Genomic DNA, 56,135 nt, shown 5'->3' on the forward strand with positions numbered 1-56,135 from the left:
CCGCGGTACACCTCGTAGGTCTCGGCCCCGTCCAGAGCGTTCCACATCACGTGCACCGTCGTCGCGCTGCCCGGCGTGCCCATGGGCGTCACCGCCGAGGCGGGCAGCGCGACGACGGTGCACGTGATGTGGAACGCTCTGGACGGGGCCGAGACCTACGAGGTGTACCGCGGCGGCACGTTGGTCGAGGAGGTACCGGCGTCCGACCGCATGGTGGACGTCACCCGGCTGCGCCCCTCGACGGCGTACGCCTTCACCGTCCGGGCGCGCGATGCCGACGGGCGGCTCGGGCCGCGCAGCCGGGAGGTGCGGGCCACCACGCCGGCCGCCGTCACCGACGCCTCCGCCCCCACCCGCCCGGAGGGCGCCGAGGGCCGGGCGGCGGGCGGCCGGGCGGTGCAGCTCACCTGGTCGGCCGCGAAGGACGACCGCAAGGTGGTGTCGTACGACGTGTACCAGGGCGGCACGAAGGTGCACAGCGTCGGCGGCGCCCAGACGGCGGCCGTCGTCACGGGGCTGCGGCCGGGCACCCGTTACACCTTCACGGTGCGGGCGCGGGACGCCGCCGACAACCTCTCCCCCGCCAGCGCGGTCGTCCGGCTCTCCACCCCGGGGTCGGACGACGGCCGCACCTCCGCGCCCACCGGTCTGCGCGCGGCCTCCCACCTCGCCGACGGGGCGTACTACCTCGACCTGACCTGGGTCCCGCCGCGGACGGACGGCCCGGTCACCGAGTACCAGATCCACCTGGACGGCCGTCCGGCGACCTCGCTGGTCTACGGCGCCGAAGCACCGCGCGACCTGGCCGAGTACAGCTTCTACGCGGGACGGGAGGCCGGTGTCACGCACCGGGTGCGGGTCCGGGCCAGGCTGGCCGACGGCACCTGGGGCGGCTTCTCGGAGGAGCGGAAGGTGACGTTGGGCGCGGGCGGCTGACCTCGGTGCGGCTCGGGCCCGGCGACGCGTCACCTGGGCGGTCGCGCTCGGCATGCGGGCGCGGCCGCCGCACTGTTGGCTGCCACTGAGGGAGCACGGGCGTTCCCGACCCCGGCGACGCAAGGGATGTGCCGCCGACCGTGCCGCCGGAGGGCAGTCCACATGCGCATCTCTTCGCCGTTTCTCCGCTCCGGCCTGACCGCGGCGGCCGCCGCCGCGCTGCCCGTCGCCCTGGCCGCCGGGCCGGCTCTCGCGGGGCCGGGCATCTCGGTGAGCACCACCGGGACCACGGTGTCGGTCACCACCACGGCCTGCGCCCAGCTGAACGGCAGTTGGGGTACCGCCTCACTGCTGACCAGCAGCCAGCGCGACTTCGCGCAGGGGCGCCAGGTGGCTCTGTCCGGCACCAGCTCCGGGCAGTCGGCGGCCTGGTCGGGGATCTCGCCGGGCACCTACACGGTGATCGTCATGTGCTCGAACAACAGCACCGCGGGCACCCAGACGGTCATCGTCTCCAGGGCGCCCTCCCCGTCCCCGAGCCGCTCGGCCACTCCCTCGCCGTCCGCGTCGCCGCGCGGTGTCATGGGCGGCCTGGGCGGGGCGATCCAGGACTACGGCACCGCGACCCTGGTGGCGGGCGGCGCGCTGGTGGGGGCCGGTGTCATCGGCGCGGCCTGGTTCCTGCGCCGCCGCGCCAAGCCCTACCGGTTCTGAGTCCTACCGGTCCTGAGCCCCGGTCCCCTCGGGGGGCAGCTCGGCGAACTCCGCCAGCGCGTGCCTGAGCCATCCCGTCCAGAAGGTCTCCAGGTCGATGCCGGCCCGCAGCACCAGGTGCCGCAACCGGTCCTCGGCGCTGTCCCTTCCGGGCGGGAAGTCCCGCTCCTCGATCTCCTCGTACTCCGCCAACTGCCGCTCGTGCAGGTCCAGATGACGACGCAGGTCCTCCTCGACACCGGCGGTGCCGACCACCGCGGCGGCCCGCAGGCGCAGCAGCATCGTGTCCCGCAGGGGCTTGGGGTCCTGGGGTGCGGCGGTCCAGCGGGCCAGCTCCTCGCGGCCCGCGGGCAGCACCTCGTAGGACTTCTTCTGCCCGCGGGCCGGCTGCAGCCCGGGCAGCTCGCGGATCAGGCCCTCGCCCTCCAGCTTGCCCAGCTCGCGGTAGATCTGCTGGTGCGTCGCCGACCAGAAGTAGCCGATCGACCGGTCGAACCGGCGGGTCAGTTCCAGCCCGGACGACGGCTTTTCGACCAGGGCGGTGAGGATCGCGTGCGGGAGGGACATGCGCTCATCCTAGGGATGCCGCGGGCCGCCCGGGGCGGCCGCTACAGCGCCGCCGCCAGTTCGGTGCCCTGCTGGATGGCGCGCTTGGCGTCCAGTTCGGCGGCCACGTCGGCGCCGCCGATGAGGTGCGCGCTGCGGCCGGCGGCGATCAGGTCGTCGTACAGGCCGCGGCTGGGCTCCTGTCCGGTGCAGAGCACGACCGTGTCGACCTCCAGGACGGTGGACTCGTCGCCGATGGTGACGTGCAGTCCGGCGTCGTCGATCCGGTCGTAGCGCACGCCCGGGACCATGGTGACGCCGCGCTGCCTCAGCTCGGTGCGGTGGATCCAGCCGGTGGTCTTGCCGAGCCCGGCGCCGACCTTGGAGGTCTTGCGCTGGAGCAGGTGGACGGCGCGCGGCGGCACGGGGCGCTCGGGCGCGGCGAGGCCGCCGGGGGTGGCGTAGTCCATGTCGACTCCCCAGAGGCGGAAGTACGCCGACGGGTCCTCGTGCGCCTTGTCGCCGCCGTCGGTGAGGTATTCGGCGACGTCGAAGCCGATGCCGCCGGCGCCGAGGACGGCGACGCGGTCGCCGACGGGGGCGCCGTCGCGGAGCACGTCGAGGTAGCCGACGACGCTCGGGTGGTCGATGCCGGGGATGTCCGGGGTGCGGGGCGTGACGCCGGTGGCGACGACGACCTCGTCGTGGCCGGCGAGGTCGTCGGCCGCGACCCGCGTGTTGAGGCGTACGTCGACGCCGTGCGCGGCCAGCTGGGTGCGGAAGTAGCGCAGCGTCTCGTCGAACTCCTGCTTGCCGGGGACCTTGCGGGCCACGTTGAGCTGGCCGCCGATCTCGCCGGCGGCGTCGAAGAGGGTGACCTCGTGGCCGCGTTCGGCCGCGCTGACCGCGCAGGCGAGCCCGGCCGGTCCGGCGCCGACGACCGCGACGCGCTTGCGCCGCCGGGTCGGGGTGAGGACCAGCTCGGTCTCGTGGCAGGCGCGGGGGTTGACCAGGCAGGAGGTGATCCGGCCGCTGAAGGTGTGGTCGAGGCAGGCCTGGTTGCAGCCGATGCAGGTGTTGATGGCCTCGGGGCGGCCGGCGGCGGCCTTGGCGACGAAGTCGGGGTCGGCGAGCATCGGGCGGGCCATCGACACCATGTCGGCGGTGCCCTCGGCGAGCAGCCGCTCGGCGACTTCGGGGGTGTTGATGCGGTTGGTGGTGACGAGCGGCACCGTCACCTCGCCCATCAGGCGCCTGGTCACCCAGGTGTAGGCGCCGCGCGGCACGGAGGTGGCGATGGTGGGGATGCGGGCCTCGTGCCAGCCGATGCCGGTGTTGATGATGGTCGCTCCGGCGGCCTCGACGGCCTTGGCGAGTGTGACGACCTCGTCGAGGGTGGAGCCGCCGGGCACCAGGTCGAGCATGGACAGCCGGTAGACGACGATGAAGTCCTCGCCGACCGCCTCGCGCACCCGGCGGACGATCTCGACGGGGAAACGCGTCCGGTTCTCGTACGAGCCGCCCCAGCGGTCGGTGCGGTGGTTGGTCCGCGCGGCGATGAACTCGTTGATCAGGTAGCCCTCGGAGCCCATGATCTCGACGCCGTCGTACCCGGCCCCGCGCGCCAGCCGGGCGGTGCGGACGTAGTCGTCGATGGTGCGCTCGATCTCGGCGTCGGTCAGCTCGCGGGGCACGTGCGGGCTGATCGGGGCCTGGAGCGCGCTCGGGGCGACCAGGTCGGCGTGGTAGGCGTAGCGGCCGAAGTGCAGGATCTGCAGGGCGATCCGGCCGCCCTCGTGGTGCACGGCGTCGGTGACCACGCGGTGCTGCTCGGCCTCGTCCTCGGTGGTGAGCCTGGCACCGCCCGGGTAGGGGCGGCCCTCGTCGTTGGGGGCGATGCCGCCGGTGACGATCAGGCCCACTCCTCCGCGGGCCCGGGCCGCGTAGAAGGCGGCCATGCGCTCGAAGCCGTTCTCCGCCTCCTCCAGGCCGACGTGCATGGAGCCCATCAGGACCCGGTTGGGGAGCGTCGTGAAGCCCAGGTCGAGCGGGCTCAGCAGGTGGGGGTAGCGGCTCATCGGGGCGCCTCCGTGCGGGGTGTGGTGCCTCCGTTGTAGAGGACGGCCGCCTCTTTGTGCAACTAGTTGCACAAAGAGGCGGCGCACACCACACCGCCCTACCGGCGGCTCCCGGCCGGCTCAGCGGCTCTCGAGCCGTACGTGCAGCTCGCGCTCCTGGTCCCCGGAGGCCGTGCTCAGGTCACGCACGGTGAACAGGGAGTCCAGGGTGGTGCGGAACCTCTCGATCGCCCAGTAGCCGCCCTGCACGTCGGCCTCCACGGACTCCCGCAGCCGGGCGGGGTCGCACTCGCCCCGGTGCGCGTCGGCCACGTCGAAGGTGCCGAGCCACACGGTCGGGCGGACCTCGTGGTAGTCCCGGGTCACGTCGCCCGCGTGCCGGTCCGACCCGTAGCACGCGCACAGCGCGTCGAACACGGTCCGGGCGTCCTCCTTGCTGCACCCGCTCAGCTCCACGGAGACGGATTCCGGATGCAGTCGCTCAGCGTCCATCGTGATCGCTCCTCTCGCGGCCATACCACCAGAAAAGCACCACCTGGTGCCGGGCACTACCGGGTGAAGCGGTAGGTCTTGCTGTCGGTCAGCACGCAGAAGCCCGGCGAGACGACGATCACGCGCAGGGTGCCGGTGCGGCGGTCGTAGTCGATGCCCTCGGTCTCGAAGTCGCCGGAGCAGGCGCTGCGCAGGGGCAGCTGCCGCAGGGCGGTGACGTGGCCGGTGACGTCCGCGGTGCCGTTGGGCGCGGCGGACAGGTCGATCCGCAGCAGGGGTTTGGTGATGCCGAAGAGGGTGCCCGCCGGGTCGTCCGAGGAGCACAGCAGAGTGGTCGCGTCGAGGAAGTCGCAGCCCTGGACGTCGCGCACGGCGTGGTCCAGACGCACGGTGGCCGCCTGGGGGAGGTTCGCGGACGGCGAGGTGGCCGGGTTGACGCCGGGTGTCGGGAAGACCAGCAGCCGGTCCATGGTGCCCCACTCGCCGGAGAGCATCCACTGACCGTCCGGCGAGACGGCGGACCAGGAGTTGTTCCGCGCCTCACCGGGGCTCAGCGTGTGCACGTACTCCGCCCAGCTTCCGTCGGGCTCCTGCACGCGGAACATCTTGGTGCTGCCGTCGTCGCGCTGGTACGGCTCGATGTAGTGGCCGTCGTAGGAGGCGTCCGGGTCGCCGACGTGGTTCCAGCCCCGGGTGCTGAGGCTCAGCGGGATGGTGCCGATGCCGGTGTAGCGGTTGGGGCTGCCGGCCGGGACCTCGACCGAGGCCAGGCCCTGGCTCTCGGTGAGCGGGTCGGCGCGGTCGGAGCCGACCTCGGTCCAGGTGTCGGCAGCGGACGGCTCGGACCAGGCGCCGGCGGCGGCCGCAGGGCCCGCGAGGCCGGCGGAGAGGGTGAGGGCGGCGAGTCCGGTCAGGACGGCGTGACAACGTTGCCGGGCGCGCAGGGGCATGGAGGCTCCTCGGTGGGGGGCGGGCGGCAAGGACGGGGCGAGCGCGTTCGGCGCACAGTCTGGACCGCCCGTCACGGCATGTACAGACCAACTCCGGACGCGCTTCGTGCGGCGGTCACCGCCCGGCCGGGAGATGCTGGAAGGAGTCCGCGGAGCCGCTCGGAATCGGCCCTGTGCGCGGCGGAACGCGGTAGAACAAGGGAGTCGGCATCAGAAAGGCGTGCCGCGCGGAACGGTGAAGGCGGGGCGTGGGATGAGTACATCCGGGTCTGCCGGGTTCGAGGGCGACGCGTCGTCGCGCGGCCCCGTGCGGCCCGGCGGACTGCTCGACCTGCTGAGCGTGGCCTCGGTCGTGCTGGACGCCGAGGGCCGGATCGTGCTGTGGAGCCCGCAGGCGGAGGAGCTGTTCGGATACTCCGCACAGGAGGCGCTGGGACAGTACGCCGCCCGCATCATGGTCCACGAGCGCCACCTCGATCTGGTCGTCAAGCTGTTCTCCGACGTCATGCGGACCGGCCGCAGCTGGGCCGGGGCCTTCCCCATCCGGCACAAGGACGGCGGCACCCGACTGGTGGAGTTCCGCAACATGCGTCTGCTGGACGACCGCGGGGACGTCTACGCGCTGGGGCTCGCGGCCGACCAGTCGACGGTGCGGCGGCTGGAGCGCGACCTGGCGCTGTCCTCACGGGTGATCACACAGTCACCGGTCGGACTGGCGGTGCTGGACACCGACCTGCGGTACGTCTCGGTCAACCCGGCCCTGGAAAGGATCAACGGCATCCCGGCCGACGACCACATCGGCCACAGGACCCACGAGCTGCTGCCGCAGGTGGACGCGGCCCAGATGGAGGCCGCGGCGCGAGAGGTGCTGGAGACCGGGCAGCCGGTGATCGACAGGCCCACCACCGGACGGACGCCCGCCGACCCGGACGAGGACCACGCGTGGTCCGTCTCGCTGTACCGGCTGGACGACGCGCTCGGCACGGTCCTGGGCGTGGCCGTCTCGGTCGTGGACGTCACCGAGCAGTACCGGGTGAGCGCCGAGGCCGAGGCCGCGCGGCGCCGGCTGGCCTCGGTCGCGGACGCCTCCGCCCGGATCGGCACCACGCTGCAACTGGACCGCACCGCGCACGAGCTGGCCGACGTGGCCGTGCCCGGCCTCGCCGACGTCGCCGCCGTGGATCTCCTCCAGGCCGTGGTGGAGGGCCGGCGCAGCAACCTGGGCCCGGCCGAACCCGCCGTGATGAGGGCGCTGGCCGTGCACGCGGACGACGCCCCCGACGCGCTCACGGCGGCCGACCGGCCCGGCCAGGTGGCCCGGTACGGGCCGGACCGCCTGGTCACCGAGTGCGTGCGCAGCGGGCAGCCGGTGTGGGTGGCCCGGGTGACCGGAGCGGACCTGGAGCGCATCGCGCGTTCACCGGAGGCGGTGGAGCTGCTGCGCCGGGCGGGCGTGCACTCGTACCTGGCCGTCCCGCTGATCGCGCGGGGCGAGGTGCTCGGCGCCCTGGACCTGAAGCGGACCGCCAACCCGCTCCCGTTCGGCAAGGACGATCTGCTGCTGGCCAGGGAACTGGCCGCGCGGGCCGCGCTGCAGATCGACAACGCCCGCTGGTACCAGAACGCCCGTACCACCGCCCTGACCCTTCAGCGCAGCCTGCTGCCGAGCCATCCGCCGGTGACCGGCGGCCTGGAGGTCGCCTCGCGCTACCAGCCGGCCGGGGCCACCAGCGAGGTCGGCGGCGACTGGTTCGACGTGATCGAGCTGGAGGGGTGCAAGACCGCGCTCGTGGTGGGCGACGTGATGGGCAGCGGCATCGCGGCGGCGGCCTCGATGGGGCGGCTGCGGACCGCGACGAACACCCTGGCCGCCCTCGACCTGGATCCGGCGCTGCTCATGGAGCACCTGGACCGCACCACGGCGGGCCTGGACCAGGCCATCGCGACCTGCGTCTACGCCGTGCACGACCCGAACGAGAGGCGGTGCCTGATCGCCAACGCGGGGCACCTGCCGCCGGTGCGGCTGCGGGCCGGGCACCCGCCGGAGCTGCTGGACCTGCCCACCGGGGTGCCGCTCGGGGTGGGCGGCGTCCCGTTCTCCACGACCGCCGTCGCCCTGGAGCCGGGCGACCGGCTGGTGCTGTACACCGACGGCCTCGTCGAGACCCGCCGGCACCCCCTGGACGAGCGGCTGAACGCCCTCCTGGCCCTGCTGGACGGCCCGGACCGCCCGCTGGAGGAGGTCTGCGACCAGCTCCTGCGCACCCTGCACGAGCCGGAGAACTCCGACGACGTTGCCCTACTGATCGCTCGCGCCACGCCGCCCGCCTAGGCGTGCTGTCCCGCGCTAGTCGCGTACGCCCGTCACCACGTGGGCGTACAGCTCCTCCGAGACCGCGACGCGGGTCGTCATTCCGGCGCGGGTGAAGGCGGCGACCGCGGCGGGTGCCTGGGCCTCGCTCGTCTCGACCAGCAGGCAGCCACCGGGCGCCAGCCAGCGGGGCGCCTCGGCCGCGACGCGACGCAGCACGTCTAGTCCGTCGGCGCCCCCGTCGAGGGCGACCAGCGGTTCGTGGTCGCGGGCCTCGGCCGGCAGCAGGGCCACCTCGGCGGTGGGGACGTAGGGCACGTTGGCCGCGAGGATGTCGACGCGGCCGCGCAGGACCTCGGGCAGCGCGTCGAACAGGTCACCGACGTACACGCGGCCGCCCGCGTCGGCGAGGTTGCCGCGGGCGCAGCGCACGGCGGCGGGGTCGACGTCGGCGGCGTGCACCTCGGGCCGGTCCAGCGCGGCGGCCAGGGCCGCGCCGACGGCGCCGGAGCCGCAGCACAGGTCCACGACGACGGACGCGTGCGGCGCGTGGGCGAGGGCCTCGTCGACCAGGAACTCGGTGCGGCGGCGGGGGACGAAGACACCGGGGGCGACGGCGACCCGCAGGCCGCGGAACTCGGCCCAGCCGAGGACGAGTTCGAGGGGCAGCCCGGAGACCCGGCGGTCGATCAGGGCGGTGAGTTCACCGGCGTCGCGGGCGGCGGCCATCAGGAGCGCCGCCTCGTCCTCGGCGAAGACGCAGCCCGCGGTGCGGAGCGCGGCGACGACCCGGTCACGCGACGGGCAGGCCGCGGAGGGCAGGGGGGAACGAGAGGTAGCGGAGAGCGAGGGGCGTGCGGGAGACGAGGAGGCCATGGAAGCCGAGAGCCTTTCGGGAACCGAAGGGCGCTCTCGACGGTCAGCCGTTCGCGGTGACCGTGCTGCCGTGAGGTGAGAGCACCCGGGTCGACACAGCGGTAATGGGTCTCACCTCCCAGGCGTCCGGCGGCCGGGACGGTCCGCGGCCGCCGGTCACACTACCCCAAGTTGTACTCTGCAACCAGCGATGCGAGGGAGGAACAGTGACGGCTGCCGAGACGCCCGGTGCCGCGGCGGACGCGGCCGTGGAGACCGTCCAGCGCGAGATGACGGCCTTCGCCCGCCGCGCCCGCGCCTCGGCGGGGCGTATGCATCCGGAGCTGTCGCTGGTGTCGTACACGCTCCTCGGGCACCTGGAGGAGCGGGACGGCTGCCGGGCCACCGACCTGGCGGCCCACTACGCCCTCGACAAGTCCACGGTCAGCCGCCAGGTGTCCGCGCTGGAGCGGGCCGGGCTGATCGAGCGGCGGCCGGACCCCGAGGACCAGCGCGTGCAGGTGCTGCACCTGACGCGGGCCGGGCGGCGCATCCTGGCGCAGGTCACCGAGAGCCGCCGGGCCGCCTTCCGGGAGCGGCTCGCCGACTGGCCCGACGAGGACCTGATCCGCTTCGCCGCGTATCTGGAGCGGTACAACGCGTGGCGGGGCGGTCCGCGGGGCGAGGACCCGGACCGGGGAACGCCGGCGGGCACGTACCGTTGACGGCGTACGCACTGATCACGCAGGCCGCGAGCACCTGCCGCAGCGGCCCGAAAGGCCCCACCGCATGAACACCACCCGAGGCTTCGCCGGGCGCCCGCGCGTCGACCGGCCGGGGATGCCGCCCGGCCAGTACGACGCGGGCGACGACTGGCCCGTGCTGTCCGCCGAGGTCACGCCCGACCTCGCCCCCGCCGACTGGACCTTCCGGGTGGGCGGTCTCGTGGCCGAGGAGCGCACCTGGGACCTGGCCGGGGCGCGTCGGCTGCCCGCCTCGGCGTACGAGGGCGACATCCACTGCGTGACCGGCTGGTCGAAGTTCGGCGTGCGGTTCGGGGGCGTGTCCCTGGACACCTTCCTGGAGGCGGTCCGTCCGCTGCCGTCCGCCACGCACGCCGTGGCCTACGCGCACACCGGCTACACCGCGAACCTGCCGCTGGCGGACCTGACCGGCGGCCGGGCCTGGATCGCCTGGGAGTACGAGGGGCGCCCGCTCGCCCCCGAGCACGGCGGCCCGGCGCGGCTGGTGGTGCCGCACCTGTACTTCTGGAAGAGCGTGAAGTGGCTGGCGGGCCTGGAGCTGCTCGACCACGACCGGCCGGGCTTCTGGGAGCAGAACGGCTACCACGCGCGCGGCAACCCCTGGGAGGAGCAGCGGTACTCCGGTGACTGAGACGGCCACACACACGGCGGGGGCCCACACGCCCCCCACGCGGTTCGCCGTGCCCGGACGCATCGAGGTGAACGGCCTGGTGGCCGGGGTCTGGCAGCCGGCCACGCTCACGGAGATCCGCCGCGAGACGCCCCGCGCGTCCACCTTCCGGTTCGCCGTGCCCGGCTGGGCGGGCCATCTGCCGGGCCAGCACCTGATGGTCCGGCTCACCGCCGAGGACGGGTACGTGGCCCAGCGGCACTACTCGCTGGCGTCCGCGCCGGACGGCTCCGGGCACATCGAGCTGACCCTCGACCACGTGGCGGACGGGGAGGTGTCCGGCTGGTTCCACACGGTGGCGCGGCCCGGCGACCGGATCGAGGTGCGCGGCCCGCTGAGCGGCTTCTTCGCCTGGCCGGGCGACCGCCCCGCCCTGCTGCTGGGCGCGGGCTCCGGCGTCGTCCCGCTGATGTCCATGGTCCGGCACCACCGGGCGCGGGGGCTGACGGTGCCGCTGCGGATGCTGGTGTCCGCGCGCGGCCCCGAGGAGTTGATCTACGCGGACGAGTTCGGCCCGGAGACCACCCCCGTCTTCACCCGGAGCGCCCCGGCCGGGACGCCCGTGGGCCGGCTGACCGCCGCGCACCTGGACCCGCTGCTGTCCGAGCCGCCCGCCGGGGGCTGGGAGGCCTACGTGTGCGGGTCGAACTCGTTCGCCGAGCACGCGTCACGGCTGCTGGTGGCCGGCGGCCAGCCGGTGGAGCGCATCCGGATCGAGCGCTTCGGCTGACCCGCGGCGGAACTTCGCCGCGGGGGTGGGCGAGTCCCGCCGGACTGGGTACCAGTCCAGTACGGGCACTCGCACACTGGCGCGACCCGGAGGCGCGGGGGTTCCCCGCCCGTCATGGACGTCCGTCCGCCTCCCGGTCGCGGTGATCGCGGGGAGGTCGACATGCGAACCCGGGTGCGCGGCTGGCGCTGGCGGCACAATTCGCTGCGCCGCCGGTCGGACGTCGTCGAGTCGTGGACCCTGCTGGTCGTCGCCCTGCTGCTGTTCGCGGGTGCCCCCCTGCTGGGGGCCGCCACCGCCTGGTGGGGCTACGGCCAGGCGCAGGCGATCGTGGCGGAGCAGCGGGCGGACCGGCACCGGGTCAGCGCCGCGGTGGCCGACGACACCGGCGGCACCCTGCCTTCCGCCCAGCTCGACGGGCAGCACTCGTACCGCACGACCGTCCGCTGGAGCACGCCGGACGGCACGGAGCGGAGCACCACGGCGCGGGTCCCGGCCGACGCCCGGCGCGGTGACCGGGTCGACGTGTGGCTGGACTCGCGGGGGCGGAGCGTGCCGCCGCCGTCGGACGGCTCCCAGATCTGGCAGCACAGCGCCACGGTGGGCTCCTTCACCGCCATCGGCACCGGCCTCACGGTGCTGCTGCTGCACCGCGCGGTGCGCGGGGTGGCCCTCAGGCGCCGGATGAACGAGTGGGACCGCGACTGGGCCCGCACCGAACCCCAGTGGACGCACCGCGGGGCCTGACGGCCTCCCGCCCGCGCTCTGGTCCGCCTCCCGGCCCCTCACGTACGGTGTGATCATCCGTACGGTCCGGCACGTGCTCCCGCAAAGGCGGTTCCCCGATGGCCCTGTTCGATCTTCCGCTCGACGAACTGCGGGAGTACCGGAGCGCGTCGGGCGAGCCGGAGGACTTCGACGCGTTCTGGACCAAGACGCTCCGGGAGGCCCGCGAGCACGACGTGGACGCGCGCTTCGAACCGGTCGACACGGGTCTGTCCACGGTGCGGGTGTACGACGTGACGTTCGCCGGATTCGGCGGTCACCCGGTGAAGGGCTGGCTGACCCTGCCGGCCGCGGCGGAGGAACCGTTGCCGCTGGTCGTGGAGTTCGTCGGGTACGGCGGCGGGCGCGGGCTGCCGCACGAGCACCTGCTGTGGGCGTCCACGGGCCGGGCCCACTTCGTCATGGACACCCGGGGCCAGGGCAGCGGCTGGGGCGGCGGTGGCGGGACCGCGGACCCGGTGGGCGGCGCGCCCGCGTACCCGGGCTTCCTCACCCGCGGCCTGGACGCCCCCGAGAACTACTACTACCGCCGGGTCTTCACCGACGCCGTGCGCGCCGTCGAGGCGGCCCGCTCCCACCCGCTGACCGACCCGGCGCGCACGGTCGCGCTCGGCGGGAGCCAGGGCGGCGGGATATCGCTCGCGGTGGGCGGTCTGGTGCCGGACCTGGTGGCGGTCGCCCCGGACGTGCCGTTCCTGTGCGACTTCCCGCGCGCGACCACGATCACCGACCGGCATCCCTACCGCGAGGTCGGCCTGTACCTGAAGACGCACCGCGGCCGGACCGAGGACGCGCTGCGCACGCTGTCCTACTTCGACGGCGTGCACTTCGCGGCGCGGGGCCGGGCGCCGGCCCTGTTCTCGGCGGCGCTGGAGGACCAGACCTGCCCGCCGTCCACCGTCTTCGCGGCCTTCAACGCCTGGGCGCACGAGGACAAGGCGATCGAGGTGTACGACTTCAACGACCACGAGGGCGGCGGGCCGTTCCAGCAGGCCGCCAAGGTGCGCTGGCTGCGCTCGTACGCCTGAGGGTCCCGGGCGGAGACGGCGCGGTTTCGGACACGGCGGTCACGGCGGAGGCCGTACGCCGCCGGAGGCGCGGGTGCCGTTTCGGCCGAACCTCCGGACCGGCCTTCCCTGCTGGTTTAGACCAATGGTACTCCTGGTGGCGCACCGAGCCCGCACGGCTACCGTACGTAACCCCCAGGAGGCGCGGCATGGACCGCACCACCCCGCACGACGACCCTCTCGCCGACGACCGGCCGCTGTACTGGCGGGTGGCGGCACGACTGCTCGGCGAACTGCACGACGGCACCGTCCCGCCGGGCGAACGCCTGCCCGGCGAGCGCCGGCTGGCGGAACACTTCGGCGTGAGCCGGGAGACCGTCCGGCAGGCCCTGGACGTGCTGCGCCGGGACGGCCTGCTGGCCACCGACCGGCGGGGCAGTCACGCCGCCCTCCCCGGACCGCCGGCCGGGAGTCCGGCGCCGCTCGCGTTCCCGGTGGGCGCCCGTCCGGCCGAGCCCCGTACGGGCGACCGCGCCACCGTCGCCTGGGAGGCGCCGCCGCCCGAGCACGCGGCGGCGCTGGGGCTGGTACCGGGCCGTCCGACACTGGTGCACCGTTACGCGTCGGCGACCGCCGACGGAAGCGGGCGGCGGACGGCCGTGACCTCGTTCTCGGCCGTCGCGCTCGCCGAGGTGGAGGAGCTGGCCCGCTACCGCGACCGCGCCGACGGTGTCGCCTCGGCCCAGCTGCGGCGGGCCTACGACTGGATGCGCAGGGCGGGCCTGACGCTGCACCACCGGGACACCATCACGCCGCTCACGGACGCGGCCTCGGTCCGGGTGGTGCGCCGGGTGCACGACCAGCACGACCGGCCCCTGGAGATCACGGAGCTTCTGGTGGACGCCCGACAGGACGCCCTGGTCTACGAGTTCACGCTGCCGGCCGCGGGGTGAAACCCGCCCGCTACGCCGTACGCCGGGCCGTGACCAGCCGGACGCGCGGGCTGCCGTCGGGCCGGCGGCCGAACTCGGGCAGGGCGCGCAGTTCCGCCCGGAAACCCGCACGGGCGAGTTCCCGGCCGACGTCCCCGAGGCGGAACGTCCGGTAGTACATGACGAACGGCGGCCGCCACAGCGCGTTGCGCACCCGCATCGCGGCGTCGAAGCCGAGGAGCGTCCAGTACCCCGGGGAGCCGGGGCGGGGCGGCGCGACCACCGGGAAGGCGAAGCGGCCGCCCGGCCGGAGCACGGACCGCACCTGACCGAACAGGCCCGGCAGTTCCCGGGGCAGGAAGTGCCCGAACGCGCCGAAGCTCACCACGAGGTCGAACTCGGCGCCGAACGGCAGCGCACGGGCGTCCGCGCGCACCCAGGAGACCTCGGGGCCCAAAGGCGCGGGGCGCCGACGGGCGACGTCCAGCATGCCCGCGCTGAAGTCGACCCCGGTCACCCTGTCCCGGCACACCCGGGCCAGCACGTCCACGCCCGCGCCGGTGCCGCAGCACAGGTCGAGCCCGGCGCCGAACGGTCCCATCGGCGCCAGCGCCGAGGCCACGGCGTCGAGCACCCGGTCCGGCGTCCGGTAGGGGGTGTGGTCGAACTTCGGGGCGAGCAGGTCGTAGCCGCGCTCGACCGACGACAGTGCCTGGACGGCGAGTTCGCGCAGGGTGGGGCCTTCGGGACTGAACATCGGCTCAGCCTAGGTGCTGCCCGGCGGGCCCGGTCGGAGCACGCCGTTCGTCGAGCACGGCGAGGACGCGCTCGCACCAGCGGGCGTTGTCCCGTTCGAAGGTGATTCCGGCGAGCAGCGTGAGGTAGGGCCCGACGCGGTCGGCCTCGCGGAGGTGCCGCTCCTCCGTGCGCCCGTCCAGGAGGCGTTCGCGCACCCGCTCGTAGCGGGCGAGCTTGCCCAGGGCCCAGGCCCTGCGCTCCTCGACCAGCGCGCGGACGGCGTCGGGGTCGGCGCCGTCCATCGCCTGCATCTTGATCAGGAACTCGTCGCGGACCGCGGTGGGGCGCCGGGTCGGCTCGACGGCGAAGGCGCCCAGCCGCTCCCGCCCGGCCTCGGTGAGCGAGAACAGCCTTTTGGTGGGCCTGCGTTCCTGCTGCACCGTCCGTGCCTCGATCAGGCCGTCGCCCGCCAGGCGCTCCAGCTCCCGGTAGAGCTGCTGCGGCGTGGCGGGCCAGAAGTTGGCCAGCGACACGTCGAACACCTTGGACAGTTCGTAGCCCGAGGCCTCCCCCTCCAGGAGAGCGGCCAGGACGGCGTACTTGAGAGACATGTCGACACGCTAGCAAGCACGGACTAATCTACTCCGCACCTATTCAATTATTTTACTAGGAGGTGGCTGCGATGCAGGCATTCCGCGCGGCGGTCGAGGCGCACGACATCGACGCCGTCGAAGCACTGCTGGCCGAGGACGTGGTCTTCACCAGCCCCGTCGTGTTCAAGCCCTACCGGGGCAAGGCGATCACGGCGGCGATCCTGCGTGCGGTCGAGCGCGTCTTCGAGGACTTCCGCTACGAGCGCGTCATCGGCGAGGAGGGCGGCCGCGACCACGCGCTGGTCTTCTCGGCACGGGTGGGCGACCGGGAGATCGGCGGCTGCGACTTCCTGCACCTGGACGAGTCGGGCCGGATCGACGAGCTGACGGTGATGGTGCGTCCGCTGTCGGGCGCCCAGGCGCTCCAGGCGGCCATGGCCGCGCAGTTCGAGCGGATCGCGCAGGAGGCGCAGGAGGCGCAGGCGGGCACGGCCGGCTGACTCCGGCCCGGCACATGCGGAACACGGAATCGCGTAAGCCGGAACAGGGACCGCACCGGCGGCGTTGACGGGTGTGGGACGCTGATCCGTCCCATTCCCGTGCCCCTCCCACCACGTCCCGTGGTACGGTGCGGTCAGCACTTGTGTACGCCCCACTGGGGCGCCGGTGCCAGTTTCCTTCGGTTCGCCGACCCGCCCGTCGTGATGCGACCGGCGCGTCCGCTTCTCAGCACAACCTCGTGAGCAGGGCCTTCGCACCCGCGGTCACCGAGGTGCTGTTCCCGCCGTCCGGAGGCGTGTCGTCCGACCCCTCGCACGGTTTTCCCCTTCCTTCCGCATGTCCCATGCCCAGGTGTCCTCGAAAGGACCGACCACCATGACCACCACACTCGAACACCCTCCTGTACAGCAGCCCCCGGCCGAGACCGCGAGCGGCGTCCTCGACATCGAGACGGGCGGGAAGGGCCGCCTGCGGGGCGCGAGCCTCCAGCCCGGGCCGGACGACCTCGTCCTCTCCCCCGCCCTGATCCGCCGGCACGGCCTGCGCAAGGGCGACCTGGTCGAGGGCGTGCGCGGCGACCGGCGCACCCTGACCGACGTCGTCCGCGTCAACGGCCGTACGCCCGACGGCCGGGGCGGCCGCCGGCACTTCCACGACCTGACCCCGCTGCACCCGCACGAACGGCTGCGGCTCGAACACCCCGCGTCCGGTCTGACCGGGCGCGTCACCGATCTGCTCGCACCGGTAGGCAAGGGCCAGCGCGGCCTGATCGTGGCCCCGCCCAAGACCGGCAAGACCGTCCTGCTCCAGCAGCTCGCCGCCGCGGTGGCCGGCAACCACCCCGAGTCCCGGCTGATGGTGGTGCTGCTCGACGAACGGCCCGAGGAGGTCACCGACATGCGCCGGTCGGTGCGGGGCGAGGTGTACGCCTCGACCTTCGACCAGAGCGCCAAGCAGCACATCGCGCTGGCCGAACTGGTCGTCGAGCGCGCCAAGCGGCTCGTCGAGGCCGGTGAGGACGTCGTCATCCTGCTCGACTCCCTCACGCGGCTGTGCAGGGCGCACAACAACGCCTCCTCCTCGGGCGGCCGTACGCTCAGCGGCGGCGTCGACGCCGGGGCGCTCCTCGGCCCCAAGCGGTTCTTCGGCGCGGCCCGCAAGGCGGAGGAGGGCGGCTCCCTCACCATCCTCGCCACCGCCCTGGTGGAGACCGGTTCGCGCGCCGACGACTTCTACTTCGAGGAGCTGAAGAGCACCGGCAACATGGAGCTGCGGCTGAGCAGGGAACTCGCCGCCCGCCGGGTCTTCCCGGCCGTGGACATGGCCGGTTCGGGCACCCGGCGCGAGGAACTCCTGCTGTCCTCCCCCGAGGCCACCGCCGCGCGCGGACTGCGGCGGGCGCTGACGGCGCGGGACGGCCAGTCGGGCCTGGAGACGCTGCTGGAGCGGATGCGCCAGACCCCGGACAACGCCGCGTTCCTGCGGCAGGTCCAGCCCACCCTGCCGGCCGGCTGACCCCCCCCGGCCGCCGGGTCACCCTGCCCCGCCGAGACTCCCCGTCCTACGGCAAACGGGTGCATGCGCGCCCGACTCGCCCCGGGCAGCGCGGCGGTTCGGGCATCCGTTCCTACGTTTGCGGTATGACTATCGGATTCTCATCCCGGGCGGCTCGATCCACTTGCGTGCTCTGCGTGGCAGGCCTGCTGACGCTCATGCCCGCCGCCGCGGCCGCCCGTACGGGACAGCCGGACCCCGGGTCACCGGGCGCGCCCGGCCCGATGGCGGGGCCCGCGGCGCTGTACGGCTCCGGAACGCAGGTCCGGCCCGGCCCCGAGGCCCCGGATGTTCCCCATGTCTCCGCGCTGTCCTGGGTGGTCGCCGACGCCGAGAGCGGCGACGTGCTGGCCGCCCACGACGCGCACCGTCCGCTGCCTCCTGCCAGCACCCTCAAGACGCTGTTCGCCCTCACCGTGCTGCCGGTCCTGCCGGGCGGCGTCCGCCACGAGGTGAGCGCGGACGAGCTGTCCGGCATCGGTCCGGGCAGCAGCCTGGTGGGTGTCGCCGAGGGCCACACCTACCGCGTCTCCGACCTGTGGAACGGGGTCTTCCTCAACTCCGGCAACGACGCAGTGCACGTCCTCGCCTCGCTCACCGGCGGCTGGAGCGCCACGGCCGCCCGGATGCAGGCCGAGGCCCGGGCCCTCGGCGCCCTCGACACCCAGGTGCGCTCACCGGACGGCTACGACGCCCCGGGCCAGGTGTCGTCGGCGTACGACCTGGCCGTCTTCGGACGGGCGGGACTGCACAACCCGGACTTCGCACGGTACTGCGGCAAGGTCGACGCGCTCTTCCCCGGCCGGGACGGGGAGGCCTACGGAATCATGAACACCAACCGCCTGCTCACCGGGGCGGACGGCGTGGAGCCGTACCCGGGGCTCATCGGCGTCAAGAACGGCTACACCAGCAACGCCGGCAACACCCTGATCGGGGCGGCCCACCGCGACGGGCGCACCCTGGTGGTCACCGTGATGAACCCGCAGGAGGGCGGCGGCCACGCCGTGTACGAGGAGACCCGTTCGCTGCTCGACTGGGGCTTCGAGGCGTCCGGTCTGGTCGAGCCGGTGGGCTCGCTGACGCCCCCGGACGAACGGCCCCGGCCGGGCTCGGAGGTGGCGGAGCCCGTGGCGGTCGCGTCGACGCGGGCCGCCGAGCACGGGCCGGGCTGGCCGGAGACCGGCGCCATCCTCGGCGTCGCCGGGCTCGGCGCGGGCGCCATGGCGCTGGCGCTGCGGCTCAGGCTCGTGCGCGACGACGGGAGTTGACGAGAAGCGGGAGGAGGACCCCCGGGACGGGGGTGGTGCTGGCCACACCCCTGTTCCGGGGGCCGACGCCATTCTGCGGCCGGTAGCGCGTTCACATACTGAACCGCATGGCCAATCCAACGATGCTCATCGAGAACTCCCCCGCGCGCGGACGGGAACAGCGACGCGAGAAGGGCAGCGACTTCTCCGAACTCTCACGGCGCATGGCCGACGCGGATCTGCTCCGGCGCCGCCCGCTGTACTACACGGTGCGCTTCGGTGCCGTCGCCCTCGCGCTCGCGGGCGGTGTCACCGCCTTCGTCGCCCTGGGGGACAGTTGGAGCCAGCTGGTGGTCGCGGCGGCGCTGGCCGTCGTCTTCGGCCAGCTCGGGCTGGCCGCCCACGACCTCGCCCACCGGCAGGTCTTCACCCGCCGGCGCCCCAGCGAGGCCGGCGGGCTGCTGGTGGCCAACCTGCTGCTGGGCATGAGCTACGGCTGGTGGATGAACAAGCACACCCGCCACCACGCCAATCCCAACCACGAGGAGAAGGACCCGGACGTCTCCCCCGACATCCTCGTGTGGTCCCGGGGCCAGGCGAGCAGGGCGAAGGGGCTGCCGCGCTTCGTCGGGAGGCACCAGGCGGCCCTGTTCTTCCCGCTCTTGACGCTGGAAGGTCTCAACCTGAGCTTCAACAGCTTCAAGGCGCTGCGCAGCCCGTCCATGAAGCGGCCCTTGGTGGAGGGGTCGCTGCTCGTCGCGCACTTCGTCCTGTACTTCGGCGGACTGTTCACGCTGCTCTCCCCCGGCAAGGCGCTCGCCTTCATCGCCGTGCACCAGGGCCTGTTCGGGATCTACCTCGGCTCGGTCTTCGCACCCAACCACAAGGGCATGCCGATGATCGAGGAGGGCACGCGGCTGGACTTCCTGCGCCGCCAGGTCCTCACCTCCCGCAACGTACGCGGCGGTGTGTTCGTCGACGCCTTCATGGGCGGCCTCAACTACCAGATCGAGCACCACCTCTTCCCCAGCATGCCGACCCCCGCGCTGGCCAGGGCCCAGGTCATCACCGAGCGGTACTGCGCCGAGCTGGGCGTCCCGTACCACCAGACGGGGCTGCTCGCCTCGCACCGCGAAGCCCTGCGGCACATGCGGAGCGTCGGGGAACCGCTGCGCGCCGCCCGCTGAGCGCGGTGGCGGTCAGCTCTGCAGCACGCCCGCGCCGAGCAGCCCGAACAGCAGGACGCCGACCGCGATCCGGTAGACGACGAAGGCGTTGAAGGAGTGCTTGGCGACGAACTGCAGCAGCCAGGCGATCGAGGCGTAGGCCACCACGAAGGAGACGAGGGTGCCGACCACCAGGGGCGCGGCACCCGCTCCCGCGCCCAGGGCGTCCTTGAGTTCGTACAGACCGGCGCCGGTCAGGGCCGGGATGCCGAGGAAGAAGGAGAGCCGGGTGGCGGCGACCCGGTCGAGGTCGAGCATCAGGGCGGTCGACATGGTGGCGCCGGAGCGGGAGAAGCCGGGGAAGAGGAGCGCGAGGATCTGCGAGCCGCCGACCAGCATGGCGTCCTTGAACGAGGTGTCGTCCTCGCCCCGTTTGTGCCGGCCGGTGCGGTCCGCCACCCACATGACCCCGCTGCCGACGATCAGTGAGCCGGCCACCACCCACAGGGAGGCGAGCGGGCCCTTGATCAGCGGTTTGGCGGCCAGGCCCACCAGGACGATCGGGATCGTCGCGCAGATGACCCACCAGGCGAACCTGTAGTCGTGGTGGTACCGCTCCTCCCGGTCCCGCAGTCCGCGCACCCACGCGGAGAGGATCCGGGTGATGTCCTTGCGGAAGTAGACGAGCACGGCGGCGATCGCTCCGACCTGGATGACCGCCGAGAAGCCGATGACCGAGTGGTCGTCCACCGGGATGCCCATCAGCCCTTCGGCGATCTTGAGGTGGCCGGTGGAGGAGACGGGCAGGAACTCGGTCACCCCCTCGACGGCTCCGAGGACGATGGCCTGACCGATGCTGATGGCGCTCATGAGACCCACTTCCTACTACACGCGGGCGGGCACCCCCCGTCACGCTCGGAGCGCGTCGGCGAGTGTCACCCCCGCGAACACCGCCGCGAGGCCGGCCGCCACACTCGCCAGCACGTTCACCGCGGCCGCGAGGCGGGAGCCCGTCTCGGTGAGGCGGAGCGTCTCGTAGGAGAAGGTCGAGTACGTCGTGAGGGCGCCGCACAGCCCGGTCCCGAGCAGCAGACGCAGGTCGGATCCCACGGCTCCGGCCAGCGTGGCACCGGTGACGAGGCCCAGGGCCAGGGAGCCGGCGACGTTCACGGTGAAGGTGCCCCAGGGGAAGGCCGAGCCGTGCCGGGACTGGACCGCGCGGTCGGTGAGGTAGCGCAGGGGTGCTCCGGCCATGCCGCCCACGACGACCAGCAGCCAGTTCATCCGGGGCTCCGTCTCCGCCGCGGTGTCCGGCGGGCCGCCCAGGAGGCGAGCCACACCGCGGTGAGCGCCGCGAGCGGGGTGGCGGCGAGGTAGGCCAGGCCGGTGCCCGGGTGGCCGTCCGCGAACAGCCCGCGGATGTCCGCCGCGTAGGTGGAGAAGGTGGTGAAACCGCCGAGCACGCCGGTGCCGAGAAAGGGCCGGACCAGGCGGTGGACGTCCCACACCTCGGTCACGGCGACCATGAGCACGCCCATGGCGGCACAGCCGGCCACGTTGACCCAGAAGGTCGTCCAGGGGAAACCACCGCTCCGCGTCGGCCACCACAGGGCGGCGGCGTAGCGGGCGGCGGCGCCGGCACCACCGCCGAGGGCCACGACCGCGACGACGGGTGCCTGGACACGCCACCCCTGCGTCATGGTCGTACGCCTCCCGCTCGATCGACGGCGGGGCCAGGGTAGCCCGGCTACCAGCCCTTCTCGAACATCCGGGCCACCTCAGCGATGCGCACCTCGTCGCGCCGGTAGTACGTCCGCCCGCGGATCCTGCGGGTGCGCAGCAGGCCGAGGCGGGTGAGCAGGGTCAGGTGGGTCTCGGCCACCCGGCGGGGCACACCGAGCTTCGCGGCGACCGGGCCGGACGGGACGCCGTGCGCGGCAGCGTCCACACGGCGCTGCGGCGGGAAGTGCGCGACCGGATCCTTGAGCCATTCCAGGATGTCGAGACGTGTGCCGTGCACGGGGGTCCTCGGCATCCCGCCCTCCCTCCGTCGGGCCCGCCCGTCCCTGTCCGTCCACTGTCCCGCAGCCGGGGTCCCGCTGTCCGGGAGTCCCCCTCCTTGTCCGGTACCCGATCCGCCGGAGTCCGGATTGTTTCTTGCATGCGCACTAGTTGCACACTCAACGAATGGGCTTTCCGGTGCTACCGTGCAGGTATGGCAGTCAGGACGGCCGGTCTGCGGCTCGAGGAACGGTGGCGGGACATCCTCGCCGTGCACGCGCGCACCATGTGCGAGATCGACCGCGTGCTGCATCCGCACGGTCTGGGGGCGAGCGACTTCGAGGTGCTCGACCTCCTCGTGACGGAGGGGCCGGAGGAGGGCGCCCAGTGCCGGGTGCAGAACCTGGTCGGCCGGGTCCACCTGAGCCAGAGTGCGCTGTCCCGGCTCATCGCCCGGCTGGAGAAGGACAAACTGGTCGAACGCACGATGTGCGCGGAGGACCGGCGCGGTGTGTACGTCGCCCTGACCCGCCGGGGCCGCGCGCTGCACGGGGAAGTACTGCCGCTGCAGCGGGACGTACTCTCCCGCATGCTCGGCGACGAAGACGAACCCCGCCCCTGACTGCGGGCGGGTGAAACACCCGCGACGGGGCGGGGCGGCGACGACCCTCTTGCGGGTCGAGGCCGAGTCGGCTCAGGGGCGGGCCAGCAGGCTGCGTACACCGTCCGACGTCAGGGTGAGCCGGTGCTCCGAACCGGCGTCGATGGACAGCGACAGGTCGTCGGCGGGCCACTGCGCGGCGAGGGCACCCAGCGGCACCATCCGGTAGCGGGAGACGTACGGCAGCAGGTCGGCCATCTCCAGCTCCGAGGTGAACACGGGCACCACCTGACGGCCGCCCTGCTGTTCCAGCACCGGCAGCGCCAGCATGCCGGGGTCGGCGGCCTCCTGGTCGTTCGTGTCGTCGGGCACGGGGACGAGGACGTCGCTGCTCGCAAGCGTGTCGAGCGCCGCGGTGTCCTGCGGGTTCTCGGGGTTCTCGGCCAGCGCGTCCAGGGCACGCTGGGCGGGCGTCACGGGGTGGTCGTTCGCGGGTGTCTCCATGGCAGATTCCCTGATAGCGGCGGTCTACGGCCCGCGCGGACGAGGGGCACGGACGCGGTCCAGACTCGCGTACCCGATCATCCACGGCGCAATCATGTGCGGCGCGGGTGCCGGACTCAGCCCTTGCGGTCGGTCCCCTCCACCAGTGCGGCCAGCTTCGCCAGCGCCATCCGCGTGCCCGTCTCGTTGTCCTCGGCCGGCACCGCGTCGGGCAGACCGTCGTGGGCGACGGCCACCTCCGTGCCGCCGCCCGCGTCGGTGAGCGTCGTGGTCATGGTCATCCGGCCCTGGAACGCGGGGTCGGCGGACTCGAACTCCAGCACCTCCACGACCTGCTCGTCGGGCACGAGGCGGGCGAAGTGCCCGTGGTAGGTGTCGGTGTGCGCGGCCGACTTGCCCGTGCCCGTCGGCGCCTCGTAGCTGAGTGACACGCGGAAGGCGCCCCCCGCACGGGCGTCGAACGCGTGCACCCGGGCGGTCATGCCGTCCGGGACCCGCCAGGCGGCGACGGCCGCCGGGTCGAGGAGCGCGCGGTACACGGCGGAGCGCGGGGCGTTCACGTGACGGGAGACGCGGGTCGAGTGCATGGGCACCACCCTTCCCCCACCCGTCCCCCCGGGCAAGCGCCCCGGAAAGCGCACTCATCTGATCGCATGGGGGCCCACTTGATCGATCAACGGAGTGGTCGGGTTAGCATATGAGCGCCGCCTAGCTCGAAAGATAGAGACGTGACTGTCAACGACGACTCGTTCACCAACTGGAAGAACCGCGAAGAGATCGCGGAATCGATGATCCCGATGATCGGGAAGCTGCACCGGGAGCAGGACGTCACGATCCTGCTGCACAGCCGTTCCCTGGTGAACAAGTCGGTGGTCAGCATCCTCAAGACCCACCGCTTCGCCCGCCAGATCGCCGGCGCGGAACTGTCGGTCACCGAGACGATGCCGTTCCTCCGGGCACTCACCACGCTCGACCTCGGTCCCTCGCAGATCGACATCGGCATGCTCGCCGCCACCTACAAGGGCGACGACCGCGGACTCACCGTCGAGGAGTTCACCGCCGACGCCGTCGCCGGGGCCACCGGCGCCAACAAGATCGACCGCCGCGAGCCGCGCGACGTCGTCCTGTACGGCTTCGGCCGCATCGGCCGGCTCGTCGCCCGCCTGCTGATCGAGAAGGCCGGCTCGGGCAACGGACTGCGGCTGCGCGCCATCGTCGTCCGCGGGGGTGGCGATCAGGACCTCGTCAAGCGGGCCTCGCTGCTGCGCCGCGACTCCGTGCACGGGCAGTTCCAGGGCACCATCACCGTCGACGAGGAGAGCAGCACGATCCTCGCCAACGGCAACGCGATCAAGGTGATCCACGCCGACGACCCCTCGCAGGTCGACTACACGGCGTACGGCATCAAGAACGCCATCCTCATCGACAACACGGGCAAGTGGCGCGACCGCGAGGGCCTGTCGAAGCACCTGCGTCCCGGCATCGACAAGGTCGTCCTGACCGCCCCGGGCAAGGGCGACGTCCCCAACATCGTGCACGGCGTCAACCACGACACCATCAAGCCGGACGAGCGGATCCTGTCCTGCGCGTCCTGCACCACCAACGCGATCGTGCCGCCGCTGAAGGCGATGGCCGACGAGTACGGTGTGCAGCGCGGCCACGTGGAGACCGTCCACTCGTTCACCAACGACCAGAACCTGCTGGACAACTACCACAAGTCGGACCGCCGCGGCCGCAGCGCGCCGCTGAACATGGTCATCACGGAGACGGGTGCCGCCTCCGCCGTCGCCAAGGCCCTCCCGGACCTCAAGGCGCGGATCACCGGCAGCTCGGTCCGCGTGCCCGTGCCCGACGTGTCGATCGCGATCCTGAACCTCCAGCTCGCCCGCGAGACCACCCGCGAGGAGGTGCTCGACCACCTCCGCGAGGTGTCGCTGACCTCGCCGCTCAAGCGCCAGATCGACTTCATCAGCGCGCCCGACGCGGTCTCCAGCGACTTCATCGGCTCGCGCCACGCCTCGATCGTCGACGCCGGAGCGCTCAAGGTCGAGGGCGACAACGCGATCCTCTACCTCTGGTACGACAACGAGTTCGGCTACTCCTGCCAGGTCGTCCGCGTCGTGCAGCACGTCTCCGGCGTGGAGTACCCGACGTACCCGGCCCCGGCCGTCTGATCCGGAGTACGCGCGAGGGGGCGACGGGACACGGTTCCCGCCGCCCCCTCGGGTATCAGCCGGCCGCGGCCAGGGCATGCGTGTGATGGCGTTCCCGCCCGGACGCCCCGCGTGGCACGACGGCCGGCTGAAACGAGAATGGCTCCATGGACGCACTGGTTCGGCGCTCCCCCTGGGTCGGGGTGCTGACCTGGTGCGTGGCGGTGCTGAGCCTGACCGTCCTGGCCGCGGCCGCCGTCATCCGCAGCACGGTGCTCGACCCCGGGTTCTACGGGCAGGTGCTGGAGGACGAGCGCGCCTACCAGCGGTTCTACGACGAGGTACTGGTGGACCCGGGCAGTACGCCGTTCACCAGCGAGCTGCTGGACCGGCTGCCGGTGCCGCAGTCGACCGTCACCTCGAACCTCAAGGTCGTGATCCCGCCGGAGACCCTGCGGACCATGGGGGACCGTCAGATCGCCGAGGTGGTCCACTACCTGGAGGGCGACCGCGACCGGCTGCGGATCACGGTCGACCTGGAGCCCGTGGTCGCGAACGTCGAACGGCTCAGCCAGGCCTACTTCGGTGATGCCGTCGCCGCTCTCCAGGAGCGGTCGGAACCCGACTTCCAGGCCTTCGTGCAGCGCATGTCCGAACTGGCGGCGCGGGTGGTGGCCGGTGAGGCGCCGCTGGAGGGACTGCCGTCGCTGCCGCTCTCGCACAGCCAGGCGGTCGCGGCCACGGACGCGCTGATGCCCCTGCTGCCGAGCGCCGAGCGCGCGGGCCTGCGGCCGAGCGTGCAGACGGCCCTGGACCGCGGGGACCTCGCCTCGGCGCTGGCCGCGATCGCTCCGGTGGCCCTGACGGACCAGGTCCGGGACGCCGCCACCGAACTGCTGAGGGAGGCACGGCAGGGCACCTGGGTCGTCTCGGTCGACGTCGACCCCGCCGCCGAGGCGCTGGCTCCGGTGGACCGCGCCCGGTCGGTGACCCGGCTCTTCCAGGAGGTGGTGGAACCGGCGGCGGCCGTGCTCGGCGCCGCCGCGCTCACCCTGCTGTGGCTCTCCACGCCCGGGCCCGCAAGGCGCCGGCTGATGCCGCTGGGCTGGGCACCCGCGGCCGCCGCGGCGCTGCTGGCGCTGACGGTGCTGGGACTGCGGCTCACCCTGGGCGACGCGCTGTTCGGCCGGCCGCCCGCGTGGCCCCCGGCGGCCTCGGGTCTGCTCGCCGACGTCCAGGCCACCGCGCTCGACCGGCTCCTGACCACCGCCGTCGTCGTCGCCGTCATCCTGCTCGCCGCCGGCGCCCTGCTGGTCCTCGTGGGCTGGGTCTGGGAGACCCGGCCCAGCGTGCCGGTCCTCACCGATCCGCGGCACGGTCCGACGCTGACCTTCGCCGTGACCGCCTGCGCGCTCGTCGGGACGATGGTGGCGCCGGTGGCGATCACCGGCTCCTCGCCGCGCATCTGCCAGGGCAGCGCCGAGCTGTGCGACGCCCGCTACGACGAGATCGCCCAGCTCGCCTCGCACAACGCGATGGCCACGACCGCGGACCGGTTCATCGGCCCGCTGCAGGACCCGGACATCGTCGGCCAGCTGGGCGCCGGGGTGCGCGTCCTGCTGCTCGACACCCACGAGTGGGAACGGCCCGAGGAGGTCGCGGACCGGCTGAGCACCTCGGACTTCTCCCCCGACCTGCGCCGGCGGCTCACCGGGATCCTGGGGCGGGTGAACCCGCCGCACCCTGGTCTGTGGCTGTGCCACTCGGTGTGCGGCGCCGGAGCGTCGGAACTGGTGCCCACGCTGGGCCAGATCGGTGACTGGCTGCGGGACAACCCCACCGAGGTGGTCACCCTGATCCTCCAGGACGGCCTGGATCCGGTGACGACCCAGGACGCCCTGCTCCAGGCCGGGCTCGCCGATCTGCTGTACCGGCCGGACCCGGACCCGGACCGCCCGTGGCCGAAGCTCAAGGACATGATCGACAGCGGCAGGCGGCTGGTCGTGTTCGCGGAGCAGGCGGACGGCCCCGCGCCCTGGTACCGGAACCTCTACCGGTACGGCATGGAGACGCCCTTCGCCTTCCGCAGCCCGGACGAGATGTCCTGCGTGCCGAACCGGGGCGGCTCGGACAAGCGGCTCTTCCTGCTCAACCACTTCGTCACGGCCGGCGGCGGGCTGCGGCTGGACGCCGGGACCGTCAACTCCCGGGAGCGGGTGCTGGAGCGGGCGCACAACTGCGAGCGGCAGCGCGGCAGACCCGTCAACTTCATCGCCGTGGACTACGCGACGATCGGCGACGCGCTGGGCGCGGTCGAGGAGCTGAACGCCGAACGGCTGGAGGACGGCGCCCGCGACCCCGTCCGGTCGCCGGACCGGCTGCGCGACGCGCGGCACACGCCCGTGCGGGACGGATCGCCGGGGGCGTGAACGGCAGGGGCCCGGCGACGCGGTGGTACTCCGCGTCGCCGGGCCGGATGGTCCGTCAGGGCTACCTGTTGATCCTGAACTGGGAGCCCGGCTCGATGGTGACGTCCTCCTCCGCCGAGTTGGTGATCGTCACGTCGGTCAGCGTCGCGCTGCCGCGGGCGCCGCCCATCGCGAGGAGGCCGGAGCCGTTGTTGGACTTGTCGATGCGGACGTTGCCGATCTTCACGTCCGGCATCGCACCGCCGCCGGTCTTGAACTGGATGCCGTCGTAGGTCGAGTCGAGGATCTCGGTGTCCCGGATGGTCACGCCCGGGATGTCCTGGCCCTGCGCGAACAGGGTGATGGCGCCGAACTCCTGGTCCTCGTTCCAGAACGCGCCGCCCGTGCGGTGCAGGGCGTTGCCCGCGATGAGGGTCTGCCCGGAGAAGGGCAGCGGGTCGTGGTCGGTGGCGAGCATGATGCCGGGGTAGTTCATGGTGTCGGAGATGACGTTGTTCTCGATGGTGTTGCCGTAACCGCCGTACACCGCGATGCCGTTGGCCCGCCAGGGCAGCTGGATGGTGTTGTTGCGGAAGTGGTTGTCGTGGCCGACGTCCACGGAGGTGTCCTTCACGTACTTGCTGGCCCACACGGCGAGCGAGTCGTCGCCGGTGTTGCGGAAGGACGAGTTGTAGACGGTGGAGTTGCGGGTGCCGTTGGCGAAGTTGATGCCGTCGGCGTAGGTGTTGCGGATGCGTACGCCGGTGAACTCCAGGCCGTCGCCGGGGCCCCACAGCTCGGGGATGTTCGAGTAGTCGCGGCCGGCCCAGACGCCGACGTTGGCGTGCTCGATCCACACGTTGGTGATCTTGGTGTCCTTGCCGAAGCGGCCGTTGAGTCCGACGCCGCCCTCGTGGTTGCCGTCGCCGCCGCGGATGGTGCCCGAGCCGAAGATGGCGATGTCCGAGATCTTGGTGTTGTCGTCGATGTCGAAGCCGAAGTTGCCCTCGTGCGGGTGGTTGATGCCGCCGGCCTCGTGCGGCGGGGTCAGCGTGTAGAGCTGGGAGTGCCACATGCCGGCGCCGCGGATGGTGACGTCGCGGATGCCGACCTGGTTGAACTGGCCGCGGTTCTGCGGGTCGTCGGTGAGGATCTTCTGTTCCTGGCGCCACTGTCCGGCCGGGATCCAGACGCACTCGATCTGGCCGTTCTGGTCGGCGGTGACGGCGCGCTGGATGGCGTCGGTGTCGTCGAGCCCGTCGCCGGGGACGGCTCCGTACTGGGTGATGGGGGTGCAGTTCGCCGGCTTGGCCGCCGGGGGCGCGACCTGCTCCAGGTCGATCAGGTCGATGACGTAGAAGGCGGCCGTGTCGCCCGCGTCGCGCTGCAGGCGGAACTGGGTGCCCTGCGGGAAGGTCCTGTTCAGCAGGGCGTGGGACTCGTCGAACAGGCGCCGCGCGTCGCCGCCGGGCCGGTTGGTGAGGCCCTCGGGGTCGTCGGTGCTGCCGTAGAGCCAGCTGTGCTTGGACGAGAGGTTCAGCTTCTGCACGAACTGGCCGTCCGCGTAGAGGCTGATGGTGGCGTCCGCTCCCCCGCCGCCCGGGGCGTCGGGGATGGAGTTGCGCACCACGATGGAGTTGGTGGGCGTGGTGGAGGTGAACTCGACGTGGTCGCCGGTGGAGTCGAGCCGGACGGACTCGCGGCCCGAGGACTCGGTGCCGAAGTTGGTGTGTCCGAAGGTCCGCTTGGCGTCGGAGGTGAGGAGTGTGCCGTCGTACCGGCCGTCCTCCGCCTCGTACTCGGTGTACGGCACGGCGGCGCCCCGTCCGACGACGAGGGACTTGGCGAGCACGTTGTTGTTCTCGTTGGTCTCGTCGACGACACCGGTGGCGTCGGCGGAGGCGGTGAGCGTGACGCCGCCGCCGGTCGCCTTCCAGGTGCCGCTGACGGGCACGTTCACGGTGGCTCCGGCGGCCACCTGGCCGGTGGTGCCGTTCAGGGTGGTGGAGCCGGCCTGGATCCGGGTCACCGAACCGGCCGCGGCGGCGGTGGTGCCGCGGTTGTGCACGGCGACGGTGAAGGAGACGTCGGCGCCCACGGCCGGGTTGGCCGGGTTGGTGGTGATGGACCGCACCTCGAGGTCGGGGCCGGGCGCCCGGCCGACGACCAGCCGGTCGGCGGCGGTGCGGCTGTTGTTGGTGTCGTCGAGTTCGGCGACGGTGTCGCGGGGGTCGGCGACCGCGGCGACCGCGTAGCTGCCGGCCGCGTGGGTGCCGGTGGAGACGGCGACCTCGGCGGACTGGCCCGGGTCGAGCGCGGGGACGGAGGCGCTGCCGGCGGCCGTGCCCTCCACGGTGACCTCGGTGGTCGTCGCGGCCGAGCGCGCGGTGCCGGCGTTGCGGACCGTGGCGTTCACGGTGACCGCGTCGCGCTCGGAGGGCGTGGCGGGTGACCAGTCGAGGCCGGTGACCGTGAGGTCGGGCGCGGGCGCGGCGGTGCCGACGACCTGGAACTCGGCGACCTGTCCGCCGGGCGCCCCGGTGTTGGAGAAGAACCTGAGTCGCACGTCGGCCATCCGGCCGCTGACCGGGATGCTCACGGTGTTGGCCTGGCCGGGGCTGAAGGCGTAGTCGGCGCGGTCGCGCAGCGAGGTGAACCCGCTCGCGCCCTGGGCGCGGCCGAGGACCTGGATGCTCTGGGTCCGCGCGGCCCACACCGGGTCCGGGTTGAGCTTGACCACGACGCCGCTGACGTCCGCGTCGGCGCCCAGTTTGACGGTGAGGTCGGCCGGGTGTCCCGCGGCTTCCCAGTACGTCGAGGTGGAGTCGTCGGTGGCGTTGGCCGCGACGTAGGTCTGCGTCGACGAGGTGGCCTCGACCGGCTTGTTGCGGGCGAGGTTGGTGCCGGTGGGCGGCGGGCCCGGGTCGGTCTCGTCGCCGTAGACCTCCAGTTCGGACAGTTGCGCGGCGTTCCAGCCGGTGTTGCCGGTGATGTCGACGCGGACGTAGCGGGCGTCGGCGGAGGTGCCGAGGTCGACGGCGACGGTGTTGGCGCGTCCGGGGCTGAACGCCCGCGCCTCCGCGGCGGCGAGGGTGCGGAAGGTGGAGCCGTCGGTGCTGCCCCGCACGGAGAGGCTCTGGCTGCGGCTCTCCCAGCCGGCGGGCAGTTTGAGCACCACCCGGTCGACGTCGCGGGCGGTGCCGAGGTCGACCTGGAGCCACTGGGGGAAGGAACCGGCCGGGCCCTCCCAGTAGGTCGCCTGGGTGCCGTCGGTGGCGTTCCCCGCGGGGTAGGCGCCGTGCGAGCCGCCCGCCTTGGCCGGGCGGCCGAGGGCCAGGTTGACGTCGGCGGCGGCCTTCGCCGGGGCGGCCTGCGCGGTGGCGGCCAGGGGCAGCGGCAGCAGCCCGACCGTCATCAGCCCGGCTACGGCGGCGCCGGGCAGCGACCGTCGGCCGAGAGATCTCCATCTCATGGGGGTCCTCTGTTCCGTGGGGAGGCGGGGAGCGCGACAGTCCGGCAGGGAGGGAGAGCACCGATCCTGCGCGCCAATTGAGCAGGACAGTCGATTCTTTGCGGAAAGTGCGTCATCAGGTTTCTAGCGCGTCACCAGTTTGTCAACGGTCGTGTTCAAGGCGGGAGTTGGCACGCAATTGACTTGCGCAGCTTGCGTCTTGCTTGCGTACCGGTTGAGCTGCGCGGGGATGAAGCAGTGGGCATGGATGGGCGGTTCGAAGCTTGTCGGCCACGCAAGTCGCGCACGGAGGCGAGAAACAGAAGGGCCGGCCCGACGCCGTGAGGCGTCGAGCCGGCCCTTGCCGTTGCGGGGTCCCCGGAGGGGACGGATCAGTCCGTGCCGGACTCCATGGCGGCGCGGTCGAGCAGTTCGTCCTCGGCGGAGACCTGGCCGCGCGAGGCGATGGCCTCGGCACCGCCCTCGGGCATGGCGCCGATCAGCCCGGTCGCGGCGGCCTGGGCGGCGCCGATGGTCGGGGTGGCGGTACCGATCAGCCCGAGGCCGGCGTACTGCTCCAGCTTGGCGCGCGAGTCGGCGATGTCGAGGTTGCGCATGGTGAGCTGGCCGATCCGGTCGACCGGGCCGAACGCGGAGTCCTCGGTGCGCTCCATCGAGAGCTTGTCGGGGTGGTAGCTGAAGGCCGGGCCCGTGGTGTCGAGGATCGAGTAGTCCTCACCCCGGCGCAGCCGCAGCGTGACCTCGCCGGTGACCGCCGAGCCGACCCAGCGCTGCAGGGACTCCCGGATCATCAGCGACTGCGGGTCGAGCCAGCGGCCCTCGTACATCAGCCGGCCCAGGCGCCGCCCCTCGGCGTGGTACTGGGCGAGGGTGTCCTCGTTGTGGATGGCGTTGACCAGACGCTCGTACGCGGCGTGGAGCAGCGCCATGCCCGGGGCCTCGTAGATGCCCCGGCTCTTGGCCTCGATGATCCGGTTCTCGATCTGGTCGGACATGCCCATGCCGTGCCGGCCGCCGATGGCGTTGGCCTCCATCACCAGGTCGACCGGGGAGGCGAACTCCTTGCCGTTGACCGTGACCGGGCGGCCCTGGTCGAAGCCGATCGTCACGTCCTCGGCCGCGATCTCGACGGACGGGTCCCAGAACCGCACACCCATGATGGGCTCCACGGTCTCCACGCCGGTGTCGAGGTGCTCCAGCGTCTTGGCCTCGTGGGTGGCGCCCCAGATGTTGGCGTCGGTGGAGTACGCCTTCTCGGTGGAGTCCCGGTAGGGGAGGTCGTGGGCGACGAGCCACTCCGACATCTCCTTGCGGCCGCCCAGCTCGGTCACGAAGTCCGCGTCCAGCCACGGCTTGTAGATCCGAAGCTGCGGGTTGGCGAGCAGGCCGTACCGGTAGAACCGCTCGATGTCGTTGCCCTTGAACGTGGAGCCGTCGCCCCAGATCTGGACGTCGTCCTCGAGCATCGCCCGCACCAGGAGGGTGCCGGTGACGGCGCGGCCGAGCGGCGTGGTGTTGAAGTAGGCGCGCCCGCCGGAGCGGATGTGGAACGCCCCGCAGGTGAGCGCGGCCAGGCCCTCCTCCACCAGCGCCGCACGGCAGTCGACCAGGCGCGCGATCTCGGCGCCGTAGGTCTTCGCACGGTCGGGCACCGAGGCGATGTCGGGCTCGTCGTACTGGCCGATGTCGGCGGTGTACGTGCAGGGCACGGCGCCCTTGTCACGCATCCACGCGACCGCGACCGAGGTGTCGAGGCCGCCCGAGAAGGCGATACCGACGCGCTCGCCGGTGGGAAGGGAGGTGAGGACCTTGGACATAGGAAGAGTATGCATGATGACGCATGACCATGCAAAGCCTGTCGCTCGATCTCCTCCTCACCGGGTCGGCAGCGCCACGTACTGGTACTCCAGGAACTCGTCGATCCCGACCCTGCCGCCCTCCCGGCCGAGGCCCGACTGCTTGACGCCGCCGAAGGGGGCGGCCGGGTTGGAGACGAGGCCGGTGTTGAGGCCGACCATGCCGGTCTCCAGGCGTTCGCTGACCCGCAGGCCGCGGTCCAGGCCCTCGGTGTACAGGTAGCCGACGAGGCCCCAGGGGGTGTCGTTGGCGCGGCGTACCACCTCGTCCTCGTCGTCGAAGGTGAGGATCGCCGCGACGGGGCCGAAGATCTCCGTGTCCATGAGCGCGCTGTCCGGGGAGACGTCGGTGAGCACGGTGGGCGGGTAGAAGCAGCCGGGGCCCTCGGGTGTCCGGCCGCCGACCAGCACCCGGGCGCCGCGCTCCACCGCGTCGGCGACCAGCTCCTCGACCTTGGCACGTCCGGCGGCGTCGATGAGGGGGCCCACGTCGACGCCGTCCCGGGTGCCGGGGCCCACCACCAGCGCCTCCATCCGCCGGGCCAGCCGCCGCGAGAACTCCTCGGCCACCGGGCGGTGCACGAAGAAGCGGTTCGCGGCCGTGCACGCCTCGCCCATGTTGCGCATCTTGGCGATCATCGCGCCGTCCACGGCGGCGTCCAGGTCCGCGTCGTCGAAGACGATGAACGGCGCGTTGCCGCCCAGCTCCATCGAGGTCCTGACGACCGTGTCCGCGCACTGCGCGAGGAGCAGCCGCCCGACGGCGGTCGAGCCGGTGAAGGACAGCTTGCGGATCCGGCCGCCGCGCAGCAGCGGTTCGCAGACCTCTCCCGCCCTGGAGGTGGGGACGACGTTCAGCACGCCGTCCGGCAGTCCGGCCTCCTTGAGGACGGCGGCCAGGGCCAGACTGGAGAGCGGGGTCTGCGGGGCCGGCTTGTGCACCATCGTGCAGCCGGCCGCGATCGCCGGGGCGATCTTGCGGGCGCCCATGGCGAGCGGGAAGTTCCACGGGGTGATCAGCAGGCACGGCCCGACCGGGCGCCGGGAGAGCAGCATGCGGTTGCGCCCGTCGGGGAGGAGGCCGTGGCCGCCGTCGATCCGTACGGCCTCCTCGGAGAACCAGCGGAAGAACTCGGCGGCGTAGGCGACCTCGCCCCGGGCCTCGGCCAGCGGCTTGCCCATCTCGGAGGTCATCAGCCGGGCGAGTTCCTCCGTGCGCTCCAGGACGATCTCGTGGGCGCGGCGCAGGATCTCGCTGCGCGCCCGCGGCGCCGTGCGGGCCCACGCCTCCTGCGCCCGGACGGCGGCGTCCTCGGCGAGCCGGGCGTCCTTGGGTCCGGCGTCGGCGACGTGGCGGACGGTCTCGCCGGTCGCGGGGTCGTCCACCGGCAGGACGGCGCCGTCCGCCGCGTCCGTCCACGCGCCGCCGATGAACAACTGGGTCGGTGTGTCGGTCATGGGGTCCCTCCTGGTCGCCCGGCCCGGAGGCCGGGCTCGGTCTGCGTGTGCTCGGTCCGCCCGCCCTCCTCGCGAGGGCGGCCGCCGTCGGGTCACCGGTCGGCCGCTCCCGGTGCCCCGGCCTCGTCGGGCGGACCCGGTCCGCCGCGTCCGACGCGCCGGCCTCGGCGGCCGGACCCGGCCGGCGCGGGCTCCGGAGCGCCTGCCCGCCTCACGACGACGGCGGCCGTCGGCTCACCGGTCCGCCGGCCCCGACGTGCCGGCCTCGACGGCCGCGGACCAGGCCCGCAGGCCCTCGTCGACCGCCGTCTCGTCGATCACCAGCGCGGGGATCATCCGGACCACCTGGTTCCAGGCTCCGCAGAGCAGCAACAGCAGGCCCTCGTCGACCGCGGCCCGCTGGACCCGGGCGGCGGTCCCGGGGTCCGGGTCCCCGTTCGCGGTGACGAACTCGCTGGCCAGCATCAGCCCCATGCCCCGCACGTCCCCGACGGCGGGCGTCCGCGCGGCCACCTCCTCCAGTCCGCGGCGCAGGCGCGCGCCCATCGCCTCCGTGTTCTCCACCAGCTTCTCGTCGCGGACGACGTCGAGGGTGGCGCAGGCCGCCGCGCAGGCCACCGCGTTGGCGCCGTACGTGCCGCCCTGCGAGCCCGCCCAGGCCCTGGCCATCAGTTCCTCGGGGGCCGCGATCGCGGACAGGGGGAAGCCGCTGGCCAGGCCCTTGGCGGTGATCAGGATGTCGGGGGTGACGCCGAAGTGCTCGTGGCCCCAGAACCGGCCGGTGCGGCCCACGCCGGTCTGCACCTCGTCCAGGATCAGCAGGAAGCCGTGGCGGTCGGCGCGCTCGCGCAGACCCTCCATGAAGGCCCGGGTCGCGGGGACGTAGCCGCCCTCGCCCAGGACCGGCTCGACGATGACGGCGGCGGTGTCGGCGGGCGAGGTGATCGTCTGGAGGGTGTAGTCCAGCTCCTGGAGGGCGAAACGGGTGGCGGTCTCCTCGTCCCAGCCGTAGCGGAAGGCGGTCGGGAAGGGGGTGACGACCACGCCGCTCATCAGCGGCGAGAAGCCGGACCGGAAGCGGGTGCCCGAGGTGGTCATCGACGCGGCGGCGACGGTGCGGCCGTGGAAACCGCCGTGGCAGACCAGCACGTTGGGGCGGCCGGTGGCCTGGCGGGCCAGGCGCAGCGCCGCCTCCACCGCCTCGCTGCCGGAGTTGGTGAAGAACAGGCTGTCCAGACCGGTCGGCAGGACCTCGCCGAGCTTGTCGACGAGGCGCCGCAGCGGCTGGTGCATGACGGTCGTGTACTGGCCGTGGACGAGGGTGCCCACCTGCTCCTGGGCGGCGGCCACCACCCTGGGGTGGCAGTGACCGGTGCTGGTGACGCCGATGCCGGCGGTGAAGTCCAGATAGCGGCGGCCGTCCTCGCCATGGATGTGGACGCCCTCGCCCCGGACGGCCACCACGGGCGTGGCCTGGCGAAGGTGCGGCGACAGTGCGGTCATGCTCGTCTCCCGGCGTGATCGTCGGTCTCCTGCGGTGCCCCGAGCCTTCCCGCCGAGGCGGGCCCGCCAACGCGTGATCTGTCCGGCGCGGGCCCGGTATCCGGACGATGTGTCAACCGTCCGGCGCCGCGCGCGCCGCCGGACCGCGCCCGCGCGACCCTCGGAGCACCCTTGCGCAGGTCAAGGAGGCTTGTCAGAGTGACCAGGGGGCACAGGGAGGCACCGTGAGCGAGAACCGGCACCCGGGCCCGGAGGGCCGTCCGCCCACCGTGGCGGACGTGCTGGCCCTGCCGGTGCTGGCCGGGGGCGGGCCGCGGGTGGTCACCGGCGCCGACCGCGTGGACCGCCCGGTCCGGTGGGTCCACGTCACCGAGCTGACGGACCCGGCGTCGTTCCTCAAGGGCGGCGAACTGGTCCTCACCACGGGCATGCCCCTGCCCGAGGACCCGGCGGGGGTACGCCGCTACGTCGACGAACTCGCCGACGTCGGTGCCGCCGCCCTGGTCATCGAGCTGGTACGCCGCTACCACCGGCCGCCCGACGCCCTGGTCCAGGCCTGCCGGGCGCGCGGGCTGCCCCTCGTCACGCTCGCGCGGGACGTCAACTTCCTGGAGGTCACGCAGGTCGTCCACGCGCTGATCCTCGGCGGCCAGGCGGACGCGATGCGCAGGACGCAGCGGGTCCACGAGGCGTTCACCGCGCTCACCCTGCGCGGTGCCGGTCCGCAGGACGTGGTGCGTGCGGCGGCGGAGATGAGCGGACGCACGGTCGTGCTGGAGAACCTGGTCCACCGGGCCCTGGTCTGCGAGCCCTCGGGCAGTACGGCGCAGGCCGCGCTCACCGGATGGGAGCGGCGCTCGCGGACCACACCGGCGACCGACCGCACCGGCCTGGCCGGTCCCGAGGGATGGCTCGTGGCCCCGGTGGAGTACCGGGGCGAGGGCTGGGGGCGGGTCGTCATGCTGCCGGGCGGGGACCGGGCCTTCGGGCCCGAGGACGTCACCGTGCTGGAGCGGACCGCGATGGCCCTCACCATCGCCCGTCTCACCCACTCCACGCCCTGGGAGCGCACCGCCCACCGCACCGCCCTGCGGGACCTGGCCGAGCGGCGCCACCACTCCCCGGCGGACGCGCGCGCCCGGGTCGCGGCCCTCGGGCTGCCCGCGGCGGACGCCCGCTTCGTCGCCGTACTCGCGGACCTCCCGGGAGAGGCGGAGGCCACGACGGCCGAGTCCCGGCTGTCCGAGGAGCTGAGCACGTCGGGGTCGCGGGCGCTCGTCGGCCTGCTCTCCCCCACCCGCCTGGGCGTCATGCTGGCGCTGCGCCCGTCGCCGCCCTGGCGGGAGGCCGTGGAGCGGCTGAGCCGGGGCGTGCTGGACGCCGCGCCGGACGCGGTCGTGAGCGTCGGTTCCCCCGCCCCGGATCTCGACGGCGTCGCGCGTTCCTTCGGCGAGGCGGCCCGGGTGGCCGAGGCGACCGAGCCGGGCCGGCCGCCGCCGCCGGACCGCTCCTTCCACGAACGGGCGGACATCGGCCTGGGCCGGCTGCTGTTCGCGCTGCGCGACGACACCCGCGTCCAGGACTACGCGGAACGGCAGTTGGGCCGGCTGCTCGACCACGACGCCCGGCACGGCACCGACCTCGTCACGACCCTGCGCGGCTATCTGGACGCCGCGGGCAACAAGACCGTCGCCGCCCGGTCGGCCGGGCTGTCCCGGGAGACCGTCTACCAACGGCTGCGGACGATCGAGCGGTTGCTCGGGCGCGACCTGGAGTCCGGCGAGCAGCGCACCGAACTCCACGTCGCGCTCCAGGCGCTCGACGTGCTGCGGGACGGCTGACCCGGGCGCCTCAGCCGCCCGCCGACGGCTCCTGCCCGAAGACCGCGTGCAGCCGCCGTGTGTGGTCGACCCGCCGTGGCGGACCGGTGACGGTGACCGTCGCCGTCAGGGGCGGCGCGGTGCTGGACGCGGCGAACCGCAGCTCCAGCGCGCCGGGTTCGACGATCCGGTGGCCGTCGCGCCCCGTGAAGGAGGCGAGGTCGGCCGGGACGACGACGCGCACCCTTCGGGCCTCGCCGGGCGCCAGCGGCACCCGGGTGTAGCCGACGAGGCGCTGCACCGGCTGGACGACGGAGGCCACCGGGTCGTGCAGGTAGAGCTGGACGACCTCGGTGCCGTGCCGTCCACCGGTGTTGCGGACGGTCAGCGCCAGCGAGAACTCGCCGTCGGTGGGCGCCTGTTCCGCGTCCACCGCGAGGTCGCTCCAGGCGAACGTGGTGTACGTGAGGCCGTGCCCGAAGCCGAAGGCGGGCGTCGGGTCGATGCTGGACACCTCACTCGCGTGGGCGAGCCGCGCCCCCAGGTAGGTGGTCGGCTGCGCACCGGCTCCGCGGGGCACGCTGACCGGCAGCCGGCCGGAGGGACCGGTACGTCCGCTGAGCACGCCCGCCAGCGCGGCGGTCCCCTCCTCTCCGGGGAAGAAGGACTGCACGATCGCGGCGGCCTCCGTCACGGCCCGGCCCAGCGCGTAGGGCCGGCCGGCGAGCAACACCGTGACGACCGGCCTGCCGGTGTCCAGCAGGGCGTCGAGGAGCCGTTGCTGGGCGCCGGGCAGGGCGAGCGACTCGACGTCGCAGCCCTCACCGCTGGTGCCGCGCCCGAAGAGTCCGGCGCGGTCGCCCAGGACGGCGACGACGACGTCCGCGTCCCCGGCCGCGCGGACGGCCTCGGGGATGCCGGAGACGTCGCCGTCGTCGACGCCCGTGCCGTGGGCGAGCGTGAACTCGGTGTCGGGGAACTCCGCGGCCAGGGTGGCGCGCAGGGTGGGCAGGCCGATGCCGACCGGGGTGGCGGGGTGGTGGACGCCGATGTGCTGGGGGAAGGAGTAGCAGCCGAGTACGGCGGTGGGCTCGTCGGCGTTGGGTCCGACCAGGGCGATGCGGCGGGGCCGGTCGAGGGGCAGCGTGCCGTCGTTGCTCAGCAGCACGACCGCTTCCTCGGCGACGGTGCGGGCCAGTTCGCGATTGCGGGGCCCGTCCAGGTCGATCCGGCCGCGCAGGGCCTCCGGGTCGTCCAGGTCCGCGCCGACCAGGGCGGCGGGCACCGGGTTCCAGTCCGGGTCGAGGAGCCCGAGCAGCGCCTTCTGGGTGAGCACCCGGCGCAGGGCGCGGTCGATCACCGTCTCGGGGACCCGGCCGGCGGCGACCGCTTCCACCAGGGGCGCGCCGAACGTCTTGACGGTGGGCAGCTCGACGTCGACGCCCGCCCGCAGCGCGGCACCCGCGGCCTCCGCCCAGTCGGCGGCGATGCCGTGCAGGGTCTTGAGGAAGGCGATGCCGAAGTAGTCGGCGACGACGGTGCCGTCGAAGCCCCAGGTGTCGCGCAGCAGTCCGGTGAGCAGGTCCTCGTCGGCGGCCGCGGGGACGCCGTCGGTGTCGGTGTAGGCGTGCATCACCGACCGGGCGCCGCCCTCGCGCACCGCCATCTCGAAGGGCGGCAGCAGCACGTCGGCGCGCTCGCGCGGGCCCATCGGGGAGGGCGCGAGATTGCGTCCGGCGCGGGAGGCCGAGTAGCCGGCGAAGTGTTTGAGGGTGGCGACGACACCGGCGCCCTCCAGGCCGCGCACATAGGCCGAGCCGATGGTGCCGACGAGGTACGGGTCCTCGCCGATGGTCTCCTCGACCCGGCCCCAGCGGGCGTCGCGCACCACGTCCAGGACGGGTGCGAGGCCCTGGTGGATGCCGACGGACCGCATGTCGCGGCCGATGGCGGACGCCATGCGGTGCACCAGGTCCGGGTCGAAGGTGGCACCCCAGGACAGCGGGACGGGGTAGGCGGTCGCGCCCCAGGCGGCGAAGCCCGCCAGGCACTCCTCGTGCGCGACGGCGGGGATGCCGAAGCGGTTCGCCGAGGCGATGCGGGCCTGGGTGCGCAGCAGCGACAACGCGCCGAGCGCCGGGTCGACGGGGGCGGTGCCGAAGGGCCGGGTCAACTGGCCGAGGCCGGTGGGCAGGAGCGCGTCGAGGTCGACCGCCTCCTCCATGTCGTGCTGATGGGGGGCTACGTCTCCGCCCTCGTCGGACGCGCCGACCCAGACGCCGTACAGCTGGGCGATCTTCTCCTCGGGGGTCATCGCCTCGATGAGCGCGGACACCCTGGTGGTGACGGAGAGGGCGGGGTCGTTCCAGAGGGGGATTTCGGGGTGGGTCTCAACCGCCACGTTGTGGGTCACTTTCCTCCGACGCCCATCAGGCCCTGGACCAGGGCGCGACGGGCGAACAGGTAGACGAGCAGGACGGGCACCATGGACAGCACGACGGCTCCCAGCAGGCCGGGGATGTCGATGCCGTGTTCGGTCTGGAAGTTGTAGAGGCCCAGGGTGACGACCTTGGTGGCGTCGGACTGGGTCAGGACGAGCGGGAACAGGAAGCCGTTCCACGCCTGGAGGGCGGAGAACACGACGATCGTGGAGAGTCCGCCGCGGGACAGCGGCACCACGAGCTGGAAGAACATGCGCCGCGGAGTGGCGCCGTCCATCGTCATGGCCTCGAACAGCTCCGGGGAGATGTCCCGCATGGCGCCACTGAGGATCAGCGCCGACATCGGGAGGCAGAACGCGGTCGTGGGCAGGATGACGCCGAGCAGGTTGTCGTACAGCCCGGCCTCGCTGATCAGGTAGAACATCGGCACGATCACCGCCTGGGCGGGGATGGCGAGGCCGAGCAGGAAGAGCCGGAAGACCGCCGAGGTGGCCCGGCCGCGGCTGCGCACGATGGCGTAGGCCAGGGGCGGGACCAGCAGCAGGACGAGGCCGACCACGCAGGCCGTGACGACGAGGGTGTTGAGGAAGTACCGGCCGAAGCCGGAGTCGAAGGCGCCGGTGTAGTTGTCCAGGGTGAAGCTGTCCGGTATCGACACCGGGCCGTTGTCGGCGTAGTCCTGCCGGGTGCGCAGGGTCGCGGCGAGCAGCACGTACAGCGGCAGGCCGACCAGGAGAAGCCAGACGAACGAGCCGGCGCCGGCCAGGTAGTTCGGTCGGCGCCTCATGACACACCCTCCATGGAACTGCGCATCTTGTCGTAGCCGGAGACCCGGACGACGATCAGCGAGACGACCGTGGCCGCGACGACCAGGGCCAGGGCGATCGCGGAGCCGGTGCCGTAGTCGAAGCTCTTGAACGCCTTGTCGTACATGTAGTAGGCACTGATGGTGGTGTCGGTGCCGGGGCCGCCCTGGGTCAGGATGAGGACCGTCTCGAACGTGGTCAGGCCGCCGACGGTCATCAGGATCATCGAGGTGATCATGGCGGTGCGCAGCTGCGGCAGCGTGATGTGGAAGAACTGCCGGTAGCGGCCGGCCCCGTCGACCTCCGCCGCCTGGTACAGCACCTGCGGCACGGCGCGGGCGGCGCCCTGGTAGATCAGTGTGTGGAACGGGGTGAACTGCCATGTGCTGACGAACGCGAGGACCCCGATGGCGGTGGCCTGTTCACCGAACAGGTTGCCGTCGCCGAACAGCCAGGTGGCGTCGGCCGGGATGCCGAAGTTCGGGTCGAGCAGCGCCCGCCACAGCACGGACACGGCCGTGGCGGACAGCAGCAGCGGGATGAAGTAGATGACCGACAGGACGGCGCGGTTGCGCTGGTGCCCGGCGGCCCAGACGCCGAGCAGGATGCTCAGCGGGGTCTGGAGGGCCACGCCGAGCGCGGTCAGCAGCAGGGTCAGCCAGATGCTGTCGAGCATGACCGGGTCGTCGGCGAGGCGCGACCAGTTGTCCGTGCCGACGAACTCGGGCGGGCTGATGCCGTCCCAGCTCATGAAGGACAGCACCGCCACCATGATCAGCGGCACGATCGCGAAGAGGGCGAAGAACACTGCGGCGGGCAGCGCCCAGACGAAGCCGGGCCGGGCGCTCGTGGTCTGTGTGGTCATGGGCCGTTCGTCAGTCGGTCGGGAGGGCCTGCATGGCCTTGATGAAGCCGTCCGTGTCGAGCTGTCCGTTGAAGAACTGCTGGATGGCCTTGTGCATGTCGGAGCTCGCCTTCTGCGGGTACGCCTGGTCCCAGGACAGCTGGAACGACGGGGCGTCGGCGACGAGGTCGTACTGGAAGCGCGAGTACTCGGGGGTGCCCGAGCCGTCGATGAACTTGTCGGTGTTGGTCGTGGTCGGCAGGTTGCCGATGTCCAGCTGCGCCTTCACGAACTCGTCGGAGTACATGAGCTTCAGGAACTCGGCGACGGCCTCGGGGTGCTTGGTCTTCTTCATCACCGAGTAGTAGTTGTTGGTGTTGCCCGCGACCGCGGCCGGGTCGCCCTTGCCGCCCTCGACGGTCGGGAAGGCGCTGTACCCGAGGTCCTTCCGGGCGAACTCCTCGTGGTCCGTGAGCTGCTGGGAGTAGTACCAGGAACCCATCAGCTCGAAGCCGGCCTTGCCCGAGGCCACGAGCTGGACCGAGCCGCCGTTGGTGTACTTGACCGAGTCGTAGTTCTTGCCGAAGGCGCCGGTGTCGACCAGCTCCTTGATCATGCCCAGGGCCTTCCGGCTGTCCGCGCTCTCCCAGGCGCTCTTGTCGCCCCCGACGGCCTTCGCGAACAACTCCGGTCCGGCTGTGCGGTCGTAGAGGTACTGGAACCACATCTGGGTCGGCCAGACGTCGCCGCCGCCGAGCGCGATCGGCGTGACCCCCTCGTCCTTGAGCTTCTCGACCGCGTCGAGCAGCTCGTCCCAGGTCTTGGGCGGCGCGACGCCCGCGTCGTCGAGGACCTTCTTGTTGTGGAAGAGCAGGACCGGCTGGGTGCCGCGCATCGGGATGCCGTACGGCTTGCCGTCGACGACGGCGCTCTCGAAGACGGACGGCAGGAACTTCTTCTCGAGGTCCGGGTCCTTCTCGATGAGGCCGTCGAGCGGCAGCAGCAGGTCGGCCTCGACGAACGGCTTGATGCTGCCGCCGCCCCAGTTGAAGAACACGTCCGGGGCCTGCGGCGTGCTGATGATCGTCTGGAGCTTCTTCTGGTAGTCGGCACCGGGGATGGTGTCGAGGACCACCTTGACGTCGGACGTCTTGTTGAAGGTGTCGACGATCTGCTGCTCGACCTTGTTGCTCGCGTCCCCGTAGACCAGGACATGGATCTTGCCGTCGTCGGACGACGCCCCGCCGTTCCCGTTGCCGCAGGCCGAAAGGCTCAGCGCCAGGGCGAGCGTCGCGGCGGTGGCGACGAGTCCGGGCAAGCGCGCACGTTTCTTCATCGTCTGCCTTTCGAAAGTTTCGGTGCCGTCACCGAAAGCTCATGGTGTCGGACAGTAAAGTCAGACGGGAATCTTGGTCAATGGCCGTGCAGGCGCGGACTCAATTCGTTATCGATCGCTTCCGACAGTTTCGAAGGCCGTGGCCGGTGCCCGGGAGCTGACGGAGCACGGTGAGGGCGAGCACGGCATGTGCACCTGACACAGGGAGCGGGCGCGCCGTATGTGGCGCGCACCGGTCGTCGCGGCGGCAGCCCGGTCCTACTGTCCAGCCAGCAGTTGAGACCCACGTCACAGACCCCCACGTGCCGTAGGAGTGTTGCGATGCCCCACACCCATCCCCCAGCCAGGCCGGAGCGCGGCGGCGTCCGCGCCTGGGCGGCCCTGCTGACCGTGCTGATCGCCGCGGCGGCGTTCCTGTCCGTGCCCGCGGGAACCGCCCGCGCGGCCGGCCTCCAGGAGGTGACCGGGTTCGGTTCCAACCCCGGCAACCTGCAGATGTTCCGGTACGTCCCGGACGGCCTGCCGGCAGGCCGTCCACTCGTCGTCGCGATGCACGGATGCACGCAGAACGCGGCCGCCTACGACGACGAGACGGGCTGGACGGAGCTGGCCGACCGCCTGCGGTTCGCGCTGCTGCTCCCCCAGCAGCGCAGCTCGAACAACGCCAACTCGTGCTTCAACTGGTTCGAGAACGGCGACACGTCGCGCGGCTCCGGAGAGGCTCTCTCCATCGTCCAGATGATGGACCGGATGCGCGCCGACAACGCGGTGGCGGCGGACCGTTCGTTCGTCACCGGGCTGTCGGCCGGCGGGGCCATGACGTCCGCGATGATGGCCGCGTACCCCGACCGGTTCGACGGCGGCGCGGTCGTCGCCGGGATCCCGTCGCGGTGCGCCACGAGTCTGACCCAGGCCTTCGGCTGCATGAGCCCCGGCTCGGACCGGACGCCCGCGCAGTGGGGCGATCTGGTGCGCGGCGCCTCGTCCCACGGCGGCCCGTGGCCGACCCTGTCCGTCTGGCACGGCACCACCGACACCACGGTGGCGCCCGTGAACCGGCGCGAACTCGTCGAGCAGTGGACCGACGTCCACGGCACCGACACCACCCCGGAGACCTCGGACACCGTCGGCGGCTACCCGCACCTGGTCCACGAGGACGCCGCGGGCCGCCCGGTCGTCGAGTCGTTCGAGATCACCGGCATGGGCCACGGCCAGCCCGTCGACCCGGGCAGCGGAAGCGGCCAGTGCGGACGGGCCGCCGCCTACGTCCTCGACGTGAACATCTGCGCCGCGCACCACATCACGCGGTTCTGGGGTCTCGACGCGGGAACCGATCCCGGCCCGGACCCCGGTACGCGGACGGTGACCCTGGCGAACGACACCAGCCGCGACGGCTACGTCAAGGCGGGCGCGGACGGAGCCGGTCCGGCGGTCGGCACGCTGGAGTCCCTCTACGGGCTGGGCGTGGGCCGGGGCGCGGACGGCAAGCACAACCGGGCGGTGCTCTCCTTCGACACCTCCTCGCTCCCCGACGACGCGGTCGTCGACCGTGCCCGGCTGTCCGTCACGCACGCGAGCGGCAGCGGCGATCCGTGGGGCAACCCCGCCGCCAACTCCCTGGCGGTGGACGCGCAGACCGGCTGCCTCGGCGCGTGCGCGATCGAACCCGCGGACTGGTCCGCGTCCCCGACCGCGACCGGGGTCGCCACGGTCCCCCGGTTCACCTCGGGCACGGCGTCCTCCACGGAGTTCTCCGGCCCCGGACTGAGAGCCCTCGACCCGACCGGCACCACCCAGCTGAGGCTCGGGTTCACGCAGGCCCCCGGCTCCACCGGGTACGTCTTCGTCGCGCCCGGTTCCGCGGCGCAGCTCACCGTCACCTTCCACTGACTGACCCGTTAATCAGAACCTCAACCACCACGTCAGCAAGGCGCGATTCGGTTCCATTGTTGAGTTTTCCGCAACACGCCCCTAAGGTCGTGGCCCGTGGAAACCGACGACGTCACCGAAGGCGCGCCTGCCGCCGACACCTCCGCCCGCGTCCGCGAGGTCATCGCGGACGCGGGCGTCAGTCAGCGCGAGTTCGCGCGCCGTGTCGTCATGGATCCGTCCAAGCTCTCGCGTTCGCTGAACGGCACCCGCCGCTTCACGGCCGCGGAGCTGGCACGGATCGCCGACGAGGGCCGGGTCGACGCGGGCTGGCTGCTCGGCACCCGGCCCCTCCCGAAGGAGACCGCGCCGGTCGCCGACGTCCGGGGCGGCCGGCCGCTGCAGATCGTCCGCGAGACGGTCCGGCTGATCGCCGAGCACGGATTCCACGCGGTGCGGGTCGCGGACATCGCCCGCGCCTGCGCCACCAGCAGCGCCGCGATCCACTACCACTTCCCGGGCCGCGCCGAACTCCTCGAAGCGGCCGTGCGCTGGTGCATGGACGAGGACACCGCGCGCCGTGCCGCCCGTCTCGCCGAGGCGGACGACGCGGCGGCGGAGCTGCGCCAGCTCATCGCGCTGCAGACGCCGCGGACCGCGCAGCAGCGCCGCCAGTGGGCGGTCTGGCTCGACCTGTGGGCCGAGGCCGCGCGCTCCACGGGAGTGGGCCGACTGCACTCCGAGTACTACCGGCAGTGGCGGGAGACCGTCGCCGACGTCGTACGCCGAGGTGTCGGGCAGGGCGTGTTCCGCGCCGACGTCGATCCGCGGGCCGCGGCACTGACGCTGACCGCGCTGATCGACGGCCTGGCGACGCACGTCCTCTCGGTGAGCGGACCGTCGTCCGACAGCGCCGCGGACGCGATGCACGCGGCACTGACCACACACGTCACGCACACGATCCTGGCCGAGTAGCTCCAGCGGCCACGGACGCCAGTATTTCGGGAGGTTCCCGCATGCCCATGACCGAGAACGTCATCATCACCTGCGCGCTCACCGGCGCCGGCGACACCGTTCGCAAGAGCCCCCACGTCCCCGTCACCCCGGAGCAGATAGCCAGGAACGCCGTGGAGGCGGCCGCCGCCGGAGCGGCCGTCGTCCACATCCACGTACGCGACCCGGAGACCGGCGCTCCGTCCCGCGACCCGAAGCTGTACCGGGAGGTCGTCGAACGCGTCAAGGAGACCGGCACCGACGTCGTCATCAACCTCACCGCCGGCATGGGCGGCGACCTGGTCATCGACCCGGACGACCCGCTCACCCACCTCCCCGGCACCGACCTCGTCAGCGGTCTGGAGCGCCTCCCGCACGTCGAGGACCTGCTTCCCGACATCTGCACCCTGGACTGCGGCTCGCTCAACTTCGGCGACGGATCGAACCTCTACGTCTCGACGCCCGACATGCTGCGCGCGGGCGCGCGACGCATCCAGGAGCTGGGCGTGCGGCCCGAACTGGAGATCTTCGACACGGGTCAGCTCTGGTTCGCCAAGCAGTTGCTCGCGGAGGGGCTGCTCGACGACCCGACCGTGTTCCAGCTGTGCATGGGCATCCCGTGGGGCGCGCCCGCGGACCCCGGAGTGCTCCAGTCGATGGTCAACATGCTGCCGGACGGCGCGCGATGGGCGAGCTTCGCGCTCGGCCGGATGCAGATGCCGTGGGTCGCGCAGTCCATTCTGCTCGGCGGCCACGTCCGCGTGGGCCTGGAGGACAACCTCTACCTCGGCAAGGGCAACAAGGCGACCAACGCCCAGCTCGTCGAGCGTGCCGTGACCGTCACCGAGTCGATCGGCGCACGCGTCGCGACACCGGACGAGGCCCGCGCCACTCTCGGCCTCGAGCCGCGCAAGTAGCCCGCCGCCACGACGGAGGATCCCTCTCATGACCTCATCACCGCAGTTCACCTCGCCGGAGCACGTCCGCCGGGTCGCCTGCGTCGGCGCCGGAGTCATCGGCGGCGGCTGGGTCGCCCACTTCCTGGCCCGCGGCTACGACGTGACCGCCTGGGACCCGGCGCCCGACGCCGGTCGGAGGCTGCGCCGCCTGGTCGACGCGGCGTGGCCGACGCTCACCTCGCTCGGCCTCGCCGAGGGCGCGTCGACCGACCGCCTCACCGTGACCGACACCCTCGAACAGGCCGTGGCCGAGGCCGAGTTCGTCCAGGAGAGCGCGCCCGAGAAGCTCGACCTCAAGCGCGATCTGCTGGCCCGCCTGGACGCGGCGACACCGCCCGGCGTCGTCATCGCCTCCTCCACCTCCGGCTATCCGATGACCGACATGCAGACGACGGCCGCGGACCCGTCGCGGCTGGTCGTCGGGCACCCCTTCAACCCGCCCTATCTCATCCCGCTGGTCGAGGTCGTCGGCGGCGAGCACACCCACGCGACGGCCGTCGCCTGGGCCTCCCGCTTCTACGAGGTCGCGGGGAAGTCCGTCATCACGATGGACAACGAGATACCGGGCTTCATCGCGAACCGCCTCCAGGAGGCCCTGTGGCGCGAGGCGCTGCACATGGTCGCGAGCGGCGAGGCGACGGTCCGGGACATCGACCTGTCGATCACCGAGGGCCCCGGGCTGCGCTGGGCGGTGATGGGACCGATGCTGACGTTCGCGCTCGCGGGCGGCGAGGGCGGCATGGCGCACATGCTGGACCACTTCGGCCCGTCCCTGAAGTCGCCGTGGACGCGCCTCGAAGCGCCGGAGCTGGACAAGGAGTTGTACGACGCCGTGGTGGCGGGCTGCGACGAGGCGGCGGACGGCCGCTCCATCGCGGACCTGGTGGCCGAACGCGACCGGGGTGTGGTCGAAGTGCTGCGCGCCACCGGCCGCCTGGACCGCGAGGAGAACCCCCGGTGACGAAGCTCCCGTTGTTCCACAGCACGGTCCGCCCGGAGTGGGTCGACTACAACGGCCACATGAGCGAGGCGTTCTACGTCCTCGTCTTCGGGCACGCCACGGACGCGCTGATGATCGAGACGGGCCTGGGCTCCGGCTACCGCGAGTCCACGGGCTGTTCCCTCTACACGGTCGAGTCCCACGTCCGCTATCTCCGGGAGGTGCCCGAGGCCACCCACCTGGCCGTCCGCACCCGCGTGCTGGGAGCGGCGGAACGCAAGGCGCGCTTCGTGCACGAGATGTACGTGGTCTGCGAACCGGGATCGGAGCCGCTGCCCGACGCGGGCCCGGTGGCGACGACCGAACTGCTCGCCGTCCACGTCGACCAGCGGGCCGGCCGGGCCACCGAGTTCCCGGACACGGTCCGGCACCGCTTCTCGGAGCTGACCGAAGCGGCCCCGTCCTGGGCGGGCCGCTCGATCCGCGCCGTGACCTGACCGTGCGGCCCGGCCCGCGCCGGTGCGCGACGCCCGGTCAGCGCCTGCGGCCGGCGCGCAGTTCCAGGTGCTCGGCTTCGAAGCGCGCCCGGAAGCCGCGGTCGTGCGAGACCGCGACCACTCCCCCCGGGTACGCCGCGAGCGCCGCCTGCAGGTCCTCGGCCAGGTCGAGTGCGATGTGGTTGGTCGGCTCGTCGAGGACGAGAAGGTCCGCGGGCCGGGTCACCAGGGTCGCGATCTGCAGGCGCCGCTGCTGCCCCACCGACAGGGCGGCGACCGGCACGAGCAGGTCCTGTTCGCGGAACAGCCCCAGGGACAGGAGCTGTTCCGCGTACTCCTCCGGCGGCCCGGGCCGCCCGGCGGCGAACGCGGCGAGCAGCGGCAGCCGCGTGGCCCGCGCGGGCAGTTCCTGGGCGAGGTATCCGATGCGGACGGGCCGGCGCGCCGTACCCGCGTCCTGCCGCAGATCGCCCGCCAGGACGCGGAGCAGCGTCGTCTTGCCCGCGCCGTTCTCGCCCGTGACGAGGAGGCGTCCTCCGGGCTCGATCGTCAGGAGGCCGTCCAGGCGCAGCCGTTCCCCGACCCGTACGTTGTCGAGCTCGGCGAGGGCGCCCTGGACCGGGCCGCCGAGCGCCGACGGCAGCGCCGTCGTGAACCGGAGCGGTACGGGCGGCTTCGCCACCGGATTGCGCCGCAGCCGGTCCAGGCGCTCCCGCACCGAGCGCACCTGGCCGCCGAGTTTCGCCTCGCTGGAGCGGCGGTGCTTGCCGAAGCCCTGCTTCGGGTCGCGGCCGGTGATGGCCAGCCGTCTGCCCGCGGCCTCCAGCAACTCCTGTGCGTGGGCCACCTCCTCGACCCACTCCGCGTACCGCTGCTCCGCTCCGCGCCGGGCGGCGGCTTTCGCGGCGCGGTACCCGTCCCAGCCGTCACCGAACCGGCGCACGGTGCGCTCGTCCCGGTCGACCTCGAGGATCGTGGTGGCGATGCGCTCCAGGAAGCCGCGGTCGTGGGTGACCGCGACGACGGTGCCGCGGTGTGCGCGCAGGTGTTCCTCCAGCCAGCGCACGGCCGTCGCGTCGAGGTGGTTCGTCGGTTCGTCCAGGAGCAGCAGTTCGGGAGCGGCGGCCAGGACGCAGGCGAGGGCGAGGCGCGACTGCTCGCCGCCGGACAGTGATCCGAGCGGGCGCTCCCGGGTGAGCCCCGTCAGCCCGAGCCCGTGCAGGGCGACGTCCACGCGGGCGTCCGCCTCGTATCCGCCGCGTTCCTCGTAAGCGGTCAGCAGCTCGCCGTACGCGGCCAGCTGCTCGTCCGTCGCGTCGGCGAGGTGCTCCTCCGCGGTACCGAGCCTTCGCTCCATGTCGCGCAGTTCGGCCAGAGCGAGGTCGACGGCGTCCTGCACGGTGCGGTCGGCGTCGAGGTCGAGGGTCTGGGCGAGATGGCCCGTCCCGCCGGGGAAACGGACGGTGACCTCACCCGCGTCGGGCGTCTCGGCCGCGGCGAGCAGGCGGAGCAGGGTGGACTTGCCGGAGCCGTTCTCACCGACGACGGCGGCCTTCTCACCCGGCCGGACGGTGAAGGAGACCTGGTCGAGGACGGTCCGGGTGCCATAGGACTTGGTGACGGACTTGACGGACAGCTGCGCCACGGCGGGGACGGCGGTCGGCAGCACGGTACGGGCGCGGTCGCGCATGGATCTTTCCCTGGTGATTCGAGGGGGTCTACGGGCAGCAGAAACGGCGGCAGGGGCCGTGCCCGGACTCAGACGAAGAAGAGGAAAGCCATGCCCCCACTGTACGAGACGGAACGTCTCGCCGCAACACGTGGGTGCGCGTCGGAGGTGGCGTCGGTCAGTAGATGCTCAGCCCGTACACCGACAGCCACTCGACCACCGGCTGGTAGTAGGTGACGCCTCCAGAGCTGCAGTTGCCGCTGCTGCCGACGATGATGCCCAGCGCGGTGGTGCCGGAGAAGGCCGGGCCGCCCACGTCTCCGGGTTCGGAGCAGAGGTTGGACCGGAAGAGACCGCTCACGCTCCCTCCGCCGTGATTGACCGTGACGTTGACCGCCTGGACGATCCCGCAACGGTGTCCGGTAGTGCGTCCGACATGGCAGACCGACTGGCCGACGACGGGGTGGGCCGCGGCGGTGATGTCGCGGGTGCCCGCCCCGGCGCCCAGGGAGACCTCGCCCGGACGGGCGACCGTCGCGCCGGTGTACCGGACGGTCGCGTAGTCGTTGCCGGGGTAGCTGACCCCCGCGGTGACCCCGACCGGGACCGTGAGGGCGGCGTCGGCGTACCAGGAGGTGCCGGCCGTCTGGGCACACCGGCCCGACAACAGCGCGTACTCGGCGGATCCGGAACGGGCGTTGAACCCAACGGTGCAGCGGGCGCCCGCGCTGTAGAGGACGTCGCCGCCGCGCACCGCGAGGGCGGCCGGCCTCTCCCGCGACGCGGCGTCCGCCACCGGCCCGAGGACGGCGGTCCAACCGAGGAGCAGGGCCAGTAGAGCGGCGGCGGTAACGGCGACGTGCGAGGGGCGGTCGGAACGCGTGCGAGCCACAGCGGCCTCCAATGTCATGTACTGACCATTGTGGGGCTCGCGGAGCCGGGCGGTCAGACCCAAAGCCGCCAACCCGGGCGGGTGGATCCGCGCGGCCGGCGACCCGAGCGCCGACGGGTGGCGGGGCAGCGAGAACGAGCGGAAGCCCGCCACCCTTTCGGGGGTGGCGGGCTCCTTACCGGCTGAGACGGTCAGCGGTGGGTCCGGGCGTCAGCGGCGACCGCCGTGGCGGTGGTGACCCCAGGACTTGTCATCGATGAAGCGGCCGTGGTCGTTGCGGAGGGTCGCCGTGTCGGAGCGGTTGCCCCACACGTGGCGGTTGCGGTCCTGGAACACGTCGGTGCGGGTGTCGCGGCCCTCGCCGGTGTGGACGCGGACGGTGGCGCGGCCGTCGAGGCGGTAGTGGCGGAAGGTGTAGCGGTGGCCGTCCTCACCCCTGAGGGTCCAGCCGCTCAGGTTGACCGCGCGGCGGGTGTTGTTGGTGATCTCCACCCATTCCTTGTTCAGCGAACGGTTGGAGCGGTTGTCACGGCCCGGGGCGTCGTACTGGACGTCCGTGATCTCGATGCGGGGCCGCTGACGCTCGTGGTCGGCGGCTGTCGCCGGCACCACGAGTGCGGCGGTCAGGGCTCCGACGGCGAGGGCGCCGGCGGTCAGGCGGCGGGCGGTGATGGACTTCGACACAGGTTCCCCCTGCTTTGTGCGGGCACCGCCGGCCCCGGGATCCAGGTCCCGGGGTGGTGGTGCGTGGTGCGTTGCGCGGCCGGTCGGCCGTGCCCTCACAGATTGCGGGCCGGTCGACCGGTTCGTGGAGAAGACGTGAACGGTGTTACCAACCGCCGACATCCTGGTGACCCTCGGCTGTATTGAGCATTTATGTGCCGAATGCACTGTGTTGACGCCGCTGGAGCACGTGTCCCCTTGTGTCCGTTGGGCCGAGGGCCGCGACCGCCACGGCACGCCACCCCGACACCTCGAGAGCGTTCACCCGAAAGTGAGTAACAGCGCGGGCCGCTCTCCTGAGTCCGAGGTGTGAAGAAGCGGCACCGCGCCCAGGCGCACGCCCAGGAAGCCGTGCCGATGCCGTCGCCCGCAGCCGCTCCACCAGCCCCGGACAACCTCAAGCGACCAGGGCCAGGACCTGCGGTTCTGCCTTCACTCCACCGGATCACCGGCTACGACGCCGAGGGCGCCCACCACCACACCGCGCCCTTCGACGTTCGGTGCCGTCACCGAGCACCAGAGGCCTCGATCCATGTCGGCCGCCGCGGTCCCGCGCATGCTCGCTCTGTCGCGCGCGATGTGCGCCCCGGACTCGGGAGGGGACACGCTCACCGCAGTCCAGCAACGCCACCCGACCCCGCCCAGCGCAGGCGAACGACGCCTCAGCGCCCGGCCGCCCTGGGTCGTCCCCATGGCTGCGGACGCTGCTGGATCGGGGTGTGGGCGCCGGTCAGGGAGGCGCCGGTGCCGCCGCGGCGGGTGGCGACGATCTCTGCCGCGATGGACAGGGCCGTCTCCTCGGGGGTGCGGGCGCCGAGGTCGAGGCCGATGGGCGACCTGAGGCGGGCCAGCTCCAGGTCGCTCACGCCGACCTCGCGCAGGCGCGCGTTGCGGTCCAGGTGGGTACGGCGCGAGCCCATCGCGCCGATGTACGCCACCGGCAGCCGCAGCGCCAGCTTGATCAGCGGGATGTCGAACTTGGCGTCGTGGGTCAGCACGCACACGACCGTGCGCGCGTCGACCTCCGTGCGCCGCAGGTACTCATGGGGCCACTCGACGACGATCTCGTCGGCGTCCGGGAAGCGGAGCCGGGTCGCGAAGACGGGGCGGGCATCGCACACCGTCACGTGGTAGCCGAGGAACTTTCCGGCGCGGACCAGCGCGGAGGCGAAGTCGATCGCACCGAAGACGATCATGCGGGGGGCGGGCACCGAGGACTCGATCAGCAGCGTGAGCGGCGCCCCGCAGCGCGAGCCCTGCTCACCGATCTCCAGCTTGCCCGTGCGGCCGGCGTCCAGGAAGGCACCCGCCTCGGCCGCCACCGTCCGGTCCAGTTCGGGGTGGGCGCCGAAACCGCCGGCGCGGGAGCCGTCCGGGCGGACGAGGAGCGCGCGGCCCATCAGCTCCGCCGGGCCGCTCACCACCCGCGCCACCGCCGCCGCCTCCCCCCGTGCGGAGGCGGCGAGCGCGGCGGCCAGCACCGGCCGGGCGGGATCCGCCGCCCGTACCGCAGTCACGAGGATGTCGATGACCCCGCCGCAGGTCAGACCCACGGCGAAGGCGTCCTCGTCGCTGTAGCCGAAGCGCTCCAGGACGGTCTCGCCGTCCCCCAGCGACTGCCGGCACAGCTCGTACACGGCCCCTTCCACGCAGCCACCGGAGACCGAGCCGATCGCCGTGCCGTCGGCGTCCACCGCGAGGGCGGCGCCGGGCTGGCGGGGGGCGCTGCCGCCGACGGCCACCACGGTGGCCACCGCGAAGTCGCGTCCCTGCTCGACCCACCGGTTCAGCTCGTCGCCGATGTCCAGCATCTTCCCGGTCGCCTAGTCGGTTCGGGTCGATTGCGCGCAGCGAGTAGCGGCCAGCCGTCCGGAGATGAGCGCCTCGGCCTCCGCCACGATCCGCCGCACGACGTCCCGGACAGTCGGGATGTCGCCGATAAGGCCCTGGGCCATGCCGGCGCTCCAGATACCGGCATCCAGGTCCCCTTCCTCGAACACCTTGCGCCCCCTGGCCCCGGCAACCAACTCCCGTACGTCCGGGAACTGGCCCCCGTCACGGAGTATGTCGACGACCTTCCTGCTGACCGAATTGCTGGCCACCCGGGCGGTGTTGCGCAGGGGACGGAAGATCAGCTCGGTGTCGAGTTCGCTGTTGGCGACGATCTGTTCCTTGACACGCCGGTGTACGGGGGATTCCGCGGTGCACAGAAAGCGGGTGCCCATGTTGATGCCCTCGGCGCCCAGGGCGAGAGCGGCCACCAGACCGCGGCCGTCCGTGAATCCGCCGGAGGCTATCACCGGAATGGACACCCGTTGCGTGGTCGCGGGGATGAGGACGAGGCCCGGGACGTCGTCCTCCCCGGGGTGGCCGGCGCATTCGAAGCCGTCGATGCTCACGCCGTCGACGCCGATCTTCTCGGCCTTCACCGCGTGTCGGACGCTGGTGCACTTGTGCAGCACCTTGACACCGTGGGCGCGGAACTCCGGAAGATGCTCCGCGGGGTTGAAGCCGGCGGTTTCGACGACCTTCACGCCGGATTCGATGATCGCATGGCGGTATTCGTCGTAGGGGGGCGGGTTGATCGACGGCAGGATGGTCAAGTTGACGCCGAACGGCTTGTCGGTCATCTCCCGGCAGCGCGCGATCTCCTCGACGAGTGCCTCCGGTGTCGGTTGGGTCAGCGCCGTCAGGAAGCCGAGTGCTCCCGCCTCGGCGACCGCGGCGACGAGTGGGGCCCGGCCCACCCACTGCATGCCGCCTTGGACGATCGGGTGTTCCACGCCGAACGTCTCGCAGAAGCGCGTGGTCAGCATCGCGGCTCCTACAGTCCGTAGGTCTTGCCGATGATGTCCCGCTGGATCTCGCTCGTGCCGCCGTACACCGTGGACACGACGGTCGAACGGAGCAGGGCTTCCATGCCGTACTCCGTGGCGTATCCGTAGCCGCCCATCATCTGCATTCCTTCCAGGGTCACGTGTTTGGCGAGCTCGGTGCACTTGAGCTTCGCCATGGACGCTTCGCGCGCGAACACCCGGCCGGGTTCGGCGTCGATCGCGCGTGCGACGTCGTCGAGGAGCAACTGGGCGCATTCGAGTTCAGTGGCCATGTCGGCGATCCGGTGCTTGAGCGCTTGGAAGGAGCCAATGGGACGGCCGAATTGTTCGCGCTGGCGGACATAGGTGAGGGTGTCGTCGAAGGCCCGTCGTGCGACGCCCAGCATCAGGGCGGCGAGGATCATCCGTTCCAGGTTCAGCCCGGCCATGAGCTGCGTCCAGCCCTGTCCGGGCTCGCCGACCACCGCGGAGTCGGGCAGGAAGCAGTCGGTGAAGTAGAGGTCGTTGACGTCCTTGCCGCCCATGGTGTCGATGCCTCTGATCTGGAGGCCGTCGGCGTCGGTCGGCACCATGAACTGAGTGATTCCGTGGTGTTTCGACTCCCCTTGCCCCGTGCGGGCGATCAGCAGGATGTGGTCGGCGAAGTGAGCGTTGGAGCACCAGGTCTTCTGGCCGTTGACCAGGTACCCGCCGGTGGTGCGTTCCGCACGGCAGGTCAGGGCGCCCACGTCGGAGCCGGCACCGGGTTCCGACATCGAGATGGCCTCGACCCGGCCGGCGGCCACGCCTTCGAGTATGGTGCGCTTCTGCTCCTCGGTGCCGAACTTGTCGTAGGCGGAGGCGGCGATGACGGTGGTGCCGAAACCGCTGATGGGGGCCAGCCCGTACGAGGTCTCCTGAAGGAACAGGCAGAGATCGGTCATTCCCTGGCCCGCGCCTCCGTACTCCTCCGGGATCGCGATGCCGAGCCAGCCCAGGTGCGCCATCTTCTCGTACAGCTTCTGGTTGTGCTGCTCCTGACCGTTCGCGGTCAGCTTGTCGCGCTGTTCCTTTGTTCCGCACTCGCGGCGGCAGAAGTCGGCGATCGCCTTGACCAGGTCGCGGCGTTCATCTGACAGGACTCGGGGCATGGAGTCGTCTCCTTGGCACGCTGAAGGTGGAGTCACTTGTCGCGCAGGGCGGGGTAGACCGTGTCGACCAGGTGGAGAACGGTGCGTGTGAGCATCACGTGCAGGTCGCTGCGGCTGAGGGTGCCGCGCACCAGCCATTCGCGGGAGGCGGCTTTGAGCATGCTGCTGTGGGCGCGGATCATCGCCCGGAGCTTCTCCCGGCCCTCGGTCACGTCGGCCATCATGGCGGCCTCGAGGACACGGTCGGTCGCGATCTCGTCGGCTTCGAGCATGATCTGGTCGATCTCCGGGTCGTTGCCGAGCGCTTCCAGGCCGATCGCGGACAGCCACATCTCCCGGTTGCGTTCCACGACCTCGAGCCACCGGTCGACGCAGATCGAAACGCGCTCTTCCGCGGTGGTCGGCGGCAGCCGCTGCGAGACGGACGCCGGCACGACCATCATCTGCCGGACCACCTCCAGATACAGCTGGCGCTTCCCGCCGAAGTAGTGGCTGACCAGGGCACGGGCCACTCCTGCCTCGGAGGCGATGTCCGCGACGGACACCGTGCTGTAGCTCTTGGCCCCGAACAGCCTGCGGGCGACGCCGAGGATCTCGGCTCGCCGGGCGTCCGGCTCCATCCTGCGGCGCGGGGCCTGTCGCTGAACGCCCATGTGGTGGTTCCTTCCGTGGTCGCGGTGTGCCGGACCTATGTGTACATCGACTCGATCGTGGCGGCGTGCGCGTCGTCTATGGCGCGGCGGCGAAGGCTCAGCTTGGGTGTCAGCTCGCCGGTCTCCGCGGTCCAGGGGCCTGCGATGACACGGTGCTTCTTCACCTGCTCCGTGCGCGACAGCACCGCGTTTGCCTCGGC

Annotated in this window: 51 protein-coding genes and 1 pseudogene (1 of these 52 running past the window's edge); 22 read left to right on the forward strand and 30 right to left on the reverse strand. The window is 72.5% G+C overall.

Annotation, left to right across the window (positions count from 1 at the left end):
• Nucleotides 1-66: 66 nt before the first annotated feature.
• A pseudogene (locus DMH12_RS07120) lies at nt 67-936 on the forward strand (fibronectin type III domain-containing protein); the annotation flags it as partial.
• A gap of 162 nt (nt 937-1,098) precedes the next feature.
• On the forward strand, nt 1,099-1,650 hold the full coding sequence (locus DMH12_RS07125) for a hypothetical protein (protein WP_185832183.1): 552 nt from the start codon (nt 1,099-1,101) through the stop codon (nt 1,648-1,650).
• A 3-nt stretch (nt 1,651-1,653) separates the two neighbouring features.
• On the opposite strand, the gene DMH12_RS07130 is transcribed toward DMH12_RS07125, so the two are convergent.
• From DMH12_RS07130 to DMH12_RS07145, 4 genes are all read right to left on the reverse strand, one after another.
• Nucleotides 1,654-2,217, reverse strand: a complete 564-nt coding sequence (locus tag DMH12_RS07130) for a PadR family transcriptional regulator (protein WP_125490701.1) — start codon at nt 2,215-2,217, stop codon at nt 1,654-1,656.
• A 41-nt stretch (nt 2,218-2,258) separates the two neighbouring features.
• The gene (locus tag DMH12_RS07135) at nt 2,259-4,274 is read right to left on the reverse strand and encodes an NADPH-dependent 2,4-dienoyl-CoA reductase (protein ID WP_125490702.1); all 2,016 of its coding nucleotides are present in this window, start codon (nt 4,272-4,274) and stop codon (nt 2,259-2,261) included.
• Nucleotides 4,275-4,394: 120 nt separating this feature from the next.
• Nucleotides 4,395-4,766: a hypothetical protein gene (locus tag DMH12_RS07140; protein ID WP_125490703.1), complete on the reverse strand. Its 372-nt coding sequence runs from the start codon at nt 4,764-4,766 to the stop codon at nt 4,395-4,397.
• 56 nt (nt 4,767-4,822) lie between these two features.
• A complete protein-coding gene (locus tag DMH12_RS07145; RefSeq protein WP_125490704.1) occupies nt 4,823-5,716 on the reverse strand; it encodes a hypothetical protein in 894 nt (297 codons plus the stop codon).
• 253 nt (nt 5,717-5,969) lie between these two features.
• Between DMH12_RS07145 and DMH12_RS07150 the strand changes: the two genes are divergently transcribed.
• Nucleotides 5,970-8,048: a SpoIIE family protein phosphatase gene (locus DMH12_RS07150; RefSeq protein ID WP_125490705.1), complete on the forward strand. Its 2,079-nt coding sequence runs from the start codon at nt 5,970-5,972 to the stop codon at nt 8,046-8,048.
• Nucleotides 8,049-8,063: 15 nt separating this feature from the next.
• Here the strand turns inward: DMH12_RS07150 and DMH12_RS07155 are convergent, their stop codons facing one another.
• A complete protein-coding gene (locus DMH12_RS07155; RefSeq protein WP_125490706.1) occupies nt 8,064-8,903 on the reverse strand; it encodes a putative protein N(5)-glutamine methyltransferase in 840 nt (279 codons plus the stop codon).
• 206 nt (nt 8,904-9,109) lie between these two features.
• On the opposite strand from DMH12_RS07155, the gene DMH12_RS07160 reads away from it, so the two are divergent.
• The 6 genes from DMH12_RS07160 to DMH12_RS07185 all read left to right on the forward strand — a co-directional run bounded on the left by DMH12_RS07160 (nt 9,110) and on the right by DMH12_RS07185 (nt 13,792).
• Complete coding sequence (locus DMH12_RS07160) at nt 9,110-9,607, forward strand: MarR family winged helix-turn-helix transcriptional regulator (protein ID WP_125490707.1); 498 nt, start codon at nt 9,110-9,112, stop codon at nt 9,605-9,607.
• A 64-nt stretch (nt 9,608-9,671) separates the two neighbouring features.
• A complete protein-coding gene (locus DMH12_RS07165) occupies nt 9,672-10,277 on the forward strand; it encodes a sulfite oxidase-like oxidoreductase (RefSeq protein WP_125490708.1) in 606 nt (201 codons plus the stop codon).
• Between the two features lie 49 nt (nt 10,278-10,326).
• Complete coding sequence (locus DMH12_RS07170; protein WP_125490709.1) at nt 10,327-11,046, forward strand: ferredoxin reductase; 720 nt, start codon at nt 10,327-10,329, stop codon at nt 11,044-11,046.
• A 162-nt stretch (nt 11,047-11,208) separates the two neighbouring features.
• Entirely contained in the window at nt 11,209-11,793 is a 585-nt protein-coding gene (locus tag DMH12_RS07175) for a hypothetical protein (protein ID WP_125490710.1), read from the forward strand.
• 98 nt (nt 11,794-11,891) lie between these two features.
• Nucleotides 11,892-12,860, forward strand: a complete 969-nt coding sequence (locus tag DMH12_RS07180) for an acetylxylan esterase (protein ID WP_125490711.1) — start codon at nt 11,892-11,894, stop codon at nt 12,858-12,860.
• A 188-nt stretch (nt 12,861-13,048) separates the two neighbouring features.
• The gene (locus DMH12_RS07185) at nt 13,049-13,792 is read left to right on the forward strand and encodes a GntR family transcriptional regulator (RefSeq protein ID WP_125490712.1); all 744 of its coding nucleotides are present in this window, start codon (nt 13,049-13,051) and stop codon (nt 13,790-13,792) included.
• Nucleotides 13,793-13,802: 10 nt separating this feature from the next.
• On the opposite strand, the gene DMH12_RS07190 is transcribed toward DMH12_RS07185, so the two are convergent.
• The gene (locus DMH12_RS07190) at nt 13,803-14,528 is read right to left on the reverse strand and encodes a class I SAM-dependent methyltransferase (protein WP_125490713.1); all 726 of its coding nucleotides are present in this window, start codon (nt 14,526-14,528) and stop codon (nt 13,803-13,805) included.
• A gap of 4 nt (nt 14,529-14,532) precedes the next feature.
• Nucleotides 14,533-15,120, reverse strand: coding sequence for a PadR family transcriptional regulator (locus DMH12_RS07195; RefSeq protein WP_125490714.1), 588 nt, complete (start codon nt 15,118-15,120; stop codon nt 14,533-14,535).
• A gap of 71 nt (nt 15,121-15,191) precedes the next feature.
• On the opposite strand from DMH12_RS07195, the gene DMH12_RS07200 reads away from it, so the two are divergent.
• The 4 genes from DMH12_RS07200 to DMH12_RS07215 all read left to right on the forward strand — a co-directional run bounded on the left by DMH12_RS07200 (nt 15,192) and on the right by DMH12_RS07215 (nt 19,591).
• The gene (locus DMH12_RS07200) at nt 15,192-15,602 is read left to right on the forward strand and encodes a nuclear transport factor 2 family protein (protein ID WP_125490715.1); all 411 of its coding nucleotides are present in this window, start codon (nt 15,192-15,194) and stop codon (nt 15,600-15,602) included.
• 376 nt (nt 15,603-15,978) lie between these two features.
• The gene (gene rho / locus DMH12_RS07205) at nt 15,979-17,118 is read left to right on the forward strand and encodes a transcription termination factor Rho (RefSeq protein ID WP_125490716.1); all 1,140 of its coding nucleotides are present in this window, start codon (nt 15,979-15,981) and stop codon (nt 17,116-17,118) included.
• Nucleotides 17,119-17,243: 125 nt separating this feature from the next.
• Nucleotides 17,244-18,425, forward strand: a complete 1,182-nt coding sequence (locus tag DMH12_RS07210; protein ID WP_185832184.1) for a D-alanyl-D-alanine carboxypeptidase family protein — start codon at nt 17,244-17,246, stop codon at nt 18,423-18,425.
• 107 nt (nt 18,426-18,532) lie between these two features.
• Complete coding sequence (locus DMH12_RS07215) at nt 18,533-19,591, forward strand: fatty acid desaturase family protein (protein WP_399186792.1); 1,059 nt, start codon at nt 18,533-18,535, stop codon at nt 19,589-19,591.
• 12 nt (nt 19,592-19,603) lie between these two features.
• Here the strand turns inward: DMH12_RS07215 and DMH12_RS07220 are convergent, their stop codons facing one another.
• Genes DMH12_RS07220 through DMH12_RS07235 form a run of 4 tightly spaced genes read right to left on the reverse strand, consistent with a single transcriptional unit; the run spans nt 19,604 to nt 21,605 of the window.
• Complete coding sequence (locus DMH12_RS07220; protein WP_125490718.1) at nt 19,604-20,440, reverse strand: undecaprenyl-diphosphate phosphatase; 837 nt, start codon at nt 20,438-20,440, stop codon at nt 19,604-19,606.
• A gap of 39 nt (nt 20,441-20,479) precedes the next feature.
• Entirely contained in the window at nt 20,480-20,854 is a 375-nt protein-coding gene (gene crcB, locus DMH12_RS07225) for a fluoride efflux transporter CrcB (RefSeq protein WP_125490719.1), read from the reverse strand.
• A complete protein-coding gene (locus DMH12_RS07230; protein WP_125490720.1) occupies nt 20,851-21,270 on the reverse strand; it encodes a CrcB family protein in 420 nt (139 codons plus the stop codon). The genes crcB and DMH12_RS07230 overlap by 4 nt, the downstream gene beginning before the upstream one ends.
• 47 nt (nt 21,271-21,317) lie before the next feature.
• The gene (locus tag DMH12_RS07235) at nt 21,318-21,605 is read right to left on the reverse strand and encodes a helix-turn-helix domain-containing protein (RefSeq protein ID WP_125490721.1); all 288 of its coding nucleotides are present in this window, start codon (nt 21,603-21,605) and stop codon (nt 21,318-21,320) included.
• 180 nt (nt 21,606-21,785) lie between these two features.
• On the opposite strand from DMH12_RS07235, the gene DMH12_RS07240 reads away from it, so the two are divergent.
• Nucleotides 21,786-22,193, forward strand: coding sequence for a MarR family winged helix-turn-helix transcriptional regulator (locus tag DMH12_RS07240; RefSeq protein WP_125490722.1), 408 nt, complete (start codon nt 21,786-21,788; stop codon nt 22,191-22,193).
• Between the two features lie 72 nt (nt 22,194-22,265).
• On the opposite strand, the gene DMH12_RS07245 is transcribed toward DMH12_RS07240, so the two are convergent.
• The gene (locus tag DMH12_RS07245; RefSeq protein WP_125490723.1) at nt 22,266-22,676 is read right to left on the reverse strand and encodes an SseB family protein; all 411 of its coding nucleotides are present in this window, start codon (nt 22,674-22,676) and stop codon (nt 22,266-22,268) included.
• A 116-nt stretch (nt 22,677-22,792) separates the two neighbouring features.
• Nucleotides 22,793-23,263: an SRPBCC family protein gene (locus DMH12_RS07250; protein ID WP_125490724.1), complete on the reverse strand. Its 471-nt coding sequence runs from the start codon at nt 23,261-23,263 to the stop codon at nt 22,793-22,795.
• Nucleotides 23,264-23,404: 141 nt separating this feature from the next.
• Between DMH12_RS07250 and DMH12_RS07255 the strand changes: the two genes are divergently transcribed.
• Nucleotides 23,405-24,850: a glyceraldehyde-3-phosphate dehydrogenase gene (locus DMH12_RS07255; protein ID WP_125490725.1), complete on the forward strand. Its 1,446-nt coding sequence runs from the start codon at nt 23,405-23,407 to the stop codon at nt 24,848-24,850.
• 146 nt (nt 24,851-24,996) lie between these two features.
• Nucleotides 24,997-27,258 (forward strand): hypothetical protein, encoded by a 2,262-nt coding sequence (locus DMH12_RS07260; protein ID WP_125490726.1) that lies wholly within the window; start codon nt 24,997-24,999, stop codon nt 27,256-27,258.
• A 61-nt stretch (nt 27,259-27,319) separates the two neighbouring features.
• Here DMH12_RS07260 and DMH12_RS07265 read toward each other — a convergent pair whose 3' ends face one another.
• The 4 genes from DMH12_RS07265 to DMH12_RS07280 all read right to left on the reverse strand — a co-directional run bounded on the left by DMH12_RS07265 (nt 27,320) and on the right by DMH12_RS07280 (nt 35,526).
• Nucleotides 27,320-30,709: a CARDB domain-containing protein gene (locus DMH12_RS07265; protein WP_125490727.1), complete on the reverse strand. Its 3,390-nt coding sequence runs from the start codon at nt 30,707-30,709 to the stop codon at nt 27,320-27,322.
• Nucleotides 30,710-31,080: 371 nt separating this feature from the next.
• Nucleotides 31,081-32,526, reverse strand: a complete 1,446-nt coding sequence (gene argG / locus DMH12_RS07270; RefSeq protein WP_125490728.1) for an argininosuccinate synthase — start codon at nt 32,524-32,526, stop codon at nt 31,081-31,083.
• Between the two features lie 57 nt (nt 32,527-32,583).
• A complete protein-coding gene (locus tag DMH12_RS07275; protein WP_125490729.1) occupies nt 32,584-34,023 on the reverse strand; it encodes an NAD-dependent succinate-semialdehyde dehydrogenase in 1,440 nt (479 codons plus the stop codon).
• 234 nt (nt 34,024-34,257) lie between these two features.
• Nucleotides 34,258-35,526 carry an aspartate aminotransferase family protein gene (locus DMH12_RS07280; protein ID WP_125490730.1) on the reverse strand — a complete coding sequence of 423 codons (1,269 nt, stop codon included), beginning with the start codon at nt 35,524-35,526 and terminating at the stop codon, nt 34,258-34,260.
• 224 nt (nt 35,527-35,750) lie between these two features.
• Between DMH12_RS07280 and DMH12_RS07285 the strand changes: the two genes are divergently transcribed.
• Nucleotides 35,751-37,367, forward strand: coding sequence for a PucR family transcriptional regulator (locus DMH12_RS07285; protein ID WP_260474130.1), 1,617 nt, complete (start codon nt 35,751-35,753; stop codon nt 37,365-37,367).
• 10 nt (nt 37,368-37,377) lie between these two features.
• Here DMH12_RS07285 and DMH12_RS07290 read toward each other — a convergent pair whose 3' ends face one another.
• From DMH12_RS07290 to DMH12_RS07305, 4 genes are read right to left on the reverse strand one after another with little or no spacing between them, the layout of a single operon-like run.
• Nucleotides 37,378-39,759 (reverse strand): glycoside hydrolase family 3 N-terminal domain-containing protein, encoded by a 2,382-nt coding sequence (locus DMH12_RS07290; RefSeq protein WP_125490732.1) that lies wholly within the window; start codon nt 39,757-39,759, stop codon nt 37,378-37,380.
• The gene (locus DMH12_RS07295) at nt 39,756-40,574 is read right to left on the reverse strand and encodes a carbohydrate ABC transporter permease (protein WP_125490733.1); all 819 of its coding nucleotides are present in this window, start codon (nt 40,572-40,574) and stop codon (nt 39,756-39,758) included. Before DMH12_RS07295 ends, DMH12_RS07290 begins: the two co-directional genes overlap by 4 nt.
• Entirely contained in the window at nt 40,571-41,458 is an 888-nt protein-coding gene (locus DMH12_RS07300) for a carbohydrate ABC transporter permease (protein ID WP_125490734.1), read from the reverse strand. The genes DMH12_RS07295 and DMH12_RS07300 overlap by 4 nt, the downstream gene beginning before the upstream one ends.
• Before the next feature lie 10 nt (nt 41,459-41,468).
• Nucleotides 41,469-42,773: an ABC transporter substrate-binding protein gene (locus DMH12_RS07305; protein ID WP_125490735.1), complete on the reverse strand. Its 1,305-nt coding sequence runs from the start codon at nt 42,771-42,773 to the stop codon at nt 41,469-41,471.
• Nucleotides 42,774-43,094: 321 nt separating this feature from the next.
• On the opposite strand from DMH12_RS07305, the gene DMH12_RS07310 reads away from it, so the two are divergent.
• The 5 genes from DMH12_RS07310 to DMH12_RS07330 all read left to right on the forward strand — a co-directional run bounded on the left by DMH12_RS07310 (nt 43,095) and on the right by DMH12_RS07330 (nt 48,031).
• A complete protein-coding gene (locus tag DMH12_RS07310) occupies nt 43,095-44,663 on the forward strand; it encodes a PHB depolymerase family esterase (protein ID WP_125490736.1) in 1,569 nt (522 codons plus the stop codon).
• A gap of 96 nt (nt 44,664-44,759) precedes the next feature.
• Nucleotides 44,760-45,617, forward strand: a complete 858-nt coding sequence (locus DMH12_RS07315) for a TetR/AcrR family transcriptional regulator (protein ID WP_125490737.1) — start codon at nt 44,760-44,762, stop codon at nt 45,615-45,617.
• Between the two features lie 41 nt (nt 45,618-45,658).
• Nucleotides 45,659-46,552: a 3-keto-5-aminohexanoate cleavage protein gene (locus DMH12_RS07320; protein WP_125490738.1), complete on the forward strand. Its 894-nt coding sequence runs from the start codon at nt 45,659-45,661 to the stop codon at nt 46,550-46,552.
• A 28-nt stretch (nt 46,553-46,580) separates the two neighbouring features.
• Nucleotides 46,581-47,555 carry a 3-hydroxyacyl-CoA dehydrogenase NAD-binding domain-containing protein gene (locus DMH12_RS07325; RefSeq protein ID WP_125490739.1) on the forward strand — a complete coding sequence of 325 codons (975 nt, stop codon included), beginning with the start codon at nt 46,581-46,583 and terminating at the stop codon, nt 47,553-47,555.
• Entirely contained in the window at nt 47,552-48,031 is a 480-nt protein-coding gene (locus DMH12_RS07330) for a thioesterase family protein (protein ID WP_125490740.1), read from the forward strand. Before DMH12_RS07325 ends, DMH12_RS07330 begins: the two co-directional genes overlap by 4 nt.
• Nucleotides 48,032-48,068: 37 nt before the next feature.
• Here the strand turns inward: DMH12_RS07330 and DMH12_RS07335 are convergent, their stop codons facing one another.
• From DMH12_RS07335 to DMH12_RS07370, 9 genes are all read right to left on the reverse strand, one after another.
• A complete protein-coding gene (locus DMH12_RS07335) occupies nt 48,069-49,721 on the reverse strand; it encodes an ABC-F family ATP-binding cassette domain-containing protein (protein ID WP_125490741.1) in 1,653 nt (550 codons plus the stop codon).
• 157 nt (nt 49,722-49,878) lie between these two features.
• A complete protein-coding gene (locus DMH12_RS07340; protein ID WP_260474131.1) occupies nt 49,879-50,592 on the reverse strand; it encodes a S1 family peptidase in 714 nt (237 codons plus the stop codon).
• Nucleotides 50,593-50,802: 210 nt separating this feature from the next.
• Entirely contained in the window at nt 50,803-51,276 is a 474-nt protein-coding gene (locus DMH12_RS07345) for a lamin tail domain-containing protein (RefSeq protein ID WP_260474132.1), read from the reverse strand.
• A gap of 471 nt (nt 51,277-51,747) precedes the next feature.
• Nucleotides 51,748-51,873, reverse strand: coding sequence for a hypothetical protein (locus DMH12_RS39685; RefSeq protein WP_260474133.1), 126 nt, complete (start codon nt 51,871-51,873; stop codon nt 51,748-51,750).
• 104 nt (nt 51,874-51,977) lie between these two features.
• Nucleotides 51,978-53,126, reverse strand: a complete 1,149-nt coding sequence (locus DMH12_RS07350) for an XdhC family protein (protein WP_125490744.1) — start codon at nt 53,124-53,126, stop codon at nt 51,978-51,980.
• A gap of 12 nt (nt 53,127-53,138) precedes the next feature.
• Entirely contained in the window at nt 53,139-54,131 is a 993-nt protein-coding gene (locus DMH12_RS07355) for a nitronate monooxygenase family protein (RefSeq protein ID WP_125490745.1), read from the reverse strand.
• 8 nt (nt 54,132-54,139) lie between these two features.
• Nucleotides 54,140-55,282: an acyl-CoA dehydrogenase family protein gene (locus DMH12_RS07360; protein WP_125490746.1), complete on the reverse strand. Its 1,143-nt coding sequence runs from the start codon at nt 55,280-55,282 to the stop codon at nt 54,140-54,142.
• Nucleotides 55,283-55,314: 32 nt separating this feature from the next.
• Nucleotides 55,315-55,935, reverse strand: coding sequence for a TetR/AcrR family transcriptional regulator (locus tag DMH12_RS07365; protein ID WP_260474134.1), 621 nt, complete (start codon nt 55,933-55,935; stop codon nt 55,315-55,317).
• A gap of 35 nt (nt 55,936-55,970) precedes the next feature.
• On the reverse strand, nt 55,971-56,135 hold the 3' end of the coding sequence (locus DMH12_RS07370) for a long-chain fatty acid--CoA ligase (RefSeq protein ID WP_125490747.1). It continues 1,656 nt past the right edge of the window; only the last 165 of its 1,821 coding nucleotides appear in the window; the start codon falls outside the window, past its right edge; the stop codon is at nt 55,971-55,973.

Source organism: Streptomyces sp. WAC 04229, from assembly GCF_003947455.1.
Lineage (GTDB): Bacteria > Actinomycetota > Actinomycetes > Streptomycetales > Streptomycetaceae > Streptomyces.

Coding starts and splice junctions, on each gene's coding strand:
- DMH12_RS07320 (WP_125490738.1), top strand. CDS start 45,659: ATGCCCATGACCGAGAACGTCATCATCACCTGCGCGCTCACCGGCGCC.
- DMH12_RS07230 (WP_125490720.1), bottom strand. CDS start 21,270: ATGACGCAGGGGTGGCGTGTCCAGGCACCCGTCGTCGCGGTCGTGGCC.
- DMH12_RS07250 (WP_125490724.1), bottom strand. CDS start 23,263: ATGCACTCGACCCGCGTCTCCCGTCACGTGAACGCCCCGCGCTCCGCC.
- DMH12_RS07195 (WP_125490714.1), bottom strand. CDS start 15,120: ATGTCTCTCAAGTACGCCGTCCTGGCCGCTCTCCTGGAGGGGGAGGCC.
- DMH12_RS07125 (WP_185832183.1), top strand. CDS start 1,099: ATGCGCATCTCTTCGCCGTTTCTCCGCTCCGGCCTGACCGCGGCGGCC.
- DMH12_RS07365 (WP_260474134.1), bottom strand. CDS start 55,935: ATGGGCGTTCAGCGACAGGCCCCGCGCCGCAGGATGGAGCCGGACGCC.
- DMH12_RS07265 (WP_125490727.1), bottom strand. CDS start 30,709: ATGAGATGGAGATCTCTCGGCCGACGGTCGCTGCCCGGCGCCGCCGTA.
- DMH12_RS39685 (WP_260474133.1), bottom strand. CDS start 51,873: ATGCGCGGGACCGCGGCGGCCGACATGGATCGAGGCCTCTGGTGCTCG.
- DMH12_RS07260 (WP_125490726.1), top strand. CDS start 24,997: ATGGACGCACTGGTTCGGCGCTCCCCCTGGGTCGGGGTGCTGACCTGG.
- crcB (WP_125490719.1), bottom strand. CDS start 20,854: ATGAACTGGCTGCTGGTCGTCGTGGGCGGCATGGCCGGAGCACCCCTG.
- DMH12_RS07235 (WP_125490721.1), bottom strand. CDS start 21,605: ATGCCGAGGACCCCCGTGCACGGCACACGTCTCGACATCCTGGAATGG.
- DMH12_RS07220 (WP_125490718.1), bottom strand. CDS start 20,440: ATGAGCGCCATCAGCATCGGTCAGGCCATCGTCCTCGGAGCCGTCGAG.
- DMH12_RS07295 (WP_125490733.1), bottom strand. CDS start 40,574: ATGAGGCGCCGACCGAACTACCTGGCCGGCGCCGGCTCGTTCGTCTGG.
- DMH12_RS07245 (WP_125490723.1), bottom strand. CDS start 22,676: ATGGAGACACCCGCGAACGACCACCCCGTGACGCCCGCCCAGCGTGCC.
- DMH12_RS07140 (WP_125490703.1), bottom strand. CDS start 4,766: ATGGACGCTGAGCGACTGCATCCGGAATCCGTCTCCGTGGAGCTGAGC.
- DMH12_RS07155 (WP_125490706.1), bottom strand. CDS start 8,903: ATGGCCTCCTCGTCTCCCGCACGCCCCTCGCTCTCCGCTACCTCTCGT.
- DMH12_RS07355 (WP_125490745.1), bottom strand. CDS start 54,131: ATGCTGACCACGCGCTTCTGCGAGACGTTCGGCGTGGAACACCCGATC.
- DMH12_RS07325 (WP_125490739.1), top strand. CDS start 46,581: ATGACCTCATCACCGCAGTTCACCTCGCCGGAGCACGTCCGCCGGGTC.
- DMH12_RS07190 (WP_125490713.1), bottom strand. CDS start 14,528: ATGTTCAGTCCCGAAGGCCCCACCCTGCGCGAACTCGCCGTCCAGGCA.
- DMH12_RS07240 (WP_125490722.1), top strand. CDS start 21,786: ATGGCAGTCAGGACGGCCGGTCTGCGGCTCGAGGAACGGTGGCGGGAC.
- DMH12_RS07275 (WP_125490729.1), bottom strand. CDS start 34,023: ATGACCGACACACCGACCCAGTTGTTCATCGGCGGCGCGTGGACGGAC.
- DMH12_RS07335 (WP_125490741.1), bottom strand. CDS start 49,721: ATGCGCGACCGCGCCCGTACCGTGCTGCCGACCGCCGTCCCCGCCGTG.
- DMH12_RS07185 (WP_125490712.1), top strand. CDS start 13,049: ATGGACCGCACCACCCCGCACGACGACCCTCTCGCCGACGACCGGCCG.
- DMH12_RS07305 (WP_125490735.1), bottom strand. CDS start 42,773: ATGAAGAAACGTGCGCGCTTGCCCGGACTCGTCGCCACCGCCGCGACG.
- DMH12_RS07280 (WP_125490730.1), bottom strand. CDS start 35,526: ATGACCGCACTGTCGCCGCACCTTCGCCAGGCCACGCCCGTGGTGGCC.
- DMH12_RS07180 (WP_125490711.1), top strand. CDS start 11,892: ATGGCCCTGTTCGATCTTCCGCTCGACGAACTGCGGGAGTACCGGAGC.
- DMH12_RS07130 (WP_125490701.1), bottom strand. CDS start 2,217: ATGTCCCTCCCGCACGCGATCCTCACCGCCCTGGTCGAAAAGCCGTCG.
- DMH12_RS07175 (WP_125490710.1), top strand. CDS start 11,209: ATGCGAACCCGGGTGCGCGGCTGGCGCTGGCGGCACAATTCGCTGCGC.
- DMH12_RS07150 (WP_125490705.1), top strand. CDS start 5,970: ATGAGTACATCCGGGTCTGCCGGGTTCGAGGGCGACGCGTCGTCGCGC.
- rho (WP_125490716.1), top strand. CDS start 15,979: ATGACCACCACACTCGAACACCCTCCTGTACAGCAGCCCCCGGCCGAG.
- DMH12_RS07165 (WP_125490708.1), top strand. CDS start 9,672: ATGAACACCACCCGAGGCTTCGCCGGGCGCCCGCGCGTCGACCGGCCG.
- DMH12_RS07200 (WP_125490715.1), top strand. CDS start 15,192: ATGCAGGCATTCCGCGCGGCGGTCGAGGCGCACGACATCGACGCCGTC.
- DMH12_RS07300 (WP_125490734.1), bottom strand. CDS start 41,458: ATGACCACACAGACCACGAGCGCCCGGCCCGGCTTCGTCTGGGCGCTG.
- DMH12_RS07360 (WP_125490746.1), bottom strand. CDS start 55,282: ATGCCCCGAGTCCTGTCAGATGAACGCCGCGACCTGGTCAAGGCGATC.
- DMH12_RS07310 (WP_125490736.1), top strand. CDS start 43,095: ATGCCCCACACCCATCCCCCAGCCAGGCCGGAGCGCGGCGGCGTCCGC.
- DMH12_RS07215 (WP_399186792.1), top strand. CDS start 18,533: ATGGCCAATCCAACGATGCTCATCGAGAACTCCCCCGCGCGCGGACGG.
- DMH12_RS07135 (WP_125490702.1), bottom strand. CDS start 4,274: ATGAGCCGCTACCCCCACCTGCTGAGCCCGCTCGACCTGGGCTTCACG.
- DMH12_RS07145 (WP_125490704.1), bottom strand. CDS start 5,716: ATGCCCCTGCGCGCCCGGCAACGTTGTCACGCCGTCCTGACCGGACTC.
- DMH12_RS07210 (WP_185832184.1), top strand. CDS start 17,244: ATGACTATCGGATTCTCATCCCGGGCGGCTCGATCCACTTGCGTGCTC.
- argG (WP_125490728.1), bottom strand. CDS start 32,526: ATGTCCAAGGTCCTCACCTCCCTTCCCACCGGCGAGCGCGTCGGTATC.
- DMH12_RS07350 (WP_125490744.1), bottom strand. CDS start 53,126: ATGCTGGACATCGGCGACGAGCTGAACCGGTGGGTCGAGCAGGGACGC.